We start from the raw sequence: 57,671 nt of genomic DNA on the forward strand, positions 1-57,671 counted from the left end.
GCATTAATACGGCAACAACGCCCAATATTTTCCAAACACCCAACAGGGATAAAAAGTAGGCGGGGTAGCCCAGATGCGTCATCATGGTCAGTTCTTCTTTTTGTTTGATGAGCTGTACGATGCCGGTAGCCGTCATCCCAAGGCCTAGCCAAAGGGTAGTAAACCAGTAGAGGATTTTATGAGTCTTCGTCATGATAGTTTTATTTTAGTTTGTTTACGATTTCCTGGAGGCGGTTATGCGCCATGTTGATGCCTTGCGCGAATGGCAGTTTCAGCATCTGATCGCGCAGCGCGCCGGATTTATACAGGCTGTGGATAACCAACTTGCTAGTGCCTTCGCTCAGCTTCTCGAACGTCAGGAACTCCAGCTGTACGCCAAAAGGGGCGTTGGCCATCTCGAAAGTGCGCGTTATTTTCTCGTTCGGCACCCATTCGTGGAACACGCCATCGGCACTGAACACTACTTTGCCATTCGCATCGCTCGTTTCATAGGCCCAGCCGCCATGCTTTTTATTTTCGAGTTTAAGCACTTTGGTGCCCATCCATTGCGAAACGATTTCGGGCTCGGTATGTGCCCTGAACAGCAAATGCACCGGCAGGTCGAACTCCCGGGTAATGGTTAAATCGTGCTTGCCTTCTTCGGCCGTAATTTTTGTTTTCAGTTCCATGGCAATTATGTTTTGGATTGGTAGTTTTTCATGATGTTTTCCAGTTTGTTGAATCTCTCGTCCCACATCTGGCGGAAAGGTTCTATAAAGTCGGCTATATCTTTCATTTTACCGGGGTTTAAATGATAGTGGATTTCCCTACCGCTTTGCGTTTGCTTAAGCAACTCGCACTCGGTGAGTATCTGCAGGTGTTTTGATACCGTTGGCCTTGCGGTATCGAAGTTGGCAGCAATGGCCCCTGCAGTAAGCGCCTGCGAGGCCAGCAACAGCAGTATGGCGCGACGGGTGGGGTCGGCAATGGCCTGGAATACGTCTCTTCGTAAATTCATTTGCGTAGCTATTTGACTACAAATATAAATGTAGTCATTTAACTACACAAGTGTTTTTTTAAATTTTTCCGGCAGGAAAGTAGGGGCGAAAAAATAATTCAATAAAAACTTTGAAATGCAAAGTACTTTCTATTAACTTTGTATCACAAAGGACTTTTAAACTTTCGACCAAACGAAACCAACCCATATATCATGAAAGAGGAGATACTTACCCACCAGCACGATGCCCACCAGCTGGAGAAACTGTACCGTGGCAACAAAGGGCTTTTTAAACGCGAGTTCAGCGTGCTCTACCCCGAGCTTGCCGGCAACACGCTTGCCGATTTCTGGCACGAAAGGCTCAACTACGAAAGCGAGGAAACCAACTGGGGCAGCAGCCGCGACATATTGATGGTGGTGCTCGCATGCATGTTTGCCGGGTTGATAGCCAAGCTGCCGGCCATCTTCCATATTGATGAAGAGTTCTTTTATTCGCGCAACGTTGGTTTTATCGTGTTCCCGCTGCTTACGGCATATTTCGCCTGGAAGAATAAATTGTCCATTGGCAAAATCGCCTTTGCGGCGGGGGCTACTATCGCGGGCCTGCTTTTTATCAACCTGTTCCCGCATGTAAGCAAAAGCGATACGCTCATTTTATCCTGCATCCATTTGGGGTTGTTCCTGTGGGTAGTATTGGGTTTTGCTTTTGTAGGCGATGCCAAACTCGACCACGATCGGCGGCTGGGTTTCTTAAAATACAACGGCGATTTGGTGGTGATGACCGCGCTTATCCTGCTGGCAGGCGGTATCATGTCGGCCATAACGGTTGGGCTTTTCTCGCTTATCGGCTTCAATATCGATAAATTTTATTTCGAGAATGTGGCCATATACGGGCTTGCTTGTGCGCCGATAGTAGGTACTTATCTTACGCAAACCAACCCGCAGTTGGTTGGGAAGGTATCGCCCATAATTGCCAAAATATTCAGTCCGCTGGTGTTGGTGATGCTGGTGGCGTATTTGGTTGCTATGATTTACTCGCGTAAAAACCCCTATAATAACCGCGAGTTCCTGCTCATATTCAATGCCTTGCTTATCGGCGTTATGGCGCTCATCTTCTTTTCGGTAGCCGAAACATCTAAGGCCAAAGGAAGCATGCAAAGCTGGGTGTTGTTCCTGTTATCTGCGGTAACCATCATCGTAAACGGCATCGCGCTATCGGCCATCCTGCTCAGGATTACAGAGGGGGGCTTTACGCCAAACCGTGCAGCCGTGCTGGGCAGTAATGCATTGATTTTGATAAACCTGCTGCTGGTAACCGTGCAGCTTTTTAAAGCGGCCACCAAAAAGGGCGAGATAGCCGGTGTTGGGAAAGTTATAGCCGCCTACCTGCCTGTTTATTTTGCATGGGCGGTTATCGTGTTGTTTATATTCCCCCTGATTTTTGGATTTAAGTAATAGGTACGTTTTGTTTGTGTGGTAAGCCCCGATGCAGATAGCGTCGGGGTTTTGTTTTTTGGAGTAATTAATGACAACTAAAACTCTCCCAGAACCCCGTCAATGTCGGTGATTTTTGTCCAGGTTTTGTTTTATAGAAATTTGGAAAATGCCCGGGAAATTGTGCCCGATTTAGATAAACATCCAACCTGGTTTATGGCTCTCGCGGATGGCTTTAAATCCGCAAAAACCCGAGAAAAATCGGTGTTTTTCTTTGTTTTTCGGAGTTTTTTTGGCCTTTTTCCTGCAAATATTAAAAAGGGCCAAATTTGCATGGAATGGGCGTTTTTGGGTAAAACACCCCCTGTCGGACCGCGAAACCATTTCCAGCTTTTTCCAGCTTTTGCGCATTTTTTAGCTATGGATTTCCAGGAATTCCAGCTTTGAAATTGCGTTTGCCGTAGCGGGGGCACCAGCCATTTAACATAATTCTCATCATCGTTTACATCCGTGTTTAGCAAAGGGCGGGCATGGTTATACTTTTACGGCAGTGCCCCACCCTTCATTCCTAATAAGCAAATACCCATGTATATCTTAAGAACCGTAACGCTCGTCGCCCTTTTTTTCACCATCAGCACTCTGCGTGTTGCTGCACAGCAGCCCGCGCTATCTACCCCGAACGCTACCCCCGAGGCGGTTGCCCTGTACAGCTATATCAACAGCATCAGCGGCAAGCAAACCCTTAGCGGGCAGCATTGCGTGCCTTTGCTGGGCTCTACGCGCCTAAGCACGGTGTACCGTATCACCAAAAATTACCCGGCGGTTTTCGGGCAGGATTTTGGCTTTAGCTACCCCGGCGACTGGGACGGCATCAACTACCGCCAAAACATCGTAGACGAAGCCATCAAACGCAATGCCGAGGGTTTCATCATCACGCTGATGTGGCATGCGGTACCGCCTACCGAAGACGAGCCCGTTACCTTCAAAGAATCGATACAGGGGCAGCTTACCGATACCCAATGGAAAGAGCTGGTTACCCCCGGCACGCGGCTCAACGAACGCTGGAAATCGCAGGTGGATGTAATTGCCTGGTTTTTAAAACAGCTGCAATATGCCAAAGTGCCTGTAATATGGCGGCCATACCATGAAATGAACGGCGGCTGGTTTTGGTGGGGCAAAAAGAAAGGCAAAGACGGCTACGTAAAACTTTATCGCATGATGTACGACCGATTGGTAAATTTCCACGGTCTGCGCAACCTGATATGGGTATTCAACACCAACGAGTTTAAGCCCGGCGTGGATAGGCTGGACGAGTACTACCCCGGCAAGGATGTGGTAGACATTGTAACCACCGATGTGTACACCCAGGGTTTCGACCAGGAGAACTACGACCAGATAGCCGCCCTCGCCGGCAATAAACCCATTGCTTTAGGCGAAGTTGGCGAACTGCCAGGTGCCGAGGTATTGAAGAAACAACCCCGCTGGGCCTGGTTTATGTACTGGCACGACCCATCGCCCAAAGGCTTCGAAGCCTACCAAAACCCGCAGGTGCTAAACTTGAAGGATTTGCCATGGGTAAAAGTGAAGCAGCCAACGATGTTTTATCCGTTGATAAAGTAAATGCTAAACCGCCTAACGCTGCCGCATAGCGTCCCCGTTTGTGGCCCGCATGCAAAGTAGCCATTAGGAAAGGTTGGATAGATTATTGCCGCTTTTGTTGGCCTTGTGACCAACAACCGAAGCTGCCTGCAAAAGGACTAACCAATGTGATGCCTAATATTCACTTATTTTATTTAAATGCTTATTTTAGAGGCCTAAAGCCTTGTCATGAGCAAAAAATTAAAGTATTTGTTTTTAGCCGCAATGATAGTGGTATGCCAATCCTGCGGGAAACATGGCGAGCCTAATCCGGACGATGATGCAAACCTGGTTTTGGATGAGGCGGTGGCAGTTGAACTGCCGGAAGTGAGCATCCCGCTGGTAAAAACCCTCACATCGCAGCGTACCTTAACAGCGCTTAACGGCGACGAATTTAACTGGCGGATAGTAGAACGCTTTGAATACGACAGTAAGAACCGCATCACCCTCTACGATTTCAACAACGGCAATTACGTATATGAATACACTTACGATGTGGGCAACCGCGTAATTGGCGTAGTAGAGAAAGCGTCGCAGGAGATCCATTACAAATACACTTACTATAAGGACAGGATAGTAGTAACCAGTGAACGCGACGGCTACACCATATTTTTGGACAGCAAAAAGCGGGTGGATAAAGTAGTGCCTTACGGTTCGCTCTCATCTTTTGGGTACGTGTACGATGACAGGGGGAACATGATGGCCAAAAGCAATGTGTTAAGCGACGAAAGGCCACCATTTGGCACCCATACCTTCGATACCCAAAAGAACCCTTTTACCCGTGTGGCAGGCTACAACCTGCATTTTAGCTACCTTGTCGGTATCAGCTTAATGCGTGAGGCCAAGGGCAACCCCAACAACTCCACCTTTGCGGATAAAACTACCGGCACCAGCATAGGCATCAAAACCTACATTTACAATGCCGATGGTTACCCCTTATCGTCTAAAACGGTTTACCCCAGCGGCGGCGCAGATGATTACGAGTTGTATGAATATACGCGGTAGGCGGCGGTTGGTTTATGTGCGGCCATGTGAAGCTTAACCGGTAGGTAGCCTAATGGGGGCAAATAAATTATGAATATGAAAATCTTCCTCAGCATCATTCAATCCCTGCTCATTGCGCTGATAGCTATTGTAGGGTTTTTATATGTGCTGTATCACGCGTCCGGGCATAACATACCAGCGGATACGGATAACGCATTTTATACAACTGCGCTGCTTTTAGTTGCTTTGTATGTGACCGTTATAGTTATCAAAAAGAGGAGACCGTAGCTGAGCGGAAAATATCATTGGGCCCGCTGCCGAACAGCGTCCTGGCGTTTGGCCCGTTTGCAAGGTAGCCACCAAGGCAGGTGGGATAAATTATTTTTGAAAAGGTACTGTTGTGATGCTTCGGAAAGGTTTTGCCCCGCTTTATGTGCAAGCAACTGGTAGAAGCCCCGACGCATCGGGGCCAATCGGGTTTAGAGATGAGCGTGCAGTGCGGAACTTCCCTAAATTACGATTGTCATTACGAACGATAGCGTGGCAATATCAGGCAAGCAGCGCAGCTTGCAATGCGGCCGCGCTTAGAAATTTGCTTTGTGTCTTTCCCCTTTGTCATCCTGAGCGATAGCGAAGGATCTGTTTGATAGCCTAATCCCTTTGATGGGCATTCATTTTGGGATATTTTTCACTCGCGTACCAGGGCGTTTGCGGCCGGTTGGCAGGGAAGCCATGCTGTTCGCGGTAGGCCTTACGTTCTGCTGTAAAATGCCACCAGCGTTTGCTATCGTCCCGGTTTTCGATATAATGGATCAGCAGCCTGTAGGAATCTTCTACACAGGGGTCGGCCCAGGTACCACAAAATTTTTCAAAGGCATCAAAGAGTTCTACCGCGTCTTTCCCTTTAAGCTGAGCCAGCGAATAATACCCCTGGCCGATAAGTTCTTCTGCGAAATTGATGCCCAACGAGGGGATACTTTGAAACGCTGCAAGCGCTTGTAATTCTTTAGCGCGATGCGGCGATGCGTTCAGTAGTATAGCAACTTCATCCGGGGCATGATCCTGTAACATCTTTTGGCTGATCTTTTGGGCTTTCAGCGTTCGCTTTTCTGTTTCGGTCAACCGGTAATTAATGTTCTTTTTCATAGCACTTCTACATAGTTGATAATGAATTTCGCTACCTGTTCCTGCTCAATAACATTCAGGTCGTCTCCATCGTAGATCCAATAACCATCCGCATCAAATAAAACCCTGCCCAGGTTTTCGCCGGTTTGATCATAAGCGGTATAGAGTTCGTAACACTGGTGCCCAACAGGTGCATAAGACGGCACTACCCTGATTACCTCACTGGCACCGTTGTGCCGGTTAAGCCAGGCTTTCGCCTCATCCCGCAAGAATATTTTTGACTTGAGCTGCTGCATCATTCAAAACTTTTTTTCAAAGATAAATGAAAAGCTAATATTTTTAGTATTGGCGCGCCTGAAATATTAAAAAAAATGATTGAAGATTCTTTCGGACTGTTTCCGCCAGCGGCGTGGAATGCAGGCAAGACCAAGCGAAATCCCCGCTACTTATATTGAAAAAAGGGAAACCCTTTAGTAACTCCACCTGAACCCGGCGAAATCGCGTTTAAATTAATGGGAGCCAGGACTTGTGCGATTCCCTTCTTAAGAGGGGATTCAAAACCTAAAAGCCTCCCTACCGGCTGAAAATTCTTCCTTGCAAATCGAATATTTAATGTTATAATTGCAAGGATGATAGCAAGATTGGCAGCAGAAGAAGTAGCACTATTGATGCAGGAGTTTCCTGCGGTGGGTCTATTGGGCCCGCGCCAAATCGGTAAAACAACCTTAGCGGGGCATATTGCGCTTAATTTTGATTCATCCATCTATCTGGACTTAGAGAGCCCGGCCGACCTGGCCAAATTAAGCGAGCCGGAAGATTATTTTGAACGGCATAAGGGCAAGTTGATTATATTGGACGAAGTACAGCGGGTGCCCGAATTGTTCGGGATATTGCGGGGCGTAATCGACAGGCGACGAAAGGAAGGTTTTAAAAAGGCCCAATTTGTGATATTAGGTTCTGCATCGCTCGAACTTTTAAAGCAATCTGAAACGCTGGCCGGGCGCATTGCCTATATAAACCTTTCCGGGATAAACGTAAAAGAGCTATTAGCAACAACCATCCCGCAACACCAATTATGGTTGCGAGGGGGCTTCCCGGATAGCCTTTTGGCAAACAGCGACGATGCCAGTTTACGCTGGCGGTTGAATTTCATCACCACTTACCTGGAACGCGATGTGCCTCAATTCGGGCCGAGGATACCATCGGTTACGCTAAGAAGGCTGTGGACGATGCTGGCCCATAACCATGGCGGCCAACTTAACATTGCCCAACTTGGGGCGAACCTCGATTTGACAGGACCTACGACAAAGCGATACATCGAACTTTTGGAAGACTTATTGCTTATCCGTTCAATTCGCCCATGGTTTGGCAACGTTGGCAAACGGTTGGTGAAAGCACCCAAAGTTTATATTCGCGATAGCGGGTTGGTGCATGCGCTGCTCAACCTGAAAACATTAGACGACGTGCTGAGCCATCCGGTAGTTGGTGCCAGCTGGGAGGGTTTTGTAATAGAGAACATTATATCATGCCTGCCGCAGGGCGTAACCTACTGGTTTTACCGTACATCGGCTGGTGCAGAGATTGATTTGGTAGTAGAAAAAAACAACTCGAACAAATTTGCTATCGAAATAAAACGCTCTTTAACCCCAACGGTGTCTAAAGGTTTTCACCTGGGTTGCGAAGATATTGAAGCAACGCATCGTTTTGTGGTTTATCCGGGCGGTGAAAAATTCCTGGTAGGTAAAGGCGTGTACGCGATATCTCTTTTAGAAGTGATGGATATGTTGGCGCATATATAAGCCTGACTGCGGGTGTCGCGATGATAAGATTTAAAAACGCCGCCGGCATTAGCTCCAACTAAGCCAACACCGGCGACGAAAAATTCCCTTAAGCTTCAGCAGCAACCGCATTAACCGTCTTGTTCAAACGAAACGCCGCAAGCAGGTAATAAAAGGCGCCGAATGCTGCGTACCCGCCCAGGCTGGCAATGCCCTTTGTTGGGTCGTGCGCCAGTACGATAAACGAAATGCCCGCCAATACCGACTGCCCACCACTCAATATCATGGGCCATTGGCCATCTAATGATTTGCGGCGGCGTAAGCCCAGGATGAATTGTATCAGCCCCGTACCGATGGCCCAGGCTCCGAAAACAATCAAAGCTTCCGGTACGCCTTTTTGTAAAGCAATAGCTACCGCTATGGTAGTGATGGTGCTGATGGCAGCGTTTACATATTGCGGCATTTTAGAAGCACTGTTACGATTGGCGCGGATATCGAGGAAGGTGCCCAGCACATCCCAGGCGGGGTAAATGATGAGCAAAATGCTGGCGATGCCCGGCGAGGTTTTTGCAAAAAGGGCCACAAGGATAACCCAGGCCACCGAAAAGGCGGCACGGGTGAAATAAAGGTTGCGTAACGATGTAGCAGTTTCAACGTCCGGGGTGTTTGTTGCTGTATTTAATGAAGGATTCGATGTCATGATTTTATTGTTTTTGTTGGCTCAAAGGTCTGTAGTATTGCCGGGCGCGTTTTTCACTTAAGTGAAACCCCCGGGGGAATATTACCCTGCGATTACACTTGACAAACGACTGTGCGATTTTCACTTAAGTGAAAATGGTTGTGTTATATTCTGATTAAATTTGAGGACTGTTTGCCTTATACTATAATCAAATGGCCGATAAAAACGATATTATTTTTCAGCACCTCCGGAATTTTGCTCCCCTGAACGATAACGATATTATGGTTAGCGAACCATTTTGGAAAGCCCGTAAAATGCTGAAAGGCGATTTCTTCAACATGCAGAGCATGGTTTGTAACGATCTGGGGCTGATTGTGAAAGGCATCTTCCGCATTTATTACCGCGACCCGGAAACTAAGGAAGACAAGAACATCTTCTTTTTTTCGGAGAACCAGTTTGTTGTTTCGTTCCGAAGCTTCGTATCGCGCAGCCCCTGTTGGTATTTCATCGAGGCGATGGAAGATTCGGAGATTTTTTTCATTTCGTATCACGACCTGAACAGCCTATACGAAAGCCACCCCAACTGGGGGAAATTCGGCAGGTTACTGGCCGAATCTTTTTTCAAGCTTGCCCAAACCCGCACAGAAGAATTCATCTTTTTCTCGCACGAGCAGCGTTACCTACGATTGCTGGAAGCCCACCCGGATATCGTGGAGCGGATACCGGCATATCATATTTCGTCGTACCTGGGTATCACCAACCCCTCGTTAAGCAGGATTAGGAAACGGGTTGAGAGTAAGAAAGGGGAGTAAAAAAACGCGTCATTGCGAGGGACGAAGCAATCTCCCGGTTAGCAGGGCGGACTTGCAGAGCGGCTTTGCTCTTCACAACGTAATTGAGGTGGATAGTGCAGTGCGGCTTGTATGATCGCTCTGCCAGCGTAGAGATTGCTTCGTCCCTCGCAATGACGGGGGGATTTGCGCAAGGACGAGGTGGGAAGGCTTCGTACCTCGGTGCATGACGGGGGTGGGCTCGTGCATGTAATGGCAGCATTTGCATCCCTCTTTTTATCTCATATCTCCCGTCTCGTATCTCACATCTAAATATCCGCCCCGCAGCGTATATGCCATACATAATTGCCTTATGGCAATGTTTCAGCTCAATTGCAAATCCAAATATCTCAATTCTAATTTTATAGCTAACTTAGCGCGCATTACACATAACAATGAAAAGAGATAAATTAATATTTAAATTGCTGGATGAAGAGCAGCAACGCCAGGAAGAAGGTATAGAGCTGATTGCATCAGAAAATTTCGTAAGCAAGCAGGTAATGGAAGCTGCGGGCTCTGTTGCCACCAACAAATATGCCGAAGGCTTGCCTGGAAAACGCTACTACGGTGGCTGCGAGGTGGTTGACGAAATTGAGACGATAGCCATAGAACGTGCCAAGCAATTGTTTAATGCCGAGTGGGCAAACGTGCAGCCGCATAGCGGTGCGCAGGCCAATGCTGCGGTAATGCTGGCTGTTTTAAACCCCGGCGATAAAATATTAGGGTTCGACCTTTCGCACGGCGGCCACTTAACGCATGGTTCGGCCGTAAACTTTTCGGGCAAATTATACGAGCCGCATTTTTATGGTGTTAAAAAAGATACCGGTTATGTAGACTATGAGCAGCTGAAAGAAGTTGCCCTGCGCGAAAAACCAAAACTGATCATCTGCGGTGCTTCGGCTTACTCGCGCGATTGGGATTACGAATTTATCCGCGCCGTTGCCGATGAGGTTGGCGCATTAGTGCTGGCCGATATTTCGCACCCGGCGGGCCTTATTGCACGCGGTTTGCTTACCGATCCGCTGCCGCATTGCCATATTGTGACTACTACTACGCACAAAACTTTGCGCGGTCCGCGTGGAGGACTGATACTTTTGGGTAAAGATTTCGAGAACCCATGGGGCTTAAAAACACCTAAGGGCGAGGTACGCATGATGTCGGCCTTGTTGGATATGGCTGTTTTCCCCGGCACACAGGGCGGTCCGCTGGAGCATATTATCGCGGCTAAGGCAATCGCCTTCGGCGAGGCATTGAGCGATAGCTACATGAAATACATATTGCAGGTGAAACTGAATGGTGCGGCCATGGCCAAAGCGTTTGTAGACAGGGGCTATGATATCATCTCGGGCGGTACCGATAATCACCTGATGCTGATTGACCTGCGCAATAAGAATATCAGCGGCAAAGCTGCCGAAAAAGCGCTGGTAAGTGCCGATATCACGGCCAACAAAAACATGGTGCCTTACGATGATAAATCGCCGTTCGTAACATCGGGCATTCGTGTGGGTACTGCGGCTATCACTACCCGTGGATTGAAAGAGAAACACATGGATACCATTGTGGAACTGATAGATTTGGTATTAACCGACCCTGAAAACGAAACTGTTTTGAAGAAGGTACGTAAAAGGGTGCACAAGCTAATGGAAGAGCATCCCCTATACCGGGATAAACACCTGGGCTAACAAATGGACGTACAGCATCATACCCCTTCGGAGCTGGAAGACAGACGCTTAGCAGCCCTGCATTCTTATAATATCTTAGATACGCTGCCCGAGAAGGAGTATGATGCTATTACCCGCCTGGCTTCCTATATATGCCAGGTACCTATTGCCTTTATTTCTTTTATAGACGACTCCCGCCAATGGATGAAGTCGGCCATTGGGCTGGATATTGCAGGGGTACCCCTTGAGGATACTTTTTGCCGGCATACCTATAAGCAGGGCGAGTTGATTGCCATTCCCGACCTTACCAAAGAAGAGCCCTACCGCGACCATGATATGGTTACAGGTGAATTTGGGCTGCGGTTTTATGCCAGCGCCCCGCTCATAGACCCCGACGGCTACCGAATTGGTACCCTATGCGTGCTGGATAAGCGTGCACGAGAGATAACCGAAGAACAGCAGGATGCCCTTAAAGTCCTGGCCAGCGAGGTAATAAGTCACCTGGTGCTGCGTAAGCAAAAGAAAGAACTGGAAAAGAGCCTGCAGGTACACAAAGATTTTTATACGCTTTTTAATAATTCATCAGAGATACACCTGATTGCCGGTGCCGATTCTAACATCGAACTGATCAACAACTGCATTTTTGATATTTTGGGCTACAGCCAGGAGGAGGCAACGGGCCGATCGCTATGGAGTTTTGTGGCCGGACAAAACCGGGAGCAATATGTTCCGGTGATAGAAAAAGCCCTGGCAACCCAGAAACCCTTTGAAATAGAAACTCAAACGGTTACCCGTAGCGGCGAACTCAAATGGATTAGCTGGACTGCTGTACACAAAGCCGGCAAATGGTATTGCAGCGGCCGCGATATGACCCTGCAGAAAAAGTTGATGAATGAAACCCAGCAGCTATCGCTGGTGGCCAGCAAAATAAAGAACGGCGTAGTGATAAGCGATGCTCACGATTGCGTGATATGGACCAACGCCGCTTTTGAGCACATAACCGGTTACAATACGGGCGATGTTGACGGGAAATTTCTGGGGCAGGTTTTAAAAGGCAAGCCTAAAGACGACGCTGCCGAGAACGAATTACTGGACGCGATAGAAAATAAAAGATCGTATGAAGTAGAACTCTCCATGTTTACTAAGGAGGGGAAGCCCATCTGGATTTCGGTGACCAACTCTATCATCTACGCTGCAGACGGTACGATAGAGAAATCCATCCGCATCATCATCGATATAACCATGCGCAAACGCGCCGAGCAGGACGTGGAGATACTGTCGTTCGCGGCACGTAAATCGCCAAGTGGTATCATGATACGCGATAACGAAAGCCGGATAGTGTGGATGAATGAATCCATGGAGAAGATAATAGGGTACACCCTGGAGGAATTAAAAGGGCAAACTATTGGCACCAAACTGGTTGGCGCGGAAACCGATATGGAGGTTTTTAAAGGGGCGGTACAAAAGGTAAAAGCAAACGAACCTTACGAGATTGAAATAAAAATATATAAAAAAGACGGCACGCCCGTGTGGGTGTTCATATCAAACAGCCCGCTGTTTAACGAGGCTGGCAACGTGGAGCGGCAGATAGGCGTAATGGTAGACATCAGCAGCCGCAAAAAGGCCGAAGAACAGCTCACCTTGCTATCACTTGTTGCCAGCAAAACTACCAGCGGCGTAGTCATTAACAACAGCGAGGGCAAGGTAGAGTGGGTGAATGATGCTTTTGAGCACATTACCGGCTATGCTTTGCATGATGTGAAAGATAAACACCTGGGCGATTCGCTTAAAGGCGAGCTTACCGATGTATCCATCATTACCAAGGCGCGCGAACTATCAGAAAAGAAGCAATCTTTCGAGGTTGATCTGCTCATTTACCGTAAAGATGGTGTGCCGGTGTGGATATCGGTCATCAATTCGGTTATTACCGATAATGCAGGCAAGGTTGATAAGTACATTGAGGTAATCATTGATATCACTGCCAAAAAGAAAGCCGAGCAGGAGCTGATAGCCGCCAAAGAGGAAGCCCTGCAGCTTAGCCGCGCCAAAGATATGTTTATTGGCGTAATGAGCCACGAGATACGTACGCCGCTTAATGCCGTGATAGGCATGAGCCATTTGTTGCTGGATGATAACCCGCTCGATTCGCAAAAGGAGAACCTCAACATCCTCAAGTTCTCGGCAGAGAACCTGATGACGCTGATAAACGACGTGCTTGATTTTACCAAGATAGAAACAGGTAACGTGGTGCTGGAGAATGCCCGGGTAGATATACGGGATATGATACAGGGCATAACGGCTTCTATGCAATACAAAGCGCTGGAAAAAGGTATTTATCTGAAGAGCGAAGTAGAAGATGCCATACCCGAAGTGGTACTTGGCGACAGGGCCAGGCTGGTGCAGATTTTGCTGAACCTGGTGAGCAATGCCGTTAAATTTACCTCCACAGGCGGCGTAACTATCGATTTAAAGATAATTGAGGAACATAAAAAATCCGTAAGGCTGCGTTTTGCCGTATCTGATACCGGAATTGGTATTGCAAAAAACAAATTAAATACCATCTTTGAATCTTTTAAGCAGGCCGAGGATAACACCACCCGCGAATATGGCGGTACAGGCCTGGGTTTGGCTATCAGTAAACGCTTGATAGAGCTGCACGACTCGCGGATAATTGTAGAAAGCATACCGGGGCAGGGCTCTACATTTTGGTTTACGGTAACCTTTAGGAAGATAGAAGACCGTACTAAAAATAACAATAATAAAGTGGAAACAGGGCTAAATATCAATGTGCTGGTAGTAGATGACAACCAGATAAACAGGTTGCTAATAAACAAAGTACTAAAAAAATGGGGCGCTTCGGCAGATTTTGCCGAAAACGGCCAGGAAGCCATTGATAAGCTGGAACTGCACAAGGACTTTGATGTAGTACTGATGGATATCCACATGCCTATTATGGGCGGCCTGGAAGCCACCGGAGTTATCCGCTCGAAAACCGAGCCTTATTTCCAGAATTTGCCCATCATTGCCCTTACCGCTTCTATGCTCAACAACCAGATGGGCGAGATAGAAGGCGCGGGCATGAATGATTATATCCTGAAACCTTTCGACCCAGCCACACTGCACATGAAATTAAGCAGGTATCAGAAACAGTAGTTCAGCGTAAAGAGGTAAGAATCAAGAGACAAGAAGGCCGAAGAATTTCGAATGCTGAATTTCGAATGATGAAGTTTGGCTCCATAAAGCAAAGAAAGCGTTCCATCGGGTCGCTTTTTTTGTTTGGAGGAATGCCGCACGCAAATCAAAATCCTATAAATCGTAAAAATCCGCTCAATCCCGGTTCAAACTGCGTACGCTATAGTAGCTATACTCAGCTTCAATCCAGGCACTTTAAGCAGTTCTATGCCGCAGGCTTCCAGCGTTGAGCCGGTGGTAACGATATCATCAACCAGCATGATATGCTTGTTTGCCAGTTTATCCGGGTTGGCAACGGCAAATACCTCTTGCATATTCTCAAACCTGGCAAACCGCGATTTATGTGTCTGCGTTTTGGTGGCTACCCTGCGAATAAGGTTATCCAGTTCTACACTTGCATTCAGTTTTTCGGCCAGTCCATCGGCAAAGCAGGCACTTTGGTTGTAGCCACGTTCCTTAAGCCGTTTTTTGTGGAGAGGCACCGGGATGATATAATCTGCCGTTTTAAATATTTCGTTCTCTGCAAGTTGGCTGCCCGCAATACTGCCCAATATGTTGCCGATGCGCTGCATGCCATCGTATTTAAAATGGTGCATCATCTGCTGTACCTTGCCGCCTTTGTTAAATAAATAAAGAGCATACGCCGCCTCAACGGGCAGTTTACCCCAAAACTGCTGTGCTACTATATTATCCTGTTGCTGGTGAAAGTTGGTATAGGGCAGGTTGTAAAGGCAATCGGTACAAACCATATCCTCACCTAAAACCAGGCTGGCATGGCAGGCCGCGCACAGCCGGGGGAATATCAGCGAGACGAAATCTGACAGGTAGGTACGCAGGGCATTCATCAATCCAATAATAAAACTTTAGTGAACAATATGGATTTTCAATACTGTGTATGGTTCCAGGCGTTTAAAATCTTTAACATTGCAAGTGTACAAGTCGGTGCAATGGTTTTCTGCTATTGCCACATGGAGGCAATCATTAAAGCTTTTGAAACCGATGATTTTCGCTAAATCCGTTGCTCTAGTGAATTCAGCCATGCCGTATTGATAAGGGTGTAATGTTATCAAGAGATTCACATCGGACACAATCAAGGGGGGCTGTTGCCCTAGCTTTGCTAACACAAATGCAGCTTCCTGTACACTAAGCCAGGATATAGCAAGGTTATTGTTAACGATAAGCTGGCTTAATAAAGCAGTGACACGGGCGTGCAACTGGGGTGTTTGGTTGAAAAGAAAATGAATTAGTACGTCGGTATCAATGTAAACCATACCTACACATCAGGGCATTGAGATTCGTTGATAAGTGCGTTGATATCAATATCAGGAGATATTATCGGGGCGTTTTTACCTCTTTCTTCAAACATTTGAAGAAGTTTGGCAACGTCTCTTTCGGGTGTAGTATCATTAGGCGAAACGGACTTTACCGTGATTTCAACTTCTTGTCCTGTAAATGCAGCTTTAAGCGAGTTTAAAAACTCAATGCTTAATTCTTTTGCTTTTAAACGATATGTTGTTTGCATGATAAATCAAATATAATCAAAGCAAAAATCAATTCAAAGCTTTACGCCTCTACAGCTACTGCCTTATCCTTCTCTTTAATAGCCAATTGCCCGCAGGCGGCATCAATGTCCTTTCCGCGGCTGCGGCGTAGGTAAGTGTTAACGCCCTGGCTGTGGAGGTATTCGGCAAAGGCAGCTACTTTATCTTCTCCGGCGTTGATGTAGCTGGCAAAGGCGATAGGGTTATACTCGATGATGTTTACCTTGCAGGGCACGTGCTTGCAAAACGCGGCAAGCTCTTTGGCATCCTGTATGCCATCGTTTACACCATCGAAAATGATGTATTCGTAAGTTACCGGGTTTTTGGTTTTGGCAAAGTAATATTTCAAGGCATCGGCCAGGGCCTTTAACGAGTTTTGCTCGTTTATGGGCATAATGGCGTTGCGCTTTTCATCATTAGCGGCGTGCAGCGAAAGCGCCAGTTTAAATTTCACCTCATCGTCGCCAAGCTTGCGTATCATTTTGGCGATACCGGCTGTAGATACGGTAATGCGACGCGCAGCCATATTCAACCCATCGGGCGCGGTAAGCTTTTCTATCGATTTAAGCACATTGGCATAATTGAGCAAAGGCTCGCCCATGCCCATATAAACCACGTTTGATAGCGGAATGCCGTAATTTTCGCGCGCTTGCTTATCTATCAGCACCACCTGGTCGTATATTTCGTCGGGGTTAAGGTTGCGTTTGCGCTCCATATACCCGGTTGCACAGAATTTGCAGGTTAAGCTGCAGCCCACTTGCGACGATACGCAAGCAGTCATCCGCTCAGAAGTTGGTATTAAAACACCCTCAATTAAGTGAGTATCGTGTAAAATAAAAGAATTTTTTATAGTTTTATCAGCACTAACCTGCGAGGTGTTTATTTTAACGTTATTGATAATAAATTTCTCTTCCAGTTTAGCGCGTAGTTCTTTTGAAATATTGCTCATGTCATCAAAAGATATGGATGATTTTTTCCATAGCCATTCGTACACCTGTTTAGCTCTGAACGCCTTTTCATCCATTTGGATAAAGTGCTGTTGCAGAGCCTCGGGGCTTAAGCTGCGGATGTCTATTTTATCTTTTTTTGAGTTCACGTTGCAAAAGTACTTATTTTTAAAAATTCCGACGCTTTTTTAAAGTCATTCTTTTGTAGCATAAAAACAATAACTAAAAGTTAATTGTATTTTACTAAATTGGATTGGGTTTAAATTTTTTAGAAGATGCCATTTTTACTTTAATGAAAAGTTTTAGAGCCGATTACATTTACCCCGTCCAAGCCGATCCAATAAAAAATGGAATAGTAACCGTTGACGATGCCGGAAAGATAATTGCTATCGCCGATGGTCAACAAGCTGATTTTCAAAATATTCCTGTTGAAAGACTCAACGGTATAATTGTCCCCGGGTTTATTAACACCCATTGCCATACCGAACTTTCGCACTTAAAGGATAAAATCGCGCCGGGCAACGGCCTGGTAGATTTCATAAAAAGCGTACAAGCCGTGCGGCATGCCGATAAAGGAGAAATTACTGCTGCCGCAGAAAAGGCTGACGCAGAAATGCAGGAAAATGGCATCGTAGCGGTTGCCGATATCAGCAACAGTAATTTTACCATAGGCTTAAAAGCCCAAAGCAAATTATACTACCACACCTTTGTAGAAGTGTTCGGTTTCTTACCCGAACGTGCCGAAGTTATTTTTGCCAACGCCCTGGCGCTGGCGGATGAATTTAGGCCGCAATCGGTATCAGTTACGGCGCATGCGCCATATTCGGTATCTAAAGATTTGTTCAAGCTGATCAAACGCTACAGCGATACCGGCAACAATCTTCTAAGCATACATAACCAGGAGTGCGAAGACGAGAATAAGTTTTACCGATATAAATTAGGCGGCTTTGTTGATTTGTACCAGCATTTAGGCATCGATATCAATTATTTCCGCCCGCAGGCGCGTAATTCGCTGCAATCGATTATTCCGCTGCTTACCAACCGGCAAAAAATACTGATGGTGCACAACACCTGTACTAACCTTAAGGACATCTACTTCATCAAACGCTTCGATCGCAATATTAACTGGTGCTTTTGCCCCAATGCTAACCTGTACATTGAGAAACGCCTGCCCAAGGTAGAGCTGTTCGTGAACCAGGGACTGAATATCACCCTCGGTACCGATAGCCTTGCTTCTAATAATAAACTCTGCATCCTGAGCGAGATGCGTACCCTGCAGCAGCATTTGCCCTCCCTTAGCCTGGATACCCTGCTGGAATGGGGCACCATTAATGGCGCTAAATTTATGGGAATAGATAACACCAAGGGCAGTATAGAGGTGGGCAAAACGCCCGGACTAAACCTGCTTACCGGGCTTGATGGCAGCACCATTACGCCCGAAACTACCGTGAGGAAACTGGTTTGATTTCCTGCCGAATAATATCTGCCGTTAACGCCCCTTACCGGATAACGCTCACCCAGCCCGATAGGGTCTTCCCGGTATCCTTCAAAAGGATTACATAATAGTAAACGCCTACCGATACCGGCTTGCCTTTGTAGGTGCCATCCCAGGGTTTGGCGTATGTTGCAGCGTAGAACAGCTGTGCCCCATAGCGGTTATAAATAGTTACCGAGAACGAGGTAGATGCATTGTATAGGTTATCAAGCCGCCAGGTATCGTTAATACCATCGCCGTTGGGGGTAAAGGTGTTGGGGATATCCGTGCGGCACTGGGCTGCCGGGCTTATAGCAGCTGTTATTACATTAGATGCTGCCGTAGGGCCGATGATACACTTGCCGCCCACCGCTATGTTGCAATACACGTAATCGCCATCCTTCAAATCCCTTGTAATCAATTGCGGGCTGTTGTTGCCGGTGGCGATACCGTTTACAAACCATTGGTACCGGGTGTCGCCCGTGTCGAAATTAGCCGCCGAGGGCGAGTAAGCCGGTGTTGCTGTAAAGATAACGGTTGTGCCCGGGCATGTTGGCCCCTGTTGCGATGAGGCGATAGTCAAGCTCACCGAGCTATTGATGGAAACATCTATGTTGCCCCTAACCGGCCCCGATGTTGTGGGTACGCAGCCATCGTTGTTGGTAACCGAGCAGGTAACTACATCGGTACTTTTCATGCCGGTAACGGAAAATGTAGCTATGCTGGTGCCAGCTGCTGCGCCATTTAGAGCCCATTGGTAGGTAGGACTAAGGCCTGCATTTTGCGCGGTTGCGTTGAACGTAACATCCATGCCGTCGCAGGCGGTTGATGGGTTGGAACTGATAGACACCGTAGGCGTTGCGCCTATATTGGTCACTGTTAAGGTTTGCTGCTGCGTGGTGCAGCCGTCGTTCGCGGTTATGGTGGCTGTACCCACGTCCACGATGTGCACCTTCCCGCTCACGATAGTTGCCACGGCGGGGTTATCGCTGGTGTAGGTGATGGGTGCGCTGCTGGTAGCCCCGGGGTCGAAATCTGGCGAGCAGAGCGTTTTGGGCGGTATAGGGCCAAAGGCCAGTGGTGCGGTAATTACCTCGTGCGGCTCGTAACGGAACACCGTGATGCTACCATCGGTAGAGCCTATCACCTCGGGCTTACCGTCCCCATCCAAATCGGCAATGGCGGCATCATAAACGTTGGAAGTTTTTAGGTTTACTTCTGGCATAAAAGAGTTTGCGTCTATCCCTTGCGCCGAGGTATTATTGCGCAGCACCGATATGGATTTTCGCCCGGAGTTGGCGATAACCAAATCGGGCTTGCCGTCGCCATCTATATCGCCCATCTCCACATCCTGCGGAAATGGCAGCTGGATATTGACCGGAGCGGCTATAGAGCCCGCGTTGATGCCGCCGGAGGTGCTGATGTTACGGTAGATGGATATCGAACCGTTGAACTGGTTGGTTACCACTACATCGGGCTTGTTGTCGCCGTCCAGGTCGCCTATGGTAAGGTTCTGCGATTGCGATACGCCCGGGAAATTCACCCGGGGGTAAAACGAATCGGCCGACAGGCTGCCTTTTACCGCTTTGCTGCGCAATACGTTGAAGCCGCCGGTGTTGGCGTTGCTGTAAACGATATCGGGCTTGCCATCACCATCCATATCCGCCAGCTGTATATCCGAAGGTTGTGGCCCGGCTGGTATATCCATCTCCCGCACAAATGATTCGGCGCTGATATTACCGGTTGGCGTGAAATTCTTGAAAACTGAAATGGTTTTGCTGATAGAGTTGCCCACTACAATCTCGGGTTTTCCATCAGCATCTAAATCGCCTATGGCCACGGTAACCGGGTTAACGCCGCTGTAGATATCTACCCTGGGCGCAAACGAGATATTTCCTTTTGTAGATGTATTGCGGTAAACCGAAATATAGTTGGTGCCGTAGTTTGCCACTACAAGGTCGGGTTTGCCATCGCCATCGAGGTCGCCGGCGGTAACCTGCCAGGGGTCTAAACCGGTATCAAACAGCACCGGCTGCGCGAAAGATTGCGTATTGATTCCGTCGTTATTAGTGGTGTTGCGGTAGGCCGATACGGTTTTGTCGGTCCAATCGGTTACTACCATATCGGGTTTGCCGTCGCCATCCAGATCGGTAATGGCGAGGGTTTGCAGGTTAGTGCTCGCCCTGAATTCCACCTTAGCTTCAAAATCGTCGGCCTCTATTTTGTGGGTAGATGGGAAGGTAACCGTGAAGGGCCTGGTGGCGTAAGCCGTAAGCTCGGTTTCGGTATTGAGTACTGTTAGCACGCTGTAGGTTGCCCCAGCAGGTACTATTACTAAAAGCTCTTTGGTGCTGCCGCCTGCCACCATGCCTTTAGTTGCGCCGAAGTAAACGATGTTATTGGCGGCGGTTGCGCTGAACCCCGTGCCGGTGATGGTAACGGTGGTACCCAGTGGGCCATTAGTGGGCGTAAAGGAGGTGATGACGGGCGGCTGCGGGTTGGTTTCTGTTACCGATAGTGTAACATTGGCCGTAGCCGTGCCGCTGGCATTCCCGGCCGTTATTTTATAGGTGGTTTGGGGCGACGTTACTGTGGGTATGCCTGTGATGGTACCTGTCCCGATGTCCATACTGAGGCCGGCGGGCAGGGCAGGGGTAATTGTATATGCAGGTGAATAAACCAGTTTTTTAATGGAGTTGCCTCCGCAGATATAAATGCTGCCATCTGGCGCCGTTACCATACCATCGCCACCGAACGAAGTTGATTCTACGGTCAATTTTCCCGAAGAGTTTATTTTTATTATTTCCTGTCCTGTGCTTGCGTATATGTTGTCATCAGCGTCTACTGCTACGCAGCTCATACCGCTAAAATTGGTAAGCGTGGTGATGTTTTGCTGCGGGTTAATAATCCTCAAGGCACCTGATGCCCTTTCCATAACGTACATATTGCCTTTCTTATCGATTGTGAGGGTGTAAGGTTTCGAATACCCAGCCTGATTGATGTCACCGTCAAAATCTCCCGGGTTGTTCAGCGTACCGCTATAACGGGAAACCATGCCATCGGGCGTAATCTTGCGGATAACGTTGTTATTGCAATCGGCCACGAATAGGGTGCCTGTGGCATCCACCGCCACCCCTGTTGGGTAATTAAAAGTAGCAGTCAATGCTGGTCCATCAGCGCTGCCCTGTTGCCCGCTGCCGGCCAGGGTGCTTACCTCGCCTGCAGGAGTAATTTTGCGTATTTTGTTATTCAGGGCATCGGCTACGTATATGTTGCCCGCGGCATCTATGGCCAGCCCGGTGGGTTCAGCGAATGTAGCTGAGGGGTCGTTGCCGGCAAAAGTAGTTACCACTCCTGCGGGTGTTATTTTACGTATGCGGGCATTAAGTTTATCTGCCACGTAAAAATTTCCGTTTTTGTCTATTACCATACCTACGGGGCCGTTAAACTCCGCCAGGGCGCCGGTGCCGTCTTTAAGGCCAGCAACACCGCCTACAAAATCCTGCGCTGTAAGTGTATAATCGCTTGCCGCACCGCCGGTATGCTGCGGGGCAAGGGTTGCTATGGCAACGCCTTTTTTATACACCTGCGGACCAGCGTAAGTAAAGGCTGGTTTGCCTTCAAATGTAAAGCCCGGCAATTCCGTGGTGCCCCTGGGGTTGGTAACGCTTACCTTACCAGTGGCGCCGAGGCCAACAATGGCGGTTATTTGCGTAGGCGAGTTCACGGTAAAGCTTGCCGCCGGTACGCCGCCGAAGCTCACTGCCGTAGCGCCCGTGAGGTCCGTACCCTTAATGATGACCGTAGCGCCGTTTGGGCCCTGCTGCGGACTGAACGAGGTAATTACCGGCGGCGGCGTAATCAAATGATTGCGGAAGATGTATAGCGTATTGGCTGCCGTGCTGCCCGCTATCACATCGGTTACACCGTCTTTATTCAGGTCGGCAATGGCCGAGAAGCGCACCAGGCTGCCCGTTTCCAGGTCGACGTTGGCATCGAAGTTGAACGTGCCAGGCGTGGAGGTATTGCGGAACAAAGAAAGCTTTGTGCTGTTGGCCCAGCTGATGGCCGCATCAACGCGGCCGTCGCCATCAAGGTCGCCCAGGGAGAGGTGCAGGGGTATCAGCGGCGTAGGCAAATCGGACTTTGCAGCAAAGGATACGCTGCCCGCCGATGTATTGCGGAGCACGGATATGTTGGTCGCGCCGCTGTTTACCACCAGCAAATCGGGCTTGCCATCGCCATCAATGTCGCCGGTAACCACCTGTATGGGGGCGTTACCGGTGGCAAATACTATTTTGGGGCCGAACGATGCTGACGAGATGTTGCCCGCTACGGCAATATTTGGGTAAACCCAAATGCTGTTATCGCCGGTGTTAGCTATGATGAGTTCGGGCTTGCCATCGCCATCTAAGTCTGTAGCGGTAATGCTCTGCGGGTTGAGGCCTGCGGGGAGGTCTATCTTCGCCAGTAAGTCATGACTGGGGTCGGTGTAATAGGAATTGCCGGCATTGCGCAGTATGGAGATAGTGTTATCGCCGGTATTTGCAACGGCAATATCAATACGGCCGTCGCCGTCGAAATCGGCAGCGGCAACGGCCCCCGGTTGCGGGCCGGTAGCAAAGCTGCCGCTGAGTGCACCGTCTGATAATACTGATAAGGTGTTATCGTCACGGTTGGTTACGATGATTTCGCGCGAGCCCTCACCATTGATATCGGCCAGGCACATGCCTTGCGGGTTTTTGCCTGTAGCGGTTTGCCTGCCCCCGTTGAAATTGAATGCCCCGCCATCTTTGGCAGATTCGTTTGGATATTCGGCCATCATGTTGTCGCCATTGTTCAAGGTAGCCAGGTCGGGGTTGCCGCGTTGATAGAAGTCCTGCACCAGCAGCATGCTTGGTGAGCTGCCTGTGCTGCGGGTGTAGGGGGCATCATAATCTGAAGCCTGTATTTTGGCTGGGCCGGCAAAAGTTGTTTTGAAGAAAAAATTGGACGTGACCGACAACTGTGTATCGAAGTCGAGAACGGTTATTGGCCCGTAATACGAGCCATAGGGTGCTTTAACGTTAAGCTGTGTGCTGCTTGCCGATAGTACAGGTACCCAGCTGGCGCCAAAAAAAACTTTACTGTGGGCGGGCAAGGTATTGAAATTGGTGCCCTTTATCACCAGGGTGGTACCCGGCTTGGCACTTAAGGGCGTAACCGATTGTATCGAAGGTACTTGCGCAAACACAAAGGGCGAAGCTATTAGCAGGCAAAACAGCAACGAGAGGGTGCGTAAGGTCATTAGGGTGGATGTCAAATTTGTCCCTAATATAAATATATGTACTTAAACTTTATAAAATTTTCGCAGGGTTAAAATTCTCGTAAGGGAAGGATGTAGCGGCTGCACAGGCCTGGCGCTAATATCCTTTTACTCCCTTCGGTTTTAAAAACGACGCTTAAAATGCGTAGGGCCTTCGTGCAAACTTAATTATTACGATAAGGTTGATGCAAGCGGACAAAGGTTGCCTATCTTTAGCCTTGTAAACCAATAAATTACCCAGGCATGCGCATCCTCAAAATCCTCTTTTCAATATTATTAATACAGGTTGTGGTAGCCTGCGGCTCAAAAGTACTGCCCGAGCCATCGCTGGCAGGCAAATGGACCATTACCAGCGCCCTGGGCAATGATGGCCGCCATTGGACAGGCTCTTTCACCCTCATGCAAAACGGTGGCAATTACACAGGGCTGTTTCAATGGGATGCGACAGACGGCAGCGCAACCGGCACCGATAGCGTTACCGGCAGTTACAACGCCACTACGAAGGTGCTTACCATGCAATCGGTAATAATAAGCGGCAATATCGAACCCGTTGTTTACACGGTAAAGGTAACAGGCAACGGCACCAAAATGGAAGGCATTTGGACAGGCTCCAGCGACGGATCAATAGAAAACCCCGGCCGTTGGACGGCCGAGAAGCAGTAAGGGTAGCGCGCCAGCCAGAAGGAATTCTATATCGATAAACAAGGCAACAGGCTACCGTAAAAACATCCGCAACTAAATCCCGCAAATTACGGAGCTATAGTAATCAGCTTCTTCTTAGCTTCAGTGCCATAAACCGGCATGGTATAAAAGCCGCCTATCTTTTTTATGGGCATGTTCGATTTGCCGCTGAGTACTGCCACTGGCATGCGATACTCATCCGTCTGGCTTATCAGCTTAGTTTCACTTAGTGGGGTTTGGTTGAATTTATCCAATGTGGCCAATTTCTTCAGCATATTGGCATCGGGTATTTGGGTGAGTTGTTTCAGCGTGGGCGATTTAAGCGTGGTGTCAACCGTTATTTGCAACAAAGGCATGGCCGTTGCGCCGCGCAATTTCAAATCATTTTGAGCCAATAGGCGACCGGCGCAGGCCAGCAATACAATAAGTAACAATGCCTTTTTCATATGGGTTCGGTTTGATGGCACTAAGCTAACGAATTTGCTTTTTAAGTAAATGTTAAAAGAGGTTAAAAAGTGTTAAAAATGAATTAACACGATTTTACGAAGAGAAGTTTTTAACCGCAGAGGGCACAGAGAGACACACAGAGAGACACACAGAGGGGCACAGAGCCTGGCAGGATATCAAGAATAGAAGTTTCTTAATGGCAGAGCGCACAGAGTACGGCAAATCTGAGTGTTTCTATAATTCGTGAAATTCGTCTCAATTGGTGAGAATTCGTGTTAACTCAATTCGTAAAAATTAGTGTTAATTAAAAAGCCGCCCCACAATTGCGGGCGGCTCTGCTTAAACATATTAATAAATATTATTGCAGCGCGGAAATTGCTTTATCGGCAGCTGCGGCAGATGCGGTATCGCCCAGTTTGGTGCGGGCATCTTTTACTGCAGTAAGCAAGGTTACTATTTGCGGTGCCACGCCGTATTGCTTGTATTTGGCACCGAAATCGCCAATGAATTTGATGCCGGCCTGTGCATACTCAGGACTTTTTACCCGGCCGGTAAAATCCGCGAATTTGCGCAACAGGTTAAACTGAGTCTGCGGCTCGCCCTCGCTCATTGCGCTGAATACATAAGGCCATTCGGCATCGCTGCCGTTGGCTGCATATACGCTGAGGATGGCTTGCGATAATGCGCCTTTGCTGTCCTTCTCATAGTTTTTTGCCAGTGGGATAGCATCTGCAGGGTTAAGCAGTGCAATGGCGTTCAAGGCTGCGCCCTGTATAGCATAGCTCTGGCTGTTCAAGGCTTGTTTAAACAGGTTCATATTGCCCGCTGCTTTTAGCTTACCCAATGCATTGATAGCCGCGGCACGTACCAGGTTATTATCGTCTGTTTGGGCAAGTCTTGCTATGATAGGTACGCCTGCATTGCGCACATCATCGTAGCTGGTAATTGCCGCTGCATTGATGGCTTTGATACGCAACTGGTAGAATTTATCGGTAAGCGCAGCGATAATGATCTTCTGTGCAGCCTTATCGCTCTGGCGTGTTTTTGCGAATTCGATAGCTTCGTAACGATCCAGGAATAATGGTGCGTTGAAGTATTGGAACGCAAACTCATCCAGCGTTTTGCTATCGGTTTTCTTGGTCAATAAAATCTTATCGCCGTCAAAGTTCACCAGATCGGGTTTAGATGCTACATCGAAAGTAAGAGTATCGGCTTTATCGCGCATCCAAACGGTGTGGCGCTCTTTTTTACCGCCGGCATAGATATCAATAGCAACAGGGAAAGTAAATGCGTTGCCATCCTGGGTTTGCTGCAGGTAAACAGTTTGTTTTTTGGTAGCAGCATCCCATTTGTAGCTGATATTAAGCACCGGGTGGCCGGCACCGTAGTACCATTGGTTAAAGAACCAGTTAAGGTCGCGGCCGCTGGCTTCTTCCATAGCTAAACGCAATTGCTGCGCCTCGCCATTTTTAAAGGCGTTGGTTTTAAGGTAAATGTTGAGGCCTTTGTAGAAAGCCGCGTTGCCCAGGTAGTTGCGCAGCATGTATAGTATGCGGCCGCCTTTTTGATAAGTAACTACATCGAACACGTCTTCCTTATCGTTATAATGGAAACGTACCAGGTCTTTTTTCTTTGCATCGGCCGAGTTAAGATAGCTCTGCATGGCATCGAAGCTGTGCGCATCGCCGGCATCCTTGCCGTATTTATATTCGGCCCATATGCTTTCGCTGAAATCGGCGAAAGATTCGTTCACGGTAAGGTTGCTCCAGCTTTCTGCGGTTACATAATCGCCAAACCATTGGTGGAACAATTCGTGCACAATGGTGCTGCGGCCGGCATCGTAATAACGGTCGTCTAGCTCGCGCTTGGTGCCTTGTACATAGGTGCCGTGCAGGGTAGCTGTGGTGTTTTCCATAGCGCCGCTCACGTAGTCGCGCACTACTATCTGCGAGTATTTGTACCATGGGTAATCTACTCCCAGGGTTTTTGAGTAAAACTCAATCACTTCCGGCGTAAAGCCGAAGATATCTTTGGCATACGGTGCGTATTTGGGCTCCAGGTAATAGCTCACCTCTTTGTTGCGCCATTTATCTTTATAGATCTTGAAATCGCCCACGGCCATCATAAACAGGTAGGGCGAGTGCGGCAACTCCTGTTTCCAGGTATCGGTGCGGGTGCCATCTTTGTTTACTTTGGATAGTGCCAAACGGCCGTTACTCAGCGTAACATACTGCTTTGGCACCGTCATGATGATTTCTTCGGTCGTTTTCTGGTTCGGCTTATCGATGGTAGGGAACCAGCACGATGAGCTTTCGGTTTCGCCCTGTGTCCATATCTGGATGGGCTTGTCTTTTTCGGTACCATCGGGGTTGATGAAGTACAGGCCCTTGGCATCGCTGATGGCCGCGCTGCCTTTTGCTTTTAGCTCGTTTGGCTTGGCGGTATAATCTATGTAAATGGTGTAGCTTTCGGCGTTGGTGTAAGTTTTATCCAGCTTAATAGCTACGGTAAGGCTATCGTAAGTAAAGGTAAGGGGGGTGGTTTTGCCATTTTTTACTACGGCGATGGTTTTCAGATCCATGCCTTTGGCATCAAGGCGCAGGCTATCTGTTGGGTACATGTGGGGCTTTAAAGTAACCCACTCTTTGCCATACATATAGCGTTTTTTGTAGTCGAAACGCACATCTAGTTTGGTGTGTATCAGGTCGTTAATCTTGGTTGTGGTTGCCCGGTACAATTTGTAGGCGGGAGTTTCGACAAGTGGAGCCTGTGCCCTGGCCGTGCTGATGGCACAAGCGCTGATGCTGCCAGCCAGTAGGGCAGCGTAGATTGTTTTCATATGTTCAGTTATGGGTTTGATTGTTATGCAAGCATAACAAAAGCTAAAGTATTAGTTTTTACTCTAATTTAAGACGCTTTTTTTAGGTTTATGTTACAGGGGGATGGGAACAATCGGCGAATTGGCTTAGCAGTAGTACCCATGCCTAAAAAACCTCTTCTCACAATATCTCCACATACCCCTCGGTGCCATTTACGCGTATGCGCTGCCCATCGGCAATCAGCTTCGTAGCATTTTCTACGCCTACTACGGCTGGCAAGCCATATTCGCGGGCTATAACGGCGCCGTGGGTCATCAGGCCGCCAACTTCGGTAACCAGGCCTTTGATGGATAGGAAGAGGGGCGTCCAGCTCGGGTCGGTAAAAGTGGTGACCAATATATCGCCCTCTTCCAAATTGGCATCTGCCATGTTCAGGATAACCCGGGCACGACCTTCAACCGCGCCCGCCGAAACAGCCAGGCCGGCCATGGCATCAGCAGGGATATCATTGCGCTTGTATTTGCCAGTTATTATTTCGCCATCGGAGGTGATAACTCGGGGCGGGTTTAATTTCTGGTGGAACTGGTGCTCCTCCCGCCGTTGCCTGATCAGCTCGCCATCCAATTCCTTTGTGCGTACCACCTCGCGGAACTCCTGGAAGGTGAGGTAGTATGCATCTTCCATATCGGCAATTAGCCCGGCATCAACCAGCGTCTTCGCTTCTTTCATCAGGGCCGTTTTATATACGAAGAAGCGGGCCATGATGCCATATTTTGGGTATTCGCGATAGCCTGCGAAATTGCGGAGGATGCCTATATGCCGCTTTGCTTCAGCTGCTTTTGCTTCGCCATCGGGAAGCACCATCAAGCGGCTTAGCAAATCCTGTTCTTTTTTCGATGCCTCCGCCAGCCCCTGCGCAAACTTGCGGGCACCCTCGCCCGGTGCAAAGTTCTTGATGTTGTTGAGGAGCATCGTGATCAGTAGCGACGGCTTCTCGCTCCAGCGGGTGTTGGTGATATCTATCTCGCCACTGCAGCGCATGCCGTATTTCTGCAGATACGCCCCAATGGCCTGTTGGGCTTGCTGGCCACCATTCAACCGCGGCAGCGAATCCAAAAAGCTATCATCTTTTGTTTGTTGCAGGTAATCGATAACCTGCGGGTAGGCACGGATTACATCGGCAACATCCAGCAGGGCCATGCCCATTTCTGAGGTGATGTTGTTGGGTACGGATTGCGCAAGTGTATCGGCGGCGTTTTTCTCGCCCAGCCATTCTTCCATCTTGTCGTTTATCCAAAACGCAGCATCCATCGATGCCATTATCGCGGCCATGCTCCGCGGATCGAACAGACCCACCCGCAAAGCCTGCCTGTCTTCCAATATAAAATCGAAAAGGTTTACGCCTGTTTTGCTCCCAATAGTTTGCTTTAATTCCGCTAAGGATGCTTCGCTGTTTGCAATAAGTTCGGCAACTATTTCCGGGTTATCTGCTGTTTCGGTTTTAGGGGTAGCTGGGGGTGCCGGCTTGTCGTTTTTCGCGGCAGGTTGCGGCTGGCCATCATCAGGCGGGGACTCGATAAAATCGCCCCGCTCTATCAGGGTTAGCAATGCATCTTTCAATAGCGGGTCATGCTTGCCCATGGCATCTATCAACGCGGCCCTTGCGGGGGGTATGGCTAATTGGGCCGCAATATCTACAAATAACCTGCCGCCGGCTTTATACATAGGGCGGGCGGCTGTAATTTGCCATAGCGATACACCCAGCGGACGCATGGCATCCGTCATCATTTGCTGGTGGCCTACCGATATATAAACATGCTTCCCGTCATCCTCCGCTTCGGGGATGGGGAACAAAGTGGTTATAGGCCGGCTTTGTACGATGTAGAACACCCCACTCTCCAGGCACCATTCAATATCCTGCGGGCTGTCGAAATGGGCTTCTATTTGTCGTCCTATTTGCTCTAGCTGCAATATTTGATCATCCGTAAGTACCTGCCGGTTTTGCAGGGCCGATTCGATTCCCGTTTCTTTGGTGCCGCCACCTTCTACCGAATAAATCCCGATTTTTTTGACCGATATGTTCTTGTCGATAATTTCGCCGTCGCGCACCTCATAATTATCAGCGTTCACCAGGCCCGATACCATGGCCTCGCCCAGCCCGAAGCCGGCATCTATAGAAAGCACTTTGCGGTTGCCGCTAACCGGATGAGCGGTGAACATAACCCCCGCCGCGTGCGGCTGCACCATTAGCTGCACCACAACAGCCAGCCGTACCTTACGGTGGTCGAACCCGTTTTGGATGCGGTACGCGATTGCCCTATCGGTAAATAAAGATGCCCAGCATTTGCGGATATGCTGCAGCACAGCCTGCTGCCCTATGATGTTGAGATAAGTATCCTGCTGGCCTGCAAAAGAGGCACCCGGCAAATCCTCTGCCGTTGCGCTGGAGCGCACAGCCCAGGCTGCCTTTGCATCGAAAGCAACGAGTGCCATGGTAATTTCTTCGGAGACATTCTGCGGGATGGGGCTGCTTTCGATGGCGTTGCGAATTGCGGCACCTAGCATTACGATTGCTTCCTGGTCTCCGGCTTTTAGCAGGGATAACCTATTGAGCAATCCGTCAATTACAGTTGCCTCTTCGATAGCCTTTTTGAAAGCATCTGTAGATACACAGAAGCCATCCGGCACGCGTACGCCCGGTATTTTGGCCAGTTCGCCCAGGTTTGCGCCTTTGCCACCCGCTAAGGGAAGAGTGGCTTTATCTGTTTGCTTAAAATCGAATACGTAATCGCTCATCATATACCGCCTTCTTGCCGGTGCTTTTTGCAGCCGGAAAGCCAAAATTATCAAGCAAAAGGGATCAAAAACAGTTTTTGAGACTATATTTTTTTATGCGCAATAATGCTGCGGGCAGGGCGTTTTCCTTACAACAGAAGCGGTGGAAATGCCGGAGTTTTGCCTTGAAAAAGCGGCCTGCCCAAAAACGGATTTGCTTTTCCAGGCTTATATCAGAGAAGGGCGCCGTTTTGAAGCAATGTGTTTTTTTACCGCAAAGGATGCTACCGCAGTGTCGCCCGGTAAACGCTGGCCTGTGCATTCCTGAACTATTTTACCGATGCATATCAAAGGCTTAAGGGCAGTTAAAAAACAACTGCGCTATTGTAAATAAAAGGCCAACTATCAGTTCTCAGCCGAGGCGAAATTTGATAAATTTCAAGGCTATATTTCCTGGATCCGGGGTTAATAATTCATTTCTTCTTTTGCGGAGTCGGCCGCCATTTCATTAAAAACGGCGTCCATCCGTTCCAGTTCGGTTTGGATATGGCCCATTATTACTGTGTCGCCAGGATCTGTACCCAGGATGTCGACCAGGCCTTTTATATTAGCCACCGGGCTTCTCAATATATGTGATTGTTTCCAGGCCATTTCGCGGATGTATTGTATTTTTATTTTTATTTTGTCGTAAGCGGTCAGCAGGCTTTGCTCTGCTATTTTTCGCTCCGTGATGTCACTGATGGCCAGCACCAAACCCAATGTCTCATTTTTAGTGTTTGATATCGGGAACATCCTGATATAATACCACAGGGTAGTATCATCTTGTTGCGGGTAGCATACCTCGTAATTAATGGTATTACCCTTAAAAACTTCGTCGATATGCCCAAGGAATCGAACCCTGGCCTCATCTGCCATCAGCTCATATATTTTACGGTTGCTATTCGGGTCATAATTGAACTCTTTTTGGGCGAAGGTTAAAGCCTGGCTATTATATTCCAGCAAATCCAGATCGGCATTAAATAAGGCATACGCGGTATCTGTGTTACTTAAAATGGTTTGTAAGTTGGCTTCAGTTGCTTTAAGTTTTTGTTCGGCTTTGATCTTCTCGGTAACATCGTTGGTAGATGAAATTACAACGCGCCTGCCATCAAACAGGATGTCCTGAGAGATGACGTTTACCAAAATGGGCGTACCATCGCTCTTCACATGCTCGATAATACCAAAGTCGGTCGCTTCCGCAATACCTGTTTGATAGTTGTTCACTAATTGTTCACGCTGTATTTCCGGGCGTAATTTCCTGATATCCATGTTCAATAGTTCACCCTTTGGATAGCCGTAAAGTTTGGCTGCGGCATCATTGGCATGAGTAACAGTCAGATCATCTTTAGCAACTATCCATAGCGGAACCGGGTTACTTTCGAAAAGCAGTTTATATTTCTGAGCAGACGCCCTTAAGGCTTCTTCGGCCATTTTCCGGTCGGTAATATCGATCATCGAACCTACAATGGTTACTTCCCCTTCCATCATCACCCGGCTGCCATAAAACTCTACCCAGTTAAAGCAACCGTCCTTTTTCATACCCATTACTTCGTAATACAGGTGCTCCGTATCCCCTTCAACCCGTGTGCGGACATTTTCAAACACTGTAGCATGATAGTCCGGATGAATTACGGTATTGACCAAGTTATTCATACGCATTAATTCGTCCACTTCGTAACCAAAAACCTCGGCAAAACGCGGGTTTAAATAAACATGCGTTCCTTTCTGCAAAATATATATCCCTACTTTTGATTTATCTGCCAGGGTACGGAATTTGAGCTCGGCCTTTCTCAACTCCACGGCCATCTTTTTACGCTCCGTAATATCGCGGGCTATGACCAGTATCCTGTCGTCTGAGAACTTTTTGACATTTACTTCAACATCAAATATAGTTCCGTCTTTTTTTATAGCTTTTCTTTCGCCTGCTGCCGATTCCCCGGATTTAAGACTGGAATAAACCAAGGATTGTTTGTCCAGCGTCTCCGCATTTACCAGGTCGTTAATATTCATGGTTAACAATTCATCGCGTGTGTACCCAACCAAATTACACATGCTATCGTTCACCTGGGTAAAGTCGCCTTTATAGTTAAATACGTATATCGCATCGGAGGCCTGTTCAAACAATGAATGGTATTTTTCCTCACTTTCCTTAATCGCGATGCTGTTTTTGATGATGCTCCCGATCAGGTTCCGAATACTCCTGATCAAAAAGAAAGAAATAGAAAGGGCAATGCTCAACGCAATTAAAATAACGACAAAGAATTTTTTCGAGGTACTACGATATATCTGGCTGTTATTTTGAAATAGCTGTTTGCCAACACGCACCTGCATATCCATTAATTGGGTAAGCTTTACATAAAATGGCTCTGTGATATCATACAGTTTTTTGGGGGCAAGCTCATCCAGTGCTTTAGTATCCCGTTTAGTTAATATGGCCTCCAGTTCTTTGCTCCTTTTATCAGCCTGTTTCTTTAATATGTCGGTTTGTTTAACCAGTTGCGCCTCTTCGGGCGTAAGATAGCTGAGTTTATAGTTATGCCAATTGGTGTTTATAATGGTCTGTGCCTTTTGAAGCCGAACTTTTGCTTGGTCGAAAGATAGTTCGTGGTTTTTAACCAATTGCGCGATGGGAAGGATCTCGATGCCATATTGAAACCGGATACCAACTAGCTGTTGAAAGGGCAAAACCCGGTCGACGTATAATGAATGGGTATTATCATCCATTTTTTTCAGGTCGTTAATGCAATACAGGCCTAAACCGATTAAGCTCGCAGCTGTAATAGACATCAACAGGTATAACTTTACCGAGGCATTAACTTTTTTTAGCATAGCAACTTTACGAAGAGATCGGAGGTGAAATATAATTGGAGCGATAATTTTATCGCTCATTATATAAAAGTATTACTTTATGCTGATAAGTGGAGTAGTGTGCGCCCCAAAATGATGCAGAGGACGGCCCGTCGGGGTAAATCTATAGTTGCTGAATTTATGCTCCCTAAGGGGCAAGTCAGCTTTTTCTAACGATGCGGAGCAAAGAGTTACAGAGTCGTAATGTTGAAATCATGACAGGTTTAGCTGCCGCCGATATAAAACTTCGGGACACTGGTTATATTCAGCTTATTCACTTTCTCTGAACAGTTAAAAAAAATCCTGTAGGTTTCGCAGGCAGATGTGGCCAATGACCATAAAACAACCACCTTTTACTTGTTTAACTTTTTTGTTTACGAAGGTATTTGGTCAAAATAACGATCGTCTGACCGTCTATTTTACCTTCTATCTGATCAGTATTATCTGAAACCAGCCGGATATTTTTAACCACAGTACCCATTTTCGCGTTTAACGAGCTGCCTTTAACATCAAGTGTGCGGGTCAATACTACCGTGTCACCGGCTTGCAATTCATTCCCTAAACTGTCGCGGTGTAATTCAAGTGTCACCTCCGCATCGGTTTCAAGACCGGCTTTCGCCCATGCCAATGTTTCCTCGTCAAGGTAAAGCAGCTCCAGGCAATTTGCCGCCCAGTTCTCCTCATGGATCTGGTTGAGTATGCGCCAGGCAAGCACCTGTACGGCCGGTACCTCGCTCCACATGGCTTCGGCTAAAAATCGCCAATACCGGTTATCCGGTCGGCCTTTTTTTGAAAGCTCGTCCAGGCAAACCAGGCATACGGCGATCTCATTTCCCTGGTGTCCGGCCGGGGAAATTTTATATATGGTCAGTTCACTTTCAGCTTTGCATAGCTGACAATTTTCAATAGGCGACGTTTTATGGAGCATCTTATTTAGGAATTATAAGTGTTATGGTGGGGTGTTTGGTGTATAAGGGCGTTTTTAGCTATTTGTAGCTTCCTGTCATGTTTTGATCCACAGTTTCAAGCATTTTTTGTAGGAGTTACGAACCAGTTTATAACTCTTCGGAAGTTCGCTATTAGGCGTATGGTAAGTAACCAGGCGTGTATCAGCAGGTTTTTTTTCAAGCATTGCATGAAAATGGTTTTTATAACGCTGATATAAACTAAATGATATTTTTACTGTGTTATCGATCCTCCCCCATGGCTGAACCTGCTCGCAGAAGGAATTGTAAAAATAAAAATGATCAAAGTCATCACTTTTCAGGTCGGTTATGTTTCCGCAACGGAAATTTACATTATTGATACCGGTAAGCAAACGTACCCGTTCAGCCTCGTCAACGAAGGGTTTTCGATGTTCAATACCATAGAATGTTGCTTCGGGATGAAGGCTTCCGGCAGCGATACAGAATTTCCCGGCTCCGGCACCAACATCGAGGATGCGAGCACCCGGAGCGGCCAGGAAATCACTGGCTTCTTCCACAACATCCAGCGGAGTCCAGTGTATGGCGGACAAAGCGCCAATAGCTGGCGGATACATTTTATCGAAAATCCTATCGCCACGTAGAAAATTGGCTTTATTTAAGGTAGCCTGCGCTTCGGGTATTTCTACAATCATTCACTCTGGCAGCAAAATGCGGGTAGCATTACAATGAAAAAAACGAAACTTTAACTCGACGATTGCTAAGGGCAATATCATCCGTCGCCTGATCGAGGCTTGGAATGCACAAACGATTAATGGTATAGCATCGGAGCATAAACAAAGATGCAGCAATTAATCCATCTCTTTGCTGAAAGAGATCAGCCGGAGAACTGATATTTATCAGTTTTTGGAATGCCAATTAACGATAATTAGCCCGCTTGACCAGCAATTTTACGTCTTTGATCATTATTTTTCTGCCTTCCGTGTTAAGGATACCTTCTGTTTTAAACTCCTTTAATAAGCGGATCACATTTTCCTGGGCAATACCGGCGATGTTGGCCAGGTCGGCGCGAGAAATGTTTAAAATGATCTCTTGATCGGCTTGCTGCGTGTTTTTGTATTTCTCCCGAAGTACAATAAGTGCAATGGCCAGCCGCTCGGGCCCTGTACGCTGCGCAAATACAGAAATGCTATTAGCCAATACGGTAAATTCGTGGCTCAGGGCCTTCAGTAACTTTTGCATGAAAAGCGGCGACCGCGTCAATGCAGCCATAAAGTCTTCCTTGGGTATAAAGGAAACTAAGCTTTCTTCCATCGCGGCAGCGGAGTCGGGGTAACGTTCCTCGGAAAGAACCGCATGATACCCGATCAGTTCACCCCGGTCGGCCACGTAAATGATCTGCTCCTTGCCGATCTGATCTACTTTATATTTTTTAACCTTACCGCTTCTGATCAAGAATATTCCTGACGGCACGGTGCCCTCCCGGAAAATAACATCGCCTTTCTGATAACGGTAATCCGATTGGTTACTGATTAATATCTTATAATCCTCTTCCGAAAGAACACTTAACACCGATTGTGTCATAAAACTCCAGCGATCAATTGGGAAAATCCCTGATAAACTCATGAGACAAAGTTACGATAATATTAAAAACTGATAAATATCAGATTCTTCGCTGATGTAGTTCCGATCATGGAAGGTGATTGCCCGGGTATATTTGTACGTGATTACAGTTTATCCCTATTCCACTTTTCCGCCAGAACCGGAGGGTATTCACCCGTTAATGGCACCCTTCAAAAAGCGAAACCCGATGGATTGTTTTTTTCGCAGCGATGCCGACTTTGATTGGCTTTACCCCGAACATTTCCAGCTGATGTCCCAAAAACAGTGGACGCCATTGCATGTCGCAAAAACTGCGGCAGGATACTTAAATATTAAGGGCGCAAAGATTCTTGATATCGGCAGCGGTATCGGTAAATTCTGTCTGACCGCAGCGCATCTATACCCGGATTCCCTTTTTTTTGGCGTGGAACAAAGGCACGAATTGATCCATTATGCCAGGATCGTTAAAAACTATCTCAAGTTGGCTAATGCTGGTTTCATATATGCAAATATTACCCAGGTGAACTTCAAAGAGTTCGACCATTTTTATTTTTACAATTCTTTTTATGAAAACATCGACCGGGAAAATGTCATTGACGACACCATAGAGATATCTTACGGCCTTTATGATTATTATACACAGTATTTACAATCCGTGCTGAAAGATAAGCCCTCGGGTACAAGGGTAGTTACCTACCAAAGCTTGGGTGAGATCTTGCCGGATAGTTTCAAATTGGTTGAGTCAGGATTTTCAACATTACTCCGGTTATGGATCAAAGAATAGCTGTTTTTTTCACCTGAATACATATTTCAAATATAACGCGCTTCTAAAAATGTACAGTGACGCCATAAACATTTCCTATTTCCGTAAAGACGCTGCCTTTGACACCTTGTACCCGCAGCATATCCGTGAGTTGTCACAACTGCACTGGACTGCATTGGATATTGCCCTGGAGGCCAGTAATTTTTTGGCTGTGCCGGGTGGCCGGGTATTGGATATCGGCAGCGGCGTTGGTAAATTTTGCCTTGCGGCAGGGGGTTATCATCCCGATACTCATTTCTTTGGGATTGAGCAGCGAAAAGAATTATTCAACCATGCCAAAAACGCACAGCAAGAACTTGGCGTGGAAAATGTTCATTTCAGTTACGGCAATCTGATGGAACTGAATTATGAAGATTATGACAACTTCTATTTTTATAACTCTTTTTACGAAAACATTGAACCCGGAAGCCGCATCGATTACTCGGTTAAGACTTCGTTTGAACTTTACAATCAATATACAGAGTTTATCCATGAAATGCTGAGCAGCCGCCCCTCCGGGACAAAGTTGGCGACTTACCATGCACCGGATAAACAAATACCGGCCGCTTATAAATTAACAGATAATTCCTACAGCAGGTTTCTGAAAATGTGGGTCAAGGAATAGGGAATTCGATGCCACTGATGCCGATGTAAGCCACTTTGAGATGCCCGTCCGATCTGGTTTTTGTGCCGATGCGTGCCATTTAGACGGATTGGTTTGCCGTTTAGACTTATAAGCTTTCTGGTGACCTGTTGCCCTTGATGCCTGACAGGTCACCAATAGGTCACCAGAAGAATGCGATTTATTGAATAATTTGGAGGTGCCCGGAAACAAAAAACGCCTTAAATGCATCATTTAAGGCGTTTTTGAATTGTTTGATATATAAATTGCGGAGAGGGAGGGATTCGAACCCTCGATACACTTTTGGCGTATACACACTTTCCAGGCGTGCTCTTTCGACCACTCAGACACCTCTCCGTATCTTTTTTAGGATTGCAAAAATAGTAAACTTCCGCGCAAACCGCTAAATATATTTACGCAGCGTTATTTAGGCTGCGTAAACATGCAGAAAGCAGCATTCCTGCATGTTTTTTAACATTTTTTGTATAAAACAATCAAATACTGCCATTATCCCGCGCCCAGCTGCGCTAATTTTACGGTGGCGGCAACATCTCTAACCCGTCTCTTCTGAATTACTATGAAAGTTAAATCTTTACTCATCGCATCGGGCATATTTTGTATGGCCTGCACTCAATTAGCCACTGCGCAAAAGCTCAAAAAAACGGGCATGATACTCAACAGCCAGGAATACCTGGAATACGGCAGCGTAAACGTAATGCTGGCCCATGATTTCTATCCCGAAGGGCACCAGGGCGGCGTGGGCATTATCCAAAACGGGCAACGCGTGGCCACTAACGGCGATTTGCGGCTTGAACCTACGCCCGGCCAATGGTCGCCAACGCCCAAGGTGGGCAAACGGGTAATCAATAAGGCTACGCAGGAAATCAGCGTGCGCATGGAATACCCTAACAATGATATCAACCGCAAAGGCTTTAACCCCATCATCTACCCCGATCTTAACTTCGCCTACAACATCCGCGTGCTGCCCGTTGGCAACGCCTTTAAGATAATAGTAGACCTCGACAAACCTTTGCCCGATGCCTGGATAGGCAAGGTGGGTTTCAATATAGAATTGTTCCCAGGGATATTGTTCGGCAAATCTTATTATGCCGATGATCAGTTTGGCATCTTCCCGCTGCAATCAAACAGCCAGATGCTGAAGGATAATGACGGTGATTACCAAACCCAGCCCCTCGCCAGTGGCAAAAAATTAATTATTGCGCCCGAGGCGGATGCCCAACGCATGGTAATCCAAAGCCTCAATGGTGATAAACTGCAACTGCTTGATGGCCGCAGCAAGCACAACAACGGCTGGTTTGTGGTGCGCTCGCTCATAGCCAAAGGTGCCACCAAAAGTGCTATAGAGTGGCTGGTAACGCCGAATGCCATCAAAAACTGGCTTTCGCCGCCGGTGGTGCAGGTATCGCAGGTGGGCTACCATCCCATCCAGCAAAAAATTGCGGTGATAGAACTGGATAAGCACGATACCCAAAAACAGCAGGTATCGCTACTTCGCGTAAGCGAAAACGGCGGGCTGGTAGCGGTGCTTAAGCAAGCCCCCGCAGAGTGGGGCAACTTTTTACGCTATCACTATCTCCGCTTCGATTTTACTTCAGTAAAAAAACCGGGCATGTATGTGGTTAAATATGGCGGCTACCAAACCGAGCCTTTCCAGATCAGCAGCAACGTTTTCGCCAATGATGTATGGCAGCCTACGTTGGAATATTTTTTGCCGGCCCAGATGTGCCACATGCGCGTGAACGATAAGTATCGCGTATGGCACGGCTTGTGCCACATGGATGATGCCCGTATGGCACCTACCGACTCTAACCATTTCGACGGTTACATACAGGGCCACTCTACCCTCACCAAATTCAAGCCGGGCGATAATGTGCCCTTCCTTAACCGGGGAGCCTGGCACGATGCCGGAGACTTCGATATCCGCGTAGAATCACAAGCCGAAACAGTACACGGACTTACCTTGGCTTACGAGGAGTTCCATGTAGATTACGACAACACTACGATCGACCAAACCAACCACATCGTAGAGATACAGCAACCCGATGGCAAGCCCGATGTTTTGCAGCAGATAGAGCATGGCCTGCTCACCATTACCGGCGGCTACCAGGCCATGGGCAGGTTTTATCGCGGCATTATAGAGCCTACCATCCGGCAGTATGTTTTGCTTGGCGATGCAGCCAACCTTACCGATAATATCCCTTACAAAACCAATGGCGCCAACACCGATGCCATACTGAACAAACCTGCCCCGGCAGATGATCGCTGGGTTTTCACCGAAGAAAATACCGGCCGCACCTTGCAAACCGCCGTTGCTTTAGCCGCTGCCAGCCGCGTAATGAAGGGCTATAACGATACCCTGGCTACCCAATGCCTGCAGATTGCCACCGAGGTTTGGAACAAAACCGAGGACAAAAACATCGGCAGGTTTGTGCCGCTGGCTGTGGAATTATTATTGACCACAGGCGATAGGAAATATGCCGACTTTTTGGTGAAGAACAAGGACTTGATAGCGCAACGCATTGGCAACACCGGCTGGATGGTTGGCCGTACCCTAAAAGCGGTAAACGATGCCGGCTACACCGAAGTCATTACCGCCGCCGTTAAAAAAATGTATGCAGATATACAGAAACAGGGCCTAAAAACGCCGTACGGTGTGCCTTACGAACCCAATATTTGGGGCGCTGGCTGGGGAATACAAAACTTTGGGTACAGGCAGTACTTCCTTTGCGCGAATTTTCCAACCATATTCAGCGACGAGTACATGCTCAATTCCATCAACTTTATTTTGGGCTGCCACCCGGGCTCAAACACCTCCTCGTTCATTTCGGGCGTGGGTGCACGGTCTATGACTACGGCGTATGGTTTTAACCGGGCAGATTGGTCGTACATACCGGGCGGCAGCGCATCTGGCACGGCCCTTATCCGTCCCGATTTTCCGGAATTGCTGAAATGGCCGTACCTGTGGCAACAGGGCGAATACGTTTTGGGCGGCGGCACGTCTGATTATTTATTCCTGGTACTGGCTGCAGATCATCTGCTGAACAAAAAATAAGCGTATGGCATCGGTCAATATAAAAAAAATCGCCTGTGCCGCCCTTGCCTTGATGCTTGTAGGCAATGCTGGTAGCGCGCAAACCACTGCCGGCACCAACCGCCCGCAAGTGTATCGCGAGATGAAAAAATCGATGGTGGATGAATTGCTGAAGCCATGGTATCCCGCAGCGATAGATACGCTTTACGGCGGCTTCCTGAGTAGTTTTACCTATGATTTTAAACCTATAGGCAATCAGGATAAAATGATCGTAACGCAAGCCCGCCATGTATGGAGCAACGCCAGGGCAGCAGAATTGTATCCATCTGTCAAGTACTACCACGAAGGCGCGGCGCAGGGTTATAAATTCCTGCGGGATGTGCTTTGGGATAAGCAATATGGCGGTTTTTATACTTATACCGACAGGCAAGGCAAGCCGAAGCCCGGTGGCTTCGCACCCAAGGAAGCCTACGGCAACTCCTTTGCGCTGTACGCCATTGCAGCTTATTACCGCCAAAGCGGCGATACCAGCGCATTAAACCTTGCTATAAAACAATTCCATTGGTTGGAGCAGCATAGTCACGACCCTATTTACAAAGGCTATTATCAGCATATGGAGCGCGATGGTACACCCATCATCCGCACGGCGGCAACCCCTTCACGTGCCGAGACCGGCTATAAGGATCAGAACACGTCCATTCATCTGCTCGAATCGTTCAGCGAGCTTTACCGGGTATGGCCTGATAGCTTATTGAAGGTGCGCCTGCAGGAAATGCTGCTGCTGATACGCGACAAGATTGTAACGCCCAGGGGCAACCTCACCCTGTTTTTCCAGCCCGACTGGACACCCGTTAACAACCGCGATTCATCAGAAACTTATATCCTGAGCCATCGCGGGCTGGATCATGTTTCCTTTGGGCACGATGTGGAAACGGCTTACCTCATGCTGGAAGCTTCGCACCTGCTCGGCCTTAAAAAAGACCAGACTACCATGACCGTTGCCAAGCGCATGGTTGACCATGCCCTGAAAAACGGTTGGGACGATAGCGTAGGCGGCTTTTACGATGAAGGCTATTACTTTAAGGGTAAACCCGGCATCACCATTATTGCCGATACCAAAAACTGGTGGGCACAAGCAGAGGGGCTTAATACCCTGCTGATGTTTGATGATATCTACCCGAAGGATAGCCTGCAATACGGCCAAAAATTCTACAAGCTTTGGGCTTACACACAAACCTACCTGATAGATCACGAGCACGGCGACTGGTACCAGGGCGGCCTGGATAAACAGCCGCAATACAAGCTTGCCCTAAAAGGCCAGATTTGGAAAGGCACCTACCATGTATTACGGGCATTCATCAACTGCACCAACCGCCTCAATCCCGATAAGCAGCCGCCATCTGCACCAAAAAACCTGAAAATTACCGGCATGGGGCCTAAAAAGCATTTAAGCTGGGCCGCCTCGCGCGATGACAAAGGCATCCTGGGTTACGATATTTATTGCAACGGGCAGCGCATCGCCTTTACGCCTCTGACCAATTGGCAACCCATCACCGGGCAAGCCTGGCCAAAGGGCAGGCTCACGGTAAAATCAGTTGATTTGGAAGAGAATGAATCGGCAGCCGCATTGCCTGGCAATAGATAGCTTACGTTGATCAGTTTGTGTTCGATAGCAATTAATTTGATGCAGCAGGCCTCATATGCACACAATCATCTGCGTCCCAAACCCAGGCATCGCCGGCTGCTAACTTTTTTACGATAGAACCGATTACATACGGCGGTTCACAACGGCTTATTTGCACATTTTTATCTTTACCTTCACTATGAGGGTGCGTCATTCCCGCATGATGGGCAACTTCATGGGCAATGGTATTACATAAATCGGCAATGCTTCTTTTACGCATGCCCGTTCTGTTCATCCGCACAACATCTCCTGTCGTACCGTCATAGGCAATGTTCCCGTTGAAAACATGGTTATACCAGGCAATGGGGCCACCGTAGGTTTCAACTTTCACGCCTGTTATACAGGCGCGCATTTCGGTCACTATCCGTGCGCTCGTCCAACCGGCCCAGGCCTGGCTGTATTCCCCGCCATTTGCATGCAATCGCACAAAATTATTTATTTCCGTTGCGAAAGCAGGGCTATTGATAATTTGAATTACCAAATCCGCGGCCCGGACAAAATCCTGCTGCTTGTATTGCGGTATATGCAGTTCTCCTAATTTATTGTCCGGCTCGGCCGGATTGACGGGCGAAGGCTTTATTTTAACTAAAGTCGTACATCCCGAAAGAAGTACAAGCAATAAAAAGTTCACCGAAGATTTTTTCATGGTTACTGTTCTGTGATAGGGTTAACGCTCCTTAAGGTTTGGACAGTAAGTTAAACAATTAATCCCGCTATTGTTTATAGCAGGATTGAATTGATTCTCCGCACATCAACTATTCGCCTTTTACCAGCGCCCGCAGTTTTGCATTGCGGAGGTAGAGTCCGGCCCAAACCAACCCACCAAATACCAGTGGGAAATAGTAGGGTTCAGGTGTTCTCATCATAACAGCAACCGCACCGCCAAGATAGCCTGTGATTAAAACAGCACCCAGTACTGCCGTACGCGGAATAGCATAGAGAACGGTACACACCAGCAATATAAAGCCGATGATTTGTACACGATCTGCCGGCCAGCCAAGTTTAACGCTACCATCTACAGAGAGTTTTGCCATGGCTATTTTCATCCCGGCATCTACCAGTAAAAACAGGATGCACAATACGGTGAGGATCCACCCGGCCCATAAGGCCGCTTTTGATGTTGATTTAATTTCAGTCATGTCTTTAAGTTTTATGTTGGTTAAAATTACCATCATAAAACCACATCGTAAGGGTATGATTGCGACAGAATAAGGGTGTAGAATGCAAATCCTACACCCTTATTACTGACTCAAAACCCAAGCTAATTATTCAGGAAGGGGTTGCCCCACTTTTTGTTGGTATAAACATCATTGCCGCTGAGGGTGGCCAAGAAAGCTACGATGGCTGCTTGCTGGTTGGCACTCAAGCGTAGATTTTGCCCGCGGCCGCCACCGTTTAGGCGGGAGTCGAGGTTGGTGTTAACGGGTTCTACCGTAATTTGGTTGTAATGGGCCACTACGGCCTTTAAGGTTGTCAGGCTGCCGTTATGCATAAACATGCCGTTTACGGCTCCCGTAGCATTCAGCACATTGCGCAGGGATGGCGCCTTGGTATTGCTGATATCTATTGCCGTGCTGCCTGCCACGCCTATGATGCCGTTGTTGCCGGCCTTGGGGTCGATATCGAACTCCGGCGCACGATGGCAACCCTGGCAGCCTGCACCGTTAACAACCGTACCGGGCGGCGATGGCGGGTTGATGAATAATGATTTACCGAAGTTTTCCTGGGCGGTAAAATTGGGGAAATTTTGGTTGAGGTTACGGGTGGCCGCCAGCCCCGCATCGAATTTAGAATCGAAGGATTGTATGCTGCGGATAAAAGCAGAGAGCGCCGTTTGCATCCTTGCCTGCGTAACCGTAGCATCGCCATATACGAATTTGAAAAGCTCCTGATAATAGCCGATGCCCTGCAGTTTGGTAATAAGGGTGGCAATGCCCGGGTCGCCATTGGTGCCGCTAAAGCCCATCTCGTTGTGGTTTTGTATGGGCTGCATGGTTTGATCTTCGAGCGAGGCGGCCCGCTTATCCCAAAAGAAACGTACCTCCTGTGTAAAGCGGCTATTTGCCAAACGCATGGAGTGGCGTGTGGTTGCGCCGTTTACGCCGGGGCTGAGCAAGACATCATCGCTAAAGGCCAGGCTTTGTTTATGGCAGCTGCTGCAAGCTATGCTGTTATTAACCGATAAAGCTTTATCGTAAAACAACACCCGGCCAAGCGTGGCCCCGGCATTGGTAATAGGGTTTGGGCCGCAGTTATCTTTAGTGATATAAGGGGGGATGTTTTGGGCGGCGTAATTCTCCATGCTCGCCAGGTTGATGTTGGCCCCGAAAGCGAGCTCCACCGCTGTTTTAACAGATTCTGTAGATGTGGTGGTAGTTGTGGTGCCTGTAGTTGTAATTGCAGGGCTTGCGGCATCGCCTTTTTTGCAGGCATCAACCAGGCAAATGCCCATAGCGGCAAAAGCTACCATCATCAGTATTTTTTTGGGGTTCATTGTCGTCAGGTTTAATTGGCGCTGTAAAGTTGAGAATACTTTACCCCGACGGCCTGGTGTGCCGACTAATGACCCTTATGTGCCGACAAAACGTTTGTCAATAAAACTTTGTGCTCATAATAGCTTGGCATTCGGCGTTATGACCACGCCAGCCAAGGTGAGAAGGGTTATAAAAGCACAGATTTCCCTTGCATGGAAATTAAATAACCACAAGTCGGAGGGTTTTACGTACCTTGGAGAAATCCGGTCTTTTTTAGGCTCTTGCGAACTAAAAATCACTTACCATAATTGCATCTTCCCGTTCGGACGGGTGTGATGGCTTCTTAAACGACGTCAGTCGGCCCAATTATGGATAAAAAAGACCTATCGGAAGAACTGATATTTGCTAACCGAGAGTTAGCCCTTCAAAACCAGGAAAAAGCAAAACTAGCGGCAGAGCTGATCCTGGCCAATATCGAACTCGACCTTCAGAACGAGGAAAAAATAAAGCGGGCAAACGAACTCATCATCGCCAACCAAGAACTCGATTTCCAAAATTCAGAAAAACTTAAACGGGCAAAAGAGCTGTTAACTGCTAATAAGCAGCTCGATTTTTTATACGAGGAAAGAGAAAAACGCGCCGGGGAGTTGGTAATTGCCAATATCGAGCTGCTTTTCCAAAACGAGGAAAAAGAAAAAAGAGCCGCTGAATTGATTATCGCAAACACGGAGTTGATTTTTCAAAACAGCGAAAAAGAAAAGCGGGCCGCCGAGTTGCTACTGGCAAACACAGAATTGATTTTTCAAAACCAGGAAAAAGAAAAACGCGCCGCAGAACTGATTGTGGCCAACCGCGAATTAGCGTTTCAGAATGAGGAAAAAGAAAAACGTGCCGCTGAGCTGATCGTGGCTAATAACGAACTGATTTTTCAAAATAAAGAGAAGGAAAGAAGAGCCGCCGAACTGATCATTGCCAACGCCGAATTGATTTTTCAAAACGAGGAGAAAGAAAAACGCGCCGCCGAGCTGGTAATTGCCAATACGGAGTTGATTTTTCAGAATCAGGAAAAAGAAAAACGGGCGCAGGAGCTGATCATTGCTAATACCGAGCTGCTTTTTCAGGCGGCTGAGAAAGCCAGGCGGGCAGAAGCCGAAGCAAAAAAAGACGAATTTTTCAATATTGTAAGCCATGAATTTAAAACCCCGCTAACCAGCATAAAAGCCATTAACCAGCTGTTGGAAAAAACGGCGAACAAAAACGATAAAAGTTACGCATTCATATTAAACGCCAGCCATAGCATTAAGCGTTTGGAGCGATTAATAGAAGACCTACTGGATGTTACCAAGATAAACGCCGGGCAAATAGATCTGAACATAAAAGAGTTCAATTTTGCGGATGCACTGGTCAACAGTATTTTTAATGTGCAGCAAACAGCAAATCACCACCAGATACTCCTCGAAAACGACATCGACATCCGCTACCTGGGCGATCAGTTCCGGATAGAACAGGTTATGGTTAACCTCCTTAACAACGCCATAAAATATTCGCCCAATGCATCCTTAATCATTGTTAAAGCCGAGGCAGAAGCTAATCAGATAACAATTACCGTACAGGATTTTGGGATAGGCATAGCGAAAGAAGATATCAATCAGTTATTTAAACGCTTTTACCGGGTAAGCAAAACGGCCATGCATTACCAGGGAGTTGGCCTGGGCTTATACATCGCCTCTGAAATTATCAAAAAACATAATGGCAGTTTTACCATCAAAAGCGAACCTGGTAACGGCAGTAGCTTTAATTTCCACCTTCCTTTAATCAATAACGCAGTGGCTTAAACCACTGACTTTCAGCTTGCTTCGCATCCTTGCCGGCCTGGCAAATGGGGCACTGCGAACATTCGGTCATTAATGCAATTGGTCGATAGCCTTTCTGCCGTAATTAAAGACTTTCAATAACCCATATAAAAAAATTTACATTTTTTATTGCGCAATCAAATGCTTGCATTTATATTTGCAAGCATATACTTGCATATGATTGTCAGAAGAGATGTTTTCCAGGCCATTGCCGATCCTACCCGTCGCCAAATCATCAGTCGCATTGCCTCCGGCGCCATGAACCTGAACGCCGTTGCCGATGCGTTCGACATTAGCCGGCAGGCGGTATCGGGTCACATCAAGATATTGACCGAATGCGGCTTGGTAGCTATCCGCAAACAGGGCCGCGAACGTTTCTGCGAAGCCAAACTTGATCAGCTGGCCGAGGTGACGGATTGGGTGGAGGAATCGAGGAAATTATGGGCAGGTAGATTCAACGCATTGGATAATTTTTTAGCCGACATACAAGCAAAACCTACGGAAAATGGAACCAAGTAAAACCGACACTAAACAAAAAGAAGTTTGGATAAGCCACCTGTGTGATGCCCCGCGCGAAGTGGTATTTAAAGCCTGGACAGATCCAGAACAGTTGAAGCATTGGTACGCGCCCGATGGCTGCACCATTGATATCCTATCGATGGACGTGCGGCCCGGCGGCAGCTTCCAAACCTGCATACACAACCCTGTTTATGGCGATTGCTGGTGCAAAGGCGAATACCTGGAAGTGGTTGCGCCCGAGCGGTTGGTGTTTTCGATATACCTAACCGACCCGCAGGGCAACCGGCTGGCCGATAGCGGCAAGGACGAGAAATGGCCCGGCACCATCATCACCACGATAGTATTTAAGGCTATTGGTGATAAATGCAGCTTTACCCTGCACCAAACCGTAGCCGAGGAACTGGCCAAGCAAACTGGTGCCTACCAAAGCTGGCTGCAGATGTTCAACAACCTGGATAAACTGATAGCTTAAACCCAATAACGATGATAACAAAAATTTGGCAGGCGCTTTGTCTTATAGGCATAGCGATTTCCGTGCAGGCTTGCATTGTAAACCATAAAACAGTAAATCAAACCCAAACAGCCATGAAACCCGATAGCATCAGCGGATATAAACAAGTGAACGGCATAAAAATGTATTACGAGATACACGGTAAAGGCATGCCGCTGGTTTTGATACATGGCGGTGGCTCCACCATTCGCACCACCTTTGGGCGCATACTACCATTCCTGGCACAGCACAGGCAGGTAATAGCGGTAGAGCTGCAAGGCAATGGCCACACCAGCGACCGCGATGCGCCCTTTACCTTTAAGCAGGATGCTGACGATGTTGCCGAACTGCTGCGGCAATTAGGTATAGTCAAAGCCGATTTTATGGGTTTCAGTAATGGCGGGCAAACTACTTTGCAAATAGCCATGAGCTACCCGCAGCTTACGCGCAAAATAGTGGTGGCATCGTCATTTACCAAGCACAGCGGCGCACAGCCTTGGTTTTGGGATTTTATGAGCAAGGCAAGCTTTAAAGATATGCCTCAGCAGTATAAAGACGAGTTCCTGGCCATACCGGGTAACACACAGCAGGGCTTGCAGGCCATGCACGATAAATCACTCTATCGCATGCAGCATTTTGAGGGTTGGACGGATGATGAAATCCAAATGATACAGGTGCCCGCCCTTATCATGACGGGCGATGCAGACGTTGCCCCGCCCGAACACGCCACCGAGATAACGCACTACATCGTCGGCTCCAAACTGGCCATGTTCCCGGGCGGCCATGGCGAGTATTTAGGCGAATTGGTAAACGGCAAAAAAGGCAGCAAAGTGCCGGAATTGGTAGCGGCTTTGGTGGAGGAGTTTTTGCAATAAATTCATCCCCTTTTTGAAGCTATTATGGTAAATACACGGAAATTTTCGCAAGTACAAAACGTGTTTGCATTTATTGCCAAACCCCGTTGCTGAAATCAGGAAACACCAAAAAGCCCCCAAACTTCCGTCTTGGAGGCTTTAAGCTCAAAGCTGTATTCATGTAAAAAATGCTATTTGTAAACGCTGCTTTGGTAGCCATCTAAAGCGCGTTGCGGGGCGCGGTTTACATAAAACTGCCTGTCTTGCGGGGCCCAGGTGGCCAGGCCATCTACGTAGCGGTTAAACATGCAGAACGATGCAGCAATCAATACGGTATCGTGTATCTCCTTATCCGTCGCATCTTCGGCGCGGGCGGCAGCAATTTGTTCTTCGGTTACAGTTTTGCCGCCTTTTTGCACGCTGGCCGCAATAGCCAGCAAAGCTTTCATCTTGGGCGCTATAGCTGTCGAAGTAAAATCGTTTTTGATAGCGTCTATCTCGTCGATATTGCAGCCCAGGTAGTGGCCGGACAGCGCGCCGTGTACGTTCTGGCAAAAAAAGCAGTCGTTAAGGTACGATACATAGGTACCAATCAGCTCGCGATCGCCGCGGCTGAGGGTGTTGTCATCATCGCGCAGCAGAACTTCGGCGAGCGCATTCAAAGGAGCCTCTGTTTTTGGGCTGTAAGCCATCAGGCCGCGGATGCCGGGCAGTTCGTTCTCTAAATTAATGTGTGCCATTGGTTTCGTTTTTAAGTGGTTACCGGTTTCTGTGGCAGTGCATAGCCTTGTACCATCCGCTTGCCCATTTCTTTGTAGGCTTCCGGGTCGGTGGGGGTTAGGCTTGCCAGCCCGTCTACATAGCGGTTAAACATACTAAAAGCGGCAGCGATCAGCACCGCATCGTGTATCTCCTTATCGGTAGCATCCTGTGCGCGGGCAGCATCAATGTCCTCCTGCTTCACTTCTGTACCCAGTATCTGCACCTTGCCTGCAATATTCAGCAGGGCCTTTAGTTTGGGACTGATGTTGGCCGCGCCCATGTCTGTCAGGACATCATCAACCGTGGTATCGTCTTCGCCATATAAGCATCTTGCGGCGGCTGCATGGCTGCTGCTGCAAAACACGCATTCGTTGCGCCGCGATACATAGGCGGCTATCAACTCGCGGTCGGCTTGCGGTATGGGCGATTCTCCGCGAAGCAAAACCTCCGCCAAATCGTACAAATGCTTGCCTGTTTCGGGCCTGAACATCACCAGCGACCTGATACCGGGTACGCCCTCGGGGACTTGTATATGTGCCATAATATTTTCTTTTTTAATTATTATCCGTTACTAAATTCATTTCAACCACACGTGCCGGTTTAGCTTTATCCTTCACCACAAACAGGGTCACAATTAACCCCAGCACAAATACCAGCGAAAAGATGAATATGGCATTGCCATAACCGCCCAAGCTGGATACCAGTACACCGATGAATAATACCGCAGTCGCGGTAAACAACCTACCCACATTGAAGCAAAAGCCTGTTGCCGTAGCCCTTATGCCTGTGTGGAATAACTGTGGTATATACGCCGACAGCACCCCCTGGCTGGCACCAAAGAAAAGCCCCATTACCGCTATCTCCGCATAAACCGCACTTGATATACTGCTATTGGTTTTGAATAATACGAACGATAAGCCGGTGCAAACCACAAAGCAAAGCAGCATGGATTTGCGCAGGCCAAGCAGTTTTACCAACCAACCAGAGAGGAAGCCCCCTATTAAGCCTCCCATTCCTAAGAATTTTATACTCATGCCGCGTGCTTTTGGCGAATCGGTCGCAACGAGGCTTTGTATCCAGGTGGGCAGCCAGGAGAAAATAGCCCAAAGCCCTATTAGCATAGTGCCAAACAGCAATGAACCCACTATAACTTCGCGGCGGTTTACCGGGGAGAAAAGCGCGTTTGACGAGCTTGCAGGTTGTTGCTTGTGGCTAAGCCATTGCTCCGACTCCTTTATTACAAAAAGTGCAATAATGCCCATAGCCAGTGGCACAGCCCCTATAAAGAAACCATGGCGCCAATTAGGTACATTATCAGTGATGAATCCGGAAGCAAATATCCCGATAGGGAACGCAATGGACAGGATGCCGATAAACACAGGCTTACTTTTTTGAGGCCATATCTCGCTGATGAACGTCATGGCAATAACCATCTCCCCGCCAACGCCAAACCCGCTCATAAAGCGGCAAAGCACAATGCCTTCCCATTGGGGCATCAGCCCGGTTAAAATGGTGAAGCCGCCATAGCAGGCTATAGAATAAACCAGCGCTTTTTTGCGGCCGATTTTATCGCTCACCATGCCCCAGGTAAAACCGCCTATGGCCCAACCGAAGATAAACATTGCGTTGATAAACCCGCTTACGCTGTCTAGCTTGCCTGCGGCAACATCTCCCTGTAAGTCTTTTACGACTACAGGGAGATAAACCGACATCAAGGTAGATACCGAGCCGCCCAGCACGCTGCTTACGAAGCAGAGAACAAATACGGTGGCCAGGTATGCTGTGCTTTTTTGTGTTTGTGCGCTTTCCATTTCTATCGTTATCGCATTCATGTTGTTTTTATTTTAAAGGACTATCAAATACCAGCGCTACGTAATAGATGCCGCCAATTGCAGGCGAGCCATACGATTGCGAGATGTGCTTGTTGAATAGGTTACTTGCACCCAATTTAATGGTGGTGTTTTGCTTAGGCAGCTTTTTATTTATCTGCGCATCAAACAGCGAGTAGGCAGCTATACGACCAGGGCGGTTACCATTGAAGGTACCGTACCAATCGAACTGGCTTTGCCAGTGCCAGTTGATGTTGAAACCAAAACCGTTGTTTACGTTGGGGTTGCCAAAGTTCATGTTGGTGCTGTACTCTGGCGTATTGTACTGCGCAATGTTGTTGGCATTTGCGTTGCCCAGGTTAAAGTTTGATTTGGTTATGTTACCACCCGCAACATAACCCCTATCCAACAGATAAGTTAAGCCAAGGCTTACCCCATGTGCCGATACCTTATCAGATGCGTTTGTGTATAGCTGGAAAGCCTTTACCGCGCGGTTAGCTACCTCGCCGGCTGCTGCCATATTGGGTTTGCCATCAGCGCCTAAAACCGGACTGGTTGGTTGGATAACTACGGTATTCAGGATGAAATCGGTATAAGAGCTGTGGTAATAGTTAACATCAATCAAAAGCCTTTCATTGACTACGCCTTTGTAGCCAATCTCGAACGCTTTTTGCTGCTCGGGCCTGATGTAGGCTACGTTTGATTTTACCAACAAATCTTTATTGGCGGCAATTGCAGTCGGCGGTGGCGTACCTGCGCCTATCGCTGCACCAACTGCTGCACCGAATGCATTTACAGAAGCCGAGGTGTAGGTGTTTTCGTAAACGTTTAAGCCCTTGCTGTTATTTGGCGCGCCACCCAAAATGGTGATAGGGCCAACGTTAAGGTGGATAAACTGATCAACCGGGGTTGGGTTACGGAAACCCGTTTGATACGATGCCCTGAAGTTGTGCATTGGCGTTACCGAATACACACCCGAGAAACGCGGCGTAAAGCTGCCTTTAAAGTTTTGGTTCTTATCGTAACGGATAGAGGCGGTAAGCTTCAGCTTTTCGTCGAACAATTTTTTGCCTGCTTGCAGGAAACTGCCCCATTCGGTGATATTGATACGGTTGGTTTTGTCATCAAACAAACTGCCGTTGGTAAACATCCTGTACTGGCGTAAGCTACCGCCGGCCAGCAATTCAAACACTTTAATGTGTTTGCTGAAATCGTATTGCCCGTCCGAATGGTAGAATTTGCTGTTGCTGAATACGCCTGCACCGCTTAAACCATAATTATGGATAGATGCATCCTTAGCAGCATCATACGCCGCAGTGCCTGGTAAAAGACGGCCCTGGTCTGCAAAGGTGCGGGCGGCTGGATGGTTATTTCCGGTAACGCCGTTAACATTGCCTTTAAAGGCAGCCTCGTAACGATCGAACCAGGTGTTATCTGCATTGGCCGGGCTAACGGTTGTCCCCGCCAAATCCTTCACCCAGGTGCGGTTAATAAACTGGCCAAGCGAACGGGTGTTGTACGAATCGTGCGAGTTTTCTTCTACCGAGTAGCCGCGGATAAAGAAATTGCTGCCCTTCAGTTCCAGGCGGTGCGTTTGCAGCACGAAGTTATTCAGGTCGAAACGGCTGCTGCCGGTGTAGCTGGCGGTACCGAGGCCGTAGTTGTACTGGTAAATAGCTTCGAGGTTGTTGCTGATGCGGTATTGTAATGCACCGTTTAGCTTAAGGCTGTAAACGCCGTAATTCATCAGGTCGCGTTCTTCGTAGCCGGTACGGTTTACAACGCCTACACCGGCAATGTTTTTGGTAACCTCGTCGCCATAAATGTTTAGGGCATCACGGGCGGGGTTGTTAGGGCCGCGGTTTGCAGCAGGGATAGATGCATTGATGTCGGTATAGTCGTTAGCTATCCAGTCTGAACCCGTCAGGTACGATGCATTTAACTTAAAGGCGAATTTATCGTTGAACGATTTTGCGAAGCGCAGGGCAAAATCATACAGCCCTTTGGTGTCGGAAAACGTTTCGCCAACGTGGTTGATGCCCGATTTTACCGATACCGACAGCCCCTGGTATTTAAAGGGGTCTTTGGTTTTGATAGATAACAAACCATTGAACGCCACAGGGCCGTATAATGCCGAAGCCGCTCCCGGGATTATCTCCACCGATTCTACATCCAGATCCGATGCGCCGAATTGGTTACCTACCGAAAAGTTGAGGCCCGGGGTTTGGTTGTCCACGCCATCTACCAATTGCAAAAAGCGCGAGTTGCCGGTAGTGTTGAAACCGCGGGTGTTCACCTGTTTGTAGGTGATGCTGCTGGTAACGGCCTCTACGCCTTTCAGGTTTACCAAGGCATCATAAAAAGTGAACGATGGATTCTCTTTGATAGCTTTGGTGGTAAGCTTCTCTATACTCACCGGCGATTGCAGGATGCTTTGGTTTACGCGCGTAGCCGATGTTACCACCTCGTTAAGTTGGGTTGTACGCACGGCCAGCTGGCTTGTTACCGTTTGGCTGGCCGACGTGATAGTAACTTCCTGCTGGTCGTACCCTACTGCAGTGATTACGATAGTGAAAGGCAATTTTATTTTGCCTGCCGATAGCGTAAACTGTCCTTTTGAATTGGTTGTGGTACCCAAAATCTTTTCTTTTACGTTGATAGTGGCTCCGCTAAGCGGTTCGTTGCTTCCGGCCGCAGTTATGGTGCCCGATATTTTTACATCCTGCGCAAACACGCGCACAGAGGATAGCAGGAATATGATGAGTAAAAACTTTTTCATTGATGGTAATAGTTTAAGGGATTAGGGTTTTATTTAAGTGGCAGTTTTTTAAGTTGCAGTTTTTAGTGGCGGTTGCAGTCAGTATACTTGCTGCAACTGCTAATACACCGCCAGGGAAACTGCTGCTGCCACCGCAACTAATGACTGCTTCTGTTTATACTGCTTTTTTAAGATGGTCGTAACCTTGCGGAAGCCGGGTGTAGCCATGGTTTACCAATCGGCCAGCCAGCACATCATAATAGCCAACTTCGGCTGGTAACGATGTAGCCAGGCCATCCACGTAGCGGTTATACAGGCAAAACAGTGCTGCGATGAGCACCGTATCGTGTATTTCTACATCGCTTGCGCCGGCCGCTTTGGCTCGTTCTACGGCTTCGGTAGTTACGGCGCGGCCGCTTTCGCGCGTTTGCGATGCAATGGTTAAAAGCGCTTTCATCTTCTCGCTCACGGGGGCGGTTTCAATGTTTTGCTTTACGCTTGCGGCAGTTTCGGTTTCGCCGGCCAGCAGGTCGGCAGCGGCGGTGTGGGCAGTAGTACAAAAGGTGCATTGGTTGCCGTAGGATACTACGGTGGCTATCAGCTCGCGTTCGGCCTCGGTAAGGGTTGATGGGCCGCGCAGTAAAAATTGGGTTAGCTCGCGTATTGGCTGCGCGGTACCCTTGCTATATTCCAGCAGGCCGGTTATACCGGGCAAGTGGCTTTCGAGTGCTATGTAAGGCATTTGAATCCGTATTAAAAATAAACTGAAAGGGAGAGCGCAATACCGAGGCAAATTGCACGGGTATGGTTACGCCGATAAATACACCCCGGCGGAAAGCCGCGGGCATATCAATCCCCAATTAAAAATCTGTTTATGCTAATAGGCCTTGGAGCTCGGGAGGTTGCACAGGAGTAGAAAGGTAAGCGCTTGGGATGTTTTGTATAAGATCAGTAAAAACAGGCCTCAGGGCCAATGCATCTATGGTCGTGTTTAACAGTGTAACCGGGTAATTGTAGTTGGTATCAATGCCCGATTTCTTCTCTACAGGCAAGTGGTTCTTTTTAGCCAGCGGCGAATCGCTCACGTTTTTGGCTGTAATGATGTTTCCCCCGATAAGCCTTGTCTTTTCGTAGTTGGGGATACACATCAGGTACATGGTATCGCGGGTCATCTTCATGGCTACGTAGTTGTAGTCGTTCTCGGCTAGCTTTACCTGGCCTGATATAGCCTGGAAATCTTCCTGCGCCTGCGCTGTTGGCACGTGTACCGGTATTTTTATCTCCACCAATTCATCGGGTTTATATAGCCCCTTGCTTATCTGCTCGTTGGCAAAATCGTCAGAATGCTTAATAAAATATTGAAACAACAGCATATACCCGCCCATGTTGAACATGAACACGGCAAGCATTACTATTGCAAATACCTTTTTCAAGAAATCAGGTTTATAGTCGGGTTTGGATAAAAGTATCAAAAAAAATACAATTGCAAATATTATTTGCCATGTGTGGGCTATTTTTTTGTTAAACGGCTAGATCATAAGCCTTTTTGCCCATCAACCACGGGCACGTAACGGTAAACTACTTGGTAGGGTTCGGTTTTAAGCTTCTTTGACAGTTGGCCTATGCGCAAATCCTCGCGCTGCGGAGTGGGCTCGCAAATGGTGTAGGCGTTGCCTTTATACAAGATGGGGTTTCCAATCGGCTTGCTGAACTGCACTGCCATGGTAATATGCGTTGGGTACAACAGGGCTATCATGGGCAGGTTGTAAATTTCTTTTACCAGGTAAAAGAACAGCGCTGCACGGTCATCGCAATCGCTGTAACGGGCAAACAGGGTTTCCTCGGGCGAGAGGCGTTTCTCCCGGCCATAATTCTCTTCGTCGTCCTCATACAAAAAGGCGTAGCGGGTAAAATGCATCAGGTAGTCAACGCCTTTCTTTTCGCTCATACCCTTCATGTTTTGTTTGAGCAAGGGGATAAGCGAGCTATAAGTTTCCTTGCTTACCGGGATATTGAAATACGTTTCGAAATCAACCCCCGGATAGTTCATAAAGATGGTCCCCACATCCGGATTGAGTTTAATATTGAAGTAGTATGCCTTGTGGTGATAAGTAAATTGCAGTTCTTTCTCCTGGTAATCCGATGCCTTAAAATCGGGCATGCGGGTAACTTTGTAGGAAAATGCCTTTTTGGCCTCCGGGATAGCAATAGCTACCGGTATAGGTGGATCGAGATTGAGGTCGGCCCTGGCGTAATCGTGATAGTTTAGGCACATGTATTTTTTGGCATCCACTATAAAAGCGGGGATGTCTGATATATCCTCATCGTTCAATACATAAAATATCACTTTGCTTCGGGTAAGAGCCAAACGCACATCGTAGCCGCTTTTAGCCATCAGGAACCACTTGTACAGGGTATAACGGCCATAGTTATCGGCCTTGGGGCTTATCTGTTGCGCCGTTTTGCGGATGAGCTGGTAATACAGCCAATCGTTCAGTTGGTTGCGGTTCTTGTAAGCGATAAGCGAGTCTATAACAGGCTGGTAATTGCCTGCATTTATTTTATCGTAAAAACCTTTTACCGATGCCTGCGAAAGCTGAGCAGGCACATCGAGTATCAAAGCGTTATCTATCTGGGTGTTGAAGGTGCTGCCGTAAAAATCAATGCATATCCGCTGCTGCTGCGCCCTGGCCATCGTAAACGAGAGCAGAGAACCCACCAGGATGGTTAAATATGTTTTAGAAAAGCGGTACAATTGAGATTTATAATTGGTAGTATAAATTTACATATAATTAACTTATTGGCAACATTAAATCAACCGATAAATTATTGCTCCGGCCATCATCATATTTATCAACAGTAGGCGAACTTAATGGTGCCGACACCTTCGGTTAATACCAGTTTGATACCTTTACGAATCATACCACATTAAAATGCCCGCTATTTCCAAAGCAGATTTTTCTAAAGCAGCCGGCATCAATGGCCTACCGTTACTCGTCTCATTTTTAATGAACGTGTTGAAGATAGATGCCTTTAATACGATGATGGAAAACGCCAATGCCTTAAAAGGCGTAGCTTTTGCCGACCATTTGTTTAAGACACTAGGTGTAACGCTGGTTGTAGACGAGGAAAGTTTGCATAATATACCGGCCGATGGCGCATTTATTACCGTTGCCAACCATCCTTATGGGGCCATAGAGTCGCTTGCTTTGCTGAGTATCCTTGTAAAAAAACGCCCCGAAACCATGTTTATGGGTAACTTCTTGTTGAAGAAAGTGCCTAACCTGGCCGACCATATCATCGCCGTGAATCCCTTCGAGAATATAAAGGATGCCTCCAGCATCAGCGGCTTAAAAACTACGCTCAAGGTTTTGAAAGATGGGGTGCCGGTCGCTATTTTCCCGGCGGGGGAAGTGTCATCTTACTGCCTCAAAAGGCGACAGATTACCGACAAGGAGTGGCACCCCGTTGTGGGTAAAATCATCGCAAAAGCCAATCAGCCCATACTGCCGGTGTATTTCCATGGCAACAATGGCCTGCTTTTTAGCCTTGCGAGGTATATACACCCTTCGTTGCAAACTATTATGCTTTTCTCGCAATTGTTCAACAAACGCGGGCATCAATTATACGTAAAAATTGGCCAGCCAATAATGCCCGGCGATGTGCCGCAGCAAGGCGACAGCGGGCCTGGCATGTTGGCCTACTTACGCGAACGAACTTACGCCCTGGCCGCTGGTTTAGTTTGATACGCTGCCGAATATTTTATTTGCCCAACGTTGTTGTAAGCGTAGGAGTGATACCCGTTGCTGCCGGTGCAAAACGGCAAATACCGCCCACACAAAACAACCCCGCCCGCTGCCGGCCATAGCTAAGCTAAAACCTGCTGCCTCCCTTGCGGTAGCTGCCGCCAAAATTGGGGTAATGTATTTTAATTACATCGTAATTGAAATAAAAGTGTGGTAACAGCTTTTTCATTGATGTAAACGCTTGATTTACCTGTTGGTAGGTAATCGGGGCGCAACCTCACATCTCTTCGTGGTTTTTTTGCGCGCATTAAAAAGCGTTACGGTACGCCCTGTGGAACTGCCTGAGGCCATGTAGTGAGCAGCCCGGGCGGGCAAGAACAGCCGGGGGCTTTTAAAAGCTAATCCCTAAAGGAGATGTTGAACCGGGCGCCTTTGTTCACTTCGCTATCGATAGTAATGCGGCCGCCGAGGCTGGTAATGTGGTTGTAAATTAAGTACAGCCCGATACCCTTGCTATCGGCATTTTCAT

49 protein-coding genes, 1 tRNA gene and 1 pseudogene (2 of these 51 only partly in view) are annotated in these 57,671 nt (G+C 47.8%); 20 read left to right on the top strand and 31 right to left on the bottom strand.

The window, feature by feature from the left end:
• The 3 genes in view from AC1DXC_RS22940 to AC1DXC_RS22950 are tightly spaced (at most 7 nt apart) and all read right to left on the bottom strand, a layout consistent with a single transcriptional unit that may run on beyond the window.
• Positions 1–193: the 5' portion of a DoxX family protein gene (locus AC1DXC_RS22940; RefSeq protein WP_477461505.1), read on the bottom strand. 188 nt of this gene lie to the left of the window's left edge; 193 of the gene's 381 nt are visible here — the first part of the coding sequence; it begins with the start codon at positions 191–193; its stop codon lies off the left edge, out of view.
• A 7-nt stretch (positions 194–200) separates the two neighbouring features.
• A complete protein-coding gene (locus AC1DXC_RS22945) occupies positions 201–668 on the bottom strand; it encodes an SRPBCC domain-containing protein (protein ID WP_477461506.1) in 468 nt (155 codons plus the stop codon).
• A 5-nt stretch (positions 669–673) separates the two neighbouring features.
• A complete protein-coding gene (locus tag AC1DXC_RS22950) occupies positions 674–997 on the bottom strand; it encodes an ArsR/SmtB family transcription factor (protein WP_477461507.1) in 324 nt (107 codons plus the stop codon).
• A gap of 192 nt (positions 998–1,189) precedes the next feature.
• Between AC1DXC_RS22950 and AC1DXC_RS22955 the strand changes: the two genes are divergently transcribed.
• From AC1DXC_RS22955 to AC1DXC_RS22975, 5 genes are all read left to right on the top strand, one after another.
• The gene (locus tag AC1DXC_RS22955; protein ID WP_477461508.1) at positions 1,190–2,431 is read left to right on the top strand and encodes a hypothetical protein; all 1,242 of its coding nucleotides are present in this window, start codon (positions 1,190–1,192) and stop codon (positions 2,429–2,431) included.
• 102 nt (positions 2,432–2,533) lie between these two features.
• Positions 2,534–2,857, top strand: a complete 324-nt coding sequence (locus tag AC1DXC_RS22960) for a hypothetical protein (protein ID WP_477461509.1) — start codon at positions 2,534–2,536, stop codon at positions 2,855–2,857.
• 138 nt (positions 2,858–2,995) lie between these two features.
• Positions 2,996–4,030, top strand: a complete 1,035-nt coding sequence (locus tag AC1DXC_RS22965; protein ID WP_477461510.1) for a glycoside hydrolase family 26 protein — start codon at positions 2,996–2,998, stop codon at positions 4,028–4,030.
• 207 nt (positions 4,031–4,237) lie between these two features.
• Positions 4,238–5,053, top strand: coding sequence for a hypothetical protein (locus tag AC1DXC_RS22970; protein WP_477461511.1), 816 nt, complete (start codon positions 4,238–4,240; stop codon positions 5,051–5,053).
• A 75-nt stretch (positions 5,054–5,128) separates the two neighbouring features.
• Positions 5,129–5,320: a hypothetical protein gene (locus AC1DXC_RS22975; protein WP_477461512.1), complete on the top strand. Its 192-nt coding sequence runs from the start codon at positions 5,129–5,131 to the stop codon at positions 5,318–5,320.
• 363 nt (positions 5,321–5,683) lie between these two features.
• Here the strand turns inward: AC1DXC_RS22975 and AC1DXC_RS22980 are convergent, their stop codons facing one another.
• Together AC1DXC_RS22980 and AC1DXC_RS22985 are read right to left on the bottom strand one after the other, a co-directional pair.
• Positions 5,684–6,178, bottom strand: coding sequence for a helix-hairpin-helix domain-containing protein (locus tag AC1DXC_RS22980; RefSeq protein ID WP_477461513.1), 495 nt, complete (start codon positions 6,176–6,178; stop codon positions 5,684–5,686).
• Complete coding sequence (locus AC1DXC_RS22985) at positions 6,175–6,456, bottom strand: hypothetical protein (protein WP_477461514.1); 282 nt, start codon at positions 6,454–6,456, stop codon at positions 6,175–6,177. The genes AC1DXC_RS22980 and AC1DXC_RS22985 overlap by 4 nt, the downstream gene beginning before the upstream one ends.
• Positions 6,457–6,786: 330 nt before the next feature.
• Here AC1DXC_RS22985 and AC1DXC_RS22990 point away from each other — a divergent pair, with 330 nt between their 5' ends.
• Complete coding sequence (locus AC1DXC_RS22990) at positions 6,787–7,956, top strand: ATP-binding protein (protein ID WP_477461515.1); 1,170 nt, start codon at positions 6,787–6,789, stop codon at positions 7,954–7,956.
• A gap of 88 nt (positions 7,957–8,044) precedes the next feature.
• Here AC1DXC_RS22990 and AC1DXC_RS22995 read toward each other — a convergent pair whose 3' ends face one another.
• Positions 8,045–8,635 (bottom strand): hypothetical protein, encoded by a 591-nt coding sequence (locus tag AC1DXC_RS22995; protein WP_477461516.1) that lies wholly within the window; start codon positions 8,633–8,635, stop codon positions 8,045–8,047.
• Positions 8,636–8,826: 191 nt separating this feature from the next.
• Between AC1DXC_RS22995 and AC1DXC_RS23000 the strand changes: the two genes are divergently transcribed.
• The 3 genes from AC1DXC_RS23000 (at position 8,827) to AC1DXC_RS23010 (ending at position 14,258) form a co-directional block, all read left to right on the top strand.
• Positions 8,827–9,426 carry a Crp/Fnr family transcriptional regulator gene (locus tag AC1DXC_RS23000; protein ID WP_477461517.1) on the top strand — a complete coding sequence of 200 codons (600 nt, stop codon included), beginning with the start codon at positions 8,827–8,829 and terminating at the stop codon, positions 9,424–9,426.
• 413 nt (positions 9,427–9,839) lie between these two features.
• Positions 9,840–11,126 (top strand): serine hydroxymethyltransferase, encoded by a 1,287-nt coding sequence (locus AC1DXC_RS23005; RefSeq protein ID WP_477461518.1) that lies wholly within the window; start codon positions 9,840–9,842, stop codon positions 11,124–11,126.
• Between the two features lie 3 nt (positions 11,127–11,129).
• Positions 11,130–14,258, top strand: coding sequence for a PAS domain S-box protein (locus AC1DXC_RS23010; RefSeq protein WP_477461519.1), 3,129 nt, complete (start codon positions 11,130–11,132; stop codon positions 14,256–14,258).
• Between the two features lie 185 nt (positions 14,259–14,443).
• Here the strand turns inward: AC1DXC_RS23010 and AC1DXC_RS23015 are convergent, their stop codons facing one another.
• Genes AC1DXC_RS23015 through rlmN form a run of 4 tightly spaced genes read right to left on the bottom strand, consistent with a single transcriptional unit; the run spans position 14,444 to position 16,934 of the window.
• Positions 14,444–15,142 (bottom strand): ComF family protein, encoded by a 699-nt coding sequence (locus tag AC1DXC_RS23015; RefSeq protein WP_477461520.1) that lies wholly within the window; start codon positions 15,140–15,142, stop codon positions 14,444–14,446.
• An 18-nt stretch (positions 15,143–15,160) separates the two neighbouring features.
• Positions 15,161–15,568, bottom strand: coding sequence for a type II toxin-antitoxin system VapC family toxin (locus tag AC1DXC_RS23020; RefSeq protein WP_477461521.1), 408 nt, complete (start codon positions 15,566–15,568; stop codon positions 15,161–15,163).
• Positions 15,569–15,570: 2 nt separating this feature from the next.
• On the bottom strand, positions 15,571–15,819 hold the full coding sequence (locus tag AC1DXC_RS23025) for a hypothetical protein (RefSeq protein WP_477461522.1): 249 nt from the start codon (positions 15,817–15,819) through the stop codon (positions 15,571–15,573).
• A 41-nt stretch (positions 15,820–15,860) separates the two neighbouring features.
• Positions 15,861–16,934: a dual-specificity RNA methyltransferase RlmN gene (rlmN, locus tag AC1DXC_RS23030; protein WP_477461523.1), complete on the bottom strand. Its 1,074-nt coding sequence runs from the start codon at positions 16,932–16,934 to the stop codon at positions 15,861–15,863.
• 143 nt (positions 16,935–17,077) lie between these two features.
• On the opposite strand from rlmN, the gene AC1DXC_RS23035 reads away from it, so the two are divergent.
• Positions 17,078–18,250, top strand: coding sequence for an amidohydrolase family protein (locus AC1DXC_RS23035; protein ID WP_477461524.1), 1,173 nt, complete (start codon positions 17,078–17,080; stop codon positions 18,248–18,250).
• Positions 18,251–18,284: 34 nt separating this feature from the next.
• Here the strand turns inward: AC1DXC_RS23035 and AC1DXC_RS23040 are convergent, their stop codons facing one another.
• Entirely contained in the window at positions 18,285–23,546 is a 5,262-nt protein-coding gene (locus AC1DXC_RS23040; RefSeq protein WP_477461525.1) for an FG-GAP-like repeat-containing protein, read from the bottom strand.
• Positions 23,547–23,807: 261 nt separating this feature from the next.
• Here AC1DXC_RS23040 and AC1DXC_RS23045 point away from each other — a divergent pair, with 261 nt between their 5' ends.
• Entirely contained in the window at positions 23,808–24,227 is a 420-nt protein-coding gene (locus AC1DXC_RS23045) for a hypothetical protein (RefSeq protein ID WP_477461526.1), read from the top strand.
• An 86-nt stretch (positions 24,228–24,313) separates the two neighbouring features.
• Here AC1DXC_RS23045 and AC1DXC_RS23050 read toward each other — a convergent pair whose 3' ends face one another.
• From AC1DXC_RS23050 to AC1DXC_RS23080, 7 genes are all read right to left on the bottom strand, one after another.
• Positions 24,314–24,691, bottom strand: coding sequence for a hypothetical protein (locus tag AC1DXC_RS23050; protein WP_477461527.1), 378 nt, complete (start codon positions 24,689–24,691; stop codon positions 24,314–24,316).
• 359 nt (positions 24,692–25,050) lie between these two features.
• A complete protein-coding gene (locus AC1DXC_RS23055) occupies positions 25,051–27,531 on the bottom strand; it encodes a M1 family aminopeptidase (RefSeq protein WP_477461528.1) in 2,481 nt (826 codons plus the stop codon).
• A gap of 160 nt (positions 27,532–27,691) precedes the next feature.
• Positions 27,692–30,310, bottom strand: coding sequence for a phosphoenolpyruvate synthase (gene ppsA, locus AC1DXC_RS23060; RefSeq protein WP_477461529.1), 2,619 nt, complete (start codon positions 30,308–30,310; stop codon positions 27,692–27,694).
• A gap of 441 nt (positions 30,311–30,751) precedes the next feature.
• On the bottom strand, positions 30,752–33,214 hold the full coding sequence (locus tag AC1DXC_RS23065) for a PAS domain S-box protein (RefSeq protein ID WP_477461530.1): 2,463 nt from the start codon (positions 33,212–33,214) through the stop codon (positions 30,752–30,754).
• A 319-nt stretch (positions 33,215–33,533) separates the two neighbouring features.
• Positions 33,534–34,100, bottom strand: a complete 567-nt coding sequence (locus AC1DXC_RS23070) for an alkylphosphonate utilization protein (protein WP_477461531.1) — start codon at positions 34,098–34,100, stop codon at positions 33,534–33,536.
• 75 nt (positions 34,101–34,175) lie between these two features.
• Positions 34,176–34,790 (bottom strand): class I SAM-dependent methyltransferase, encoded by a 615-nt coding sequence (locus AC1DXC_RS23075; protein WP_477461532.1) that lies wholly within the window; start codon positions 34,788–34,790, stop codon positions 34,176–34,178.
• Positions 34,791–35,013: 223 nt separating this feature from the next.
• The gene (locus AC1DXC_RS23080; RefSeq protein ID WP_477461533.1) at positions 35,014–35,721 is read right to left on the bottom strand and encodes a Crp/Fnr family transcriptional regulator; all 708 of its coding nucleotides are present in this window, start codon (positions 35,719–35,721) and stop codon (positions 35,014–35,016) included.
• A 157-nt stretch (positions 35,722–35,878) separates the two neighbouring features.
• Here AC1DXC_RS23080 and AC1DXC_RS23085 point away from each other — a divergent pair, with 157 nt between their 5' ends.
• The gene (locus AC1DXC_RS23085; protein WP_477461534.1) at positions 35,879–36,481 is read left to right on the top strand and encodes a class I SAM-dependent methyltransferase; all 603 of its coding nucleotides are present in this window, start codon (positions 35,879–35,881) and stop codon (positions 36,479–36,481) included.
• On the top strand, positions 36,435–37,124 hold the full coding sequence (locus AC1DXC_RS23090) for a methyltransferase domain-containing protein (protein WP_477461535.1): 690 nt from the start codon (positions 36,435–36,437) through the stop codon (positions 37,122–37,124). Before AC1DXC_RS23085 ends, AC1DXC_RS23090 begins: the two co-directional genes overlap by 47 nt.
• Positions 37,125–37,390: 266 nt before the next feature.
• Here the strand turns inward: AC1DXC_RS23090 and AC1DXC_RS23095 are convergent.
• A tRNA-Ser gene (locus tag AC1DXC_RS23095) sits at positions 37,391–37,478 on the bottom strand.
• 220 nt (positions 37,479–37,698) lie between these two features.
• Between AC1DXC_RS23095 and AC1DXC_RS23100 the strand changes: the two genes are divergently transcribed.
• The gene (locus AC1DXC_RS23100) at positions 37,699–40,194 is read left to right on the top strand and encodes a glycoside hydrolase family 9 protein (RefSeq protein ID WP_477461536.1); all 2,496 of its coding nucleotides are present in this window, start codon (positions 37,699–37,701) and stop codon (positions 40,192–40,194) included.
• Between the two features lie 4 nt (positions 40,195–40,198).
• The gene (locus tag AC1DXC_RS23105; RefSeq protein ID WP_477461537.1) at positions 40,199–41,818 is read left to right on the top strand and encodes an AGE family epimerase/isomerase; all 1,620 of its coding nucleotides are present in this window, start codon (positions 40,199–40,201) and stop codon (positions 41,816–41,818) included.
• A 31-nt stretch (positions 41,819–41,849) separates the two neighbouring features.
• On the opposite strand, the gene AC1DXC_RS23110 is transcribed toward AC1DXC_RS23105, so the two are convergent.
• From AC1DXC_RS23110 to AC1DXC_RS23120, 3 genes are all read right to left on the bottom strand, one after another.
• The gene (locus AC1DXC_RS23110) at positions 41,850–42,503 is read right to left on the bottom strand and encodes a hypothetical protein (RefSeq protein ID WP_477461538.1); all 654 of its coding nucleotides are present in this window, start codon (positions 42,501–42,503) and stop codon (positions 41,850–41,852) included.
• Between the two features lie 109 nt (positions 42,504–42,612).
• On the bottom strand, positions 42,613–42,996 hold the full coding sequence (locus AC1DXC_RS23115; RefSeq protein ID WP_477461539.1) for a DoxX family protein: 384 nt from the start codon (positions 42,994–42,996) through the stop codon (positions 42,613–42,615).
• A gap of 122 nt (positions 42,997–43,118) precedes the next feature.
• On the bottom strand, positions 43,119–44,351 hold the full coding sequence (locus tag AC1DXC_RS23120) for a cytochrome-c peroxidase (RefSeq protein WP_477461540.1): 1,233 nt from the start codon (positions 44,349–44,351) through the stop codon (positions 43,119–43,121).
• A gap of 348 nt (positions 44,352–44,699) precedes the next feature.
• Between AC1DXC_RS23120 and AC1DXC_RS23125 the strand changes: the two genes are divergently transcribed.
• The 4 genes from AC1DXC_RS23125 (at position 44,700) to AC1DXC_RS23140 (ending at position 48,068) form a co-directional block, all read left to right on the top strand.
• Positions 44,700–46,166, top strand: coding sequence for a sensor histidine kinase (locus AC1DXC_RS23125; RefSeq protein WP_477461541.1), 1,467 nt, complete (start codon positions 44,700–44,702; stop codon positions 46,164–46,166).
• Positions 46,167–46,361: 195 nt separating this feature from the next.
• The gene (locus tag AC1DXC_RS23130) at positions 46,362–46,703 is read left to right on the top strand and encodes an ArsR/SmtB family transcription factor (RefSeq protein WP_477461542.1); all 342 of its coding nucleotides are present in this window, start codon (positions 46,362–46,364) and stop codon (positions 46,701–46,703) included.
• The gene (locus AC1DXC_RS23135) at positions 46,690–47,175 is read left to right on the top strand and encodes an SRPBCC family protein (protein ID WP_477461543.1); all 486 of its coding nucleotides are present in this window, start codon (positions 46,690–46,692) and stop codon (positions 47,173–47,175) included. Before AC1DXC_RS23130 ends, AC1DXC_RS23135 begins: the two co-directional genes overlap by 14 nt.
• 11 nt (positions 47,176–47,186) lie before the next feature.
• Entirely contained in the window at positions 47,187–48,068 is an 882-nt protein-coding gene (locus AC1DXC_RS23140; protein ID WP_477461544.1) for an alpha/beta fold hydrolase, read from the top strand.
• 170 nt (positions 48,069–48,238) lie between these two features.
• On the opposite strand, the gene AC1DXC_RS23145 is transcribed toward AC1DXC_RS23140, so the two are convergent.
• From AC1DXC_RS23145 to AC1DXC_RS23175, 7 genes are all read right to left on the bottom strand, one after another.
• Positions 48,239–48,787, bottom strand: a complete 549-nt coding sequence (locus tag AC1DXC_RS23145; protein WP_477461545.1) for a carboxymuconolactone decarboxylase family protein — start codon at positions 48,785–48,787, stop codon at positions 48,239–48,241.
• Between the two features lie 11 nt (positions 48,788–48,798).
• Positions 48,799–49,350, bottom strand: coding sequence for a carboxymuconolactone decarboxylase family protein (locus tag AC1DXC_RS23150; RefSeq protein WP_477461546.1), 552 nt, complete (start codon positions 49,348–49,350; stop codon positions 48,799–48,801).
• A gap of 13 nt (positions 49,351–49,363) precedes the next feature.
• Positions 49,364–50,641, bottom strand: coding sequence for an MFS transporter (locus AC1DXC_RS23155; protein WP_477461547.1), 1,278 nt, complete (start codon positions 50,639–50,641; stop codon positions 49,364–49,366).
• Positions 50,642–50,648: 7 nt separating this feature from the next.
• Complete coding sequence (locus tag AC1DXC_RS23160; RefSeq protein WP_477461548.1) at positions 50,649–53,417, bottom strand: TonB-dependent receptor; 2,769 nt, start codon at positions 53,415–53,417, stop codon at positions 50,649–50,651.
• A 154-nt stretch (positions 53,418–53,571) separates the two neighbouring features.
• On the bottom strand, positions 53,572–54,138 hold the full coding sequence (locus tag AC1DXC_RS23165; RefSeq protein ID WP_477461549.1) for a carboxymuconolactone decarboxylase family protein: 567 nt from the start codon (positions 54,136–54,138) through the stop codon (positions 53,572–53,574).
• A 130-nt stretch (positions 54,139–54,268) separates the two neighbouring features.
• The gene (locus tag AC1DXC_RS23170) at positions 54,269–54,829 is read right to left on the bottom strand and encodes a hypothetical protein (RefSeq protein WP_477461550.1); all 561 of its coding nucleotides are present in this window, start codon (positions 54,827–54,829) and stop codon (positions 54,269–54,271) included.
• Positions 54,830–54,930: 101 nt separating this feature from the next.
• The gene (locus AC1DXC_RS23175) at positions 54,931–56,151 is read right to left on the bottom strand and encodes a hypothetical protein (RefSeq protein WP_477461551.1); all 1,221 of its coding nucleotides are present in this window, start codon (positions 56,149–56,151) and stop codon (positions 54,931–54,933) included.
• Between the two features lie 178 nt (positions 56,152–56,329).
• On the opposite strand from AC1DXC_RS23175, the gene AC1DXC_RS23180 reads away from it, so the two are divergent.
• Positions 56,330–57,142 (top strand): lysophospholipid acyltransferase family protein, encoded by an 813-nt coding sequence (locus tag AC1DXC_RS23180; RefSeq protein ID WP_477461552.1) that lies wholly within the window; start codon positions 56,330–56,332, stop codon positions 57,140–57,142.
• Between the two features lie 16 nt (positions 57,143–57,158).
• On the opposite strand, the pseudogene AC1DXC_RS23185 reads toward AC1DXC_RS23180, so the two are convergent.
• A pseudogene (locus AC1DXC_RS23185) lies at positions 57,159–57,257 on the bottom strand (DUF6029 family protein); the annotation flags it as partial.
• A 283-nt stretch (positions 57,258–57,540) separates the two neighbouring features.
• Positions 57,541–57,671, bottom strand: partial view of a PAS domain-containing sensor histidine kinase gene (locus AC1DXC_RS23190; RefSeq protein WP_477461553.1) — the final stretch only. 973 nt of this gene lie beyond the right edge of the window; the window shows 131 of its 1,104 coding nt (coding positions 974–1,104); its start codon lies beyond the right edge, outside the window; the stop codon is at positions 57,541–57,543.

The organism is Mucilaginibacter sp. P2_D11, from assembly GCF_056404435.1.

Bases quoted from the DNA above. Each gene is read 5' to 3' on its own strand.
- AC1DXC_RS23000 (WP_477461517.1), top strand. From the start codon at position 8,827: ATGGCCGATAAAAACGATATTATTTTTCAGCACCTCCGGAATTTTGCT.
- AC1DXC_RS23110 (WP_477461538.1), bottom strand. From the start codon at position 42,503: ATGAAAAAATCTTCGGTGAACTTTTTATTGCTTGTACTTCTTTCGGGA.
- ppsA (WP_477461529.1), bottom strand. From the start codon at position 30,310: ATGATGAGCGATTACGTATTCGATTTTAAGCAAACAGATAAAGCCACT.
- AC1DXC_RS23055 (WP_477461528.1), bottom strand. From the start codon at position 27,531: ATGAAAACAATCTACGCTGCCCTACTGGCTGGCAGCATCAGCGCTTGT.
- AC1DXC_RS23115 (WP_477461539.1), bottom strand. From the start codon at position 42,996: ATGACTGAAATTAAATCAACATCAAAAGCGGCCTTATGGGCCGGGTGG.
- AC1DXC_RS23020 (WP_477461521.1), bottom strand. From the start codon at position 15,568: ATGGTTTACATTGATACCGACGTACTAATTCATTTTCTTTTCAACCAA.
- AC1DXC_RS22960 (WP_477461509.1), top strand. From the start codon at position 2,534: ATGTCGGTGATTTTTGTCCAGGTTTTGTTTTATAGAAATTTGGAAAAT.
- AC1DXC_RS23150 (WP_477461546.1), bottom strand. From the start codon at position 49,350: ATGGCACATATACAAGTCCCCGAGGGCGTACCCGGTATCAGGTCGCTG.
- AC1DXC_RS23155 (WP_477461547.1), bottom strand. From the start codon at position 50,641: ATGAATGCGATAACGATAGAAATGGAAAGCGCACAAACACAAAAAAGC.
- AC1DXC_RS22975 (WP_477461512.1), top strand. From the start codon at position 5,129: ATGAAAATCTTCCTCAGCATCATTCAATCCCTGCTCATTGCGCTGATA.
- AC1DXC_RS22970 (WP_477461511.1), top strand. From the start codon at position 4,238: ATGAGCAAAAAATTAAAGTATTTGTTTTTAGCCGCAATGATAGTGGTA.
- AC1DXC_RS23145 (WP_477461545.1), bottom strand. From the start codon at position 48,787: ATGGCACACATTAATTTAGAGAACGAACTGCCCGGCATCCGCGGCCTG.
- AC1DXC_RS23040 (WP_477461525.1), bottom strand. From the start codon at position 23,546: ATGACCTTACGCACCCTCTCGTTGCTGTTTTGCCTGCTAATAGCTTCG.
- AC1DXC_RS22995 (WP_477461516.1), bottom strand. From the start codon at position 8,635: ATGACATCGAATCCTTCATTAAATACAGCAACAAACACCCCGGACGTT.
- AC1DXC_RS23130 (WP_477461542.1), top strand. From the start codon at position 46,362: ATGATTGTCAGAAGAGATGTTTTCCAGGCCATTGCCGATCCTACCCGT.
- AC1DXC_RS23035 (WP_477461524.1), top strand. From the start codon at position 17,078: ATGAAAAGTTTTAGAGCCGATTACATTTACCCCGTCCAAGCCGATCCA.
- AC1DXC_RS23135 (WP_477461543.1), top strand. From the start codon at position 46,690: ATGGAACCAAGTAAAACCGACACTAAACAAAAAGAAGTTTGGATAAGC.
- AC1DXC_RS23010 (WP_477461519.1), top strand. From the start codon at position 11,130: ATGGACGTACAGCATCATACCCCTTCGGAGCTGGAAGACAGACGCTTA.
- AC1DXC_RS23025 (WP_477461522.1), bottom strand. From the start codon at position 15,819: ATGCAAACAACATATCGTTTAAAAGCAAAAGAATTAAGCATTGAGTTT.
- AC1DXC_RS23045 (WP_477461526.1), top strand. From the start codon at position 23,808: ATGCGCATCCTCAAAATCCTCTTTTCAATATTATTAATACAGGTTGTG.
- AC1DXC_RS22945 (WP_477461506.1), bottom strand. From the start codon at position 668: ATGGAACTGAAAACAAAAATTACGGCCGAAGAAGGCAAGCACGATTTA.
- AC1DXC_RS23105 (WP_477461537.1), top strand. From the start codon at position 40,199: ATGGCATCGGTCAATATAAAAAAAATCGCCTGTGCCGCCCTTGCCTTG.
- AC1DXC_RS23005 (WP_477461518.1), top strand. From the start codon at position 9,840: ATGAAAAGAGATAAATTAATATTTAAATTGCTGGATGAAGAGCAGCAA.
- AC1DXC_RS22990 (WP_477461515.1), top strand. From the start codon at position 6,787: ATGATAGCAAGATTGGCAGCAGAAGAAGTAGCACTATTGATGCAGGAG.
- AC1DXC_RS23120 (WP_477461540.1), bottom strand. From the start codon at position 44,351: ATGAACCCCAAAAAAATACTGATGATGGTAGCTTTTGCCGCTATGGGC.
- AC1DXC_RS23050 (WP_477461527.1), bottom strand. From the start codon at position 24,691: ATGAAAAAGGCATTGTTACTTATTGTATTGCTGGCCTGCGCCGGTCGC.
- AC1DXC_RS23160 (WP_477461548.1), bottom strand. From the start codon at position 53,417: ATGAAAAAGTTTTTACTCATCATATTCCTGCTATCCTCTGTGCGCGTG.
- AC1DXC_RS22955 (WP_477461508.1), top strand. From the start codon at position 1,190: ATGAAAGAGGAGATACTTACCCACCAGCACGATGCCCACCAGCTGGAG.
- AC1DXC_RS23100 (WP_477461536.1), top strand. From the start codon at position 37,699: ATGAAAGTTAAATCTTTACTCATCGCATCGGGCATATTTTGTATGGCC.
- AC1DXC_RS23075 (WP_477461532.1), bottom strand. From the start codon at position 34,790: ATGATTGTAGAAATACCCGAAGCGCAGGCTACCTTAAATAAAGCCAAT.
- AC1DXC_RS23080 (WP_477461533.1), bottom strand. From the start codon at position 35,721: ATGAGTTTATCAGGGATTTTCCCAATTGATCGCTGGAGTTTTATGACA.
- AC1DXC_RS22985 (WP_477461514.1), bottom strand. From the start codon at position 6,456: ATGATGCAGCAGCTCAAGTCAAAAATATTCTTGCGGGATGAGGCGAAA.
- AC1DXC_RS23085 (WP_477461534.1), top strand. From the start codon at position 35,879: ATGGCACCCTTCAAAAAGCGAAACCCGATGGATTGTTTTTTTCGCAGC.
- AC1DXC_RS23165 (WP_477461549.1), bottom strand. From the start codon at position 54,138: ATGCCTTACATAGCACTCGAAAGCCACTTGCCCGGTATAACCGGCCTG.
- AC1DXC_RS23180 (WP_477461552.1), top strand. From the start codon at position 56,330: ATGCCCGCTATTTCCAAAGCAGATTTTTCTAAAGCAGCCGGCATCAAT.
- AC1DXC_RS23140 (WP_477461544.1), top strand. From the start codon at position 47,187: ATGATAACAAAAATTTGGCAGGCGCTTTGTCTTATAGGCATAGCGATT.
- AC1DXC_RS23125 (WP_477461541.1), top strand. From the start codon at position 44,700: ATGGATAAAAAAGACCTATCGGAAGAACTGATATTTGCTAACCGAGAG.
- AC1DXC_RS23015 (WP_477461520.1), bottom strand. From the start codon at position 15,142: ATGAATGCCCTGCGTACCTACCTGTCAGATTTCGTCTCGCTGATATTC.
- AC1DXC_RS22980 (WP_477461513.1), bottom strand. From the start codon at position 6,178: ATGAAAAAGAACATTAATTACCGGTTGACCGAAACAGAAAAGCGAACG.
- AC1DXC_RS23070 (WP_477461531.1), bottom strand. From the start codon at position 34,100: ATGCTCCATAAAACGTCGCCTATTGAAAATTGTCAGCTATGCAAAGCT.
- AC1DXC_RS23065 (WP_477461530.1), bottom strand. From the start codon at position 33,214: ATGAGCGATAAAATTATCGCTCCAATTATATTTCACCTCCGATCTCTT.
- AC1DXC_RS22965 (WP_477461510.1), top strand. From the start codon at position 2,996: ATGTATATCTTAAGAACCGTAACGCTCGTCGCCCTTTTTTTCACCATC.
- AC1DXC_RS22950 (WP_477461507.1), bottom strand. From the start codon at position 997: ATGAATTTACGAAGAGACGTATTCCAGGCCATTGCCGACCCCACCCGT.